44 protein-coding genes and 2 pseudogenes (1 of these 46 running past the window's edge) are annotated in these 57,671 nt (G+C 70.8%); 25 read left to right on the plus strand and 21 right to left on the minus strand.

Annotated features, from left to right (window positions below):
* Positions 1-176 precede the first annotated feature (176 nt).
* Positions 177-1,823 (minus strand): S1C family serine protease, encoded by a 1,647-nt coding sequence (locus ACZ63I_RS00005; RefSeq protein ID WP_469333777.1) that lies wholly within the window; start codon positions 1,821-1,823, stop codon positions 177-179.
* Between the two features lie 220 nt (positions 1,824-2,043).
* Between ACZ63I_RS00005 and ACZ63I_RS00010 the strand changes: the two genes are divergently transcribed.
* From ACZ63I_RS00010 to ACZ63I_RS00020, 3 genes are all read left to right on the plus strand, one after another.
* Positions 2,044-2,847 carry a glycerophosphodiester phosphodiesterase gene (locus ACZ63I_RS00010; protein WP_469333779.1) on the plus strand — a complete coding sequence of 268 codons (804 nt, stop codon included), beginning with the start codon at positions 2,044-2,046 and terminating at the stop codon, positions 2,845-2,847.
* 59 nt (positions 2,848-2,906) lie between these two features.
* The gene (locus tag ACZ63I_RS00015; protein WP_469333781.1) at positions 2,907-3,554 is read left to right on the plus strand and encodes an ATP-binding protein; all 648 of its coding nucleotides are present in this window, start codon (positions 2,907-2,909) and stop codon (positions 3,552-3,554) included.
* A gap of 638 nt (positions 3,555-4,192) precedes the next feature.
* Positions 4,193-5,158, plus strand: a complete 966-nt coding sequence (locus ACZ63I_RS00020; protein WP_469333782.1) for a DUF5926 family protein — start codon at positions 4,193-4,195, stop codon at positions 5,156-5,158.
* A 305-nt stretch (positions 5,159-5,463) separates the two neighbouring features.
* Here ACZ63I_RS00020 and ACZ63I_RS00025 read toward each other — a convergent pair whose 3' ends face one another.
* Positions 5,464-6,030 (minus strand): hypothetical protein, encoded by a 567-nt coding sequence (locus tag ACZ63I_RS00025; RefSeq protein WP_469333784.1) that lies wholly within the window; start codon positions 6,028-6,030, stop codon positions 5,464-5,466.
* 226 nt (positions 6,031-6,256) lie between these two features.
* Complete coding sequence (locus ACZ63I_RS00030) at positions 6,257-6,940, minus strand: bifunctional DNA primase/polymerase (RefSeq protein WP_469333786.1); 684 nt, start codon at positions 6,938-6,940, stop codon at positions 6,257-6,259.
* Between the two features lie 597 nt (positions 6,941-7,537).
* Between ACZ63I_RS00030 and ACZ63I_RS00035 the strand changes: the two genes are divergently transcribed.
* Together ACZ63I_RS00035 and ACZ63I_RS00040 are read left to right on the plus strand one after the other, a co-directional pair.
* The gene (locus tag ACZ63I_RS00035; RefSeq protein WP_469333787.1) at positions 7,538-9,094 is read left to right on the plus strand and encodes a PP2C family protein-serine/threonine phosphatase; all 1,557 of its coding nucleotides are present in this window, start codon (positions 7,538-7,540) and stop codon (positions 9,092-9,094) included.
* A gap of 99 nt (positions 9,095-9,193) precedes the next feature.
* Positions 9,194-10,684, plus strand: a complete 1,491-nt coding sequence (locus ACZ63I_RS00040; protein ID WP_469333788.1) for an aminopeptidase P family protein — start codon at positions 9,194-9,196, stop codon at positions 10,682-10,684.
* 85 nt (positions 10,685-10,769) lie between these two features.
* Here ACZ63I_RS00040 and ACZ63I_RS00045 read toward each other — a convergent pair whose 3' ends face one another.
* Positions 10,770-11,225, minus strand: coding sequence for an ATP-binding protein (locus tag ACZ63I_RS00045; RefSeq protein WP_469333790.1), 456 nt, complete (start codon positions 11,223-11,225; stop codon positions 10,770-10,772).
* Positions 11,226-11,417: 192 nt separating this feature from the next.
* Between ACZ63I_RS00045 and ACZ63I_RS00050 the strand changes: the two genes are divergently transcribed.
* From ACZ63I_RS00050 to ACZ63I_RS00090, 9 genes are all read left to right on the plus strand, one after another.
* Positions 11,418-12,338 (plus strand): hypothetical protein, encoded by a 921-nt coding sequence (locus ACZ63I_RS00050; protein ID WP_469333792.1) that lies wholly within the window; start codon positions 11,418-11,420, stop codon positions 12,336-12,338.
* Between the two features lie 180 nt (positions 12,339-12,518).
* Complete coding sequence (locus tag ACZ63I_RS00055; protein ID WP_469335480.1) at positions 12,519-13,283, plus strand: YcnI family copper-binding membrane protein; 765 nt, start codon at positions 12,519-12,521, stop codon at positions 13,281-13,283.
* 103 nt (positions 13,284-13,386) lie between these two features.
* Entirely contained in the window at positions 13,387-14,049 is a 663-nt protein-coding gene (locus ACZ63I_RS00060) for an SCO family protein (RefSeq protein ID WP_469333793.1), read from the plus strand.
* On the plus strand, positions 14,046-14,534 hold the full coding sequence (locus tag ACZ63I_RS00065; RefSeq protein ID WP_469333795.1) for a copper chaperone PCu(A)C: 489 nt from the start codon (positions 14,046-14,048) through the stop codon (positions 14,532-14,534). The genes ACZ63I_RS00060 and ACZ63I_RS00065 overlap by 4 nt, the downstream gene beginning before the upstream one ends.
* Positions 14,535-14,548: 14 nt before the next feature.
* The gene (locus tag ACZ63I_RS00070) at positions 14,549-16,594 is read left to right on the plus strand and encodes a copper resistance CopC/CopD family protein (RefSeq protein WP_469333797.1); all 2,046 of its coding nucleotides are present in this window, start codon (positions 14,549-14,551) and stop codon (positions 16,592-16,594) included.
* 6 nt (positions 16,595-16,600) lie between these two features.
* The gene (gene efeB / locus ACZ63I_RS00075) at positions 16,601-17,953 is read left to right on the plus strand and encodes an iron uptake transporter deferrochelatase/peroxidase subunit (RefSeq protein ID WP_469333799.1); all 1,353 of its coding nucleotides are present in this window, start codon (positions 16,601-16,603) and stop codon (positions 17,951-17,953) included.
* A 77-nt stretch (positions 17,954-18,030) separates the two neighbouring features.
* Positions 18,031-18,966, plus strand: coding sequence for a prephenate dehydratase (gene pheA / locus ACZ63I_RS00080; RefSeq protein WP_469333801.1), 936 nt, complete (start codon positions 18,031-18,033; stop codon positions 18,964-18,966).
* A gap of 595 nt (positions 18,967-19,561) precedes the next feature.
* Positions 19,562-20,839 (plus strand): serine--tRNA ligase, encoded by a 1,278-nt coding sequence (gene serS / locus ACZ63I_RS00085; protein WP_469333803.1) that lies wholly within the window; start codon positions 19,562-19,564, stop codon positions 20,837-20,839.
* Positions 20,836-21,654 carry an HAD family hydrolase gene (locus ACZ63I_RS00090; RefSeq protein ID WP_469333805.1) on the plus strand — a complete coding sequence of 273 codons (819 nt, stop codon included), beginning with the start codon at positions 20,836-20,838 and terminating at the stop codon, positions 21,652-21,654. Before serS ends, ACZ63I_RS00090 begins: the two co-directional genes overlap by 4 nt.
* Before the next feature lie 28 nt (positions 21,655-21,682).
* Here ACZ63I_RS00090 and ACZ63I_RS00095 read toward each other — a convergent pair.
* From ACZ63I_RS00095 to ACZ63I_RS00115, 5 genes and pseudogenes are all read right to left on the minus strand, one after another.
* A pseudogene (locus ACZ63I_RS00095) lies at positions 21,683-21,779 on the minus strand.
* Positions 21,780-22,076: 297 nt separating this feature from the next.
* A complete protein-coding gene (locus ACZ63I_RS00100; RefSeq protein ID WP_469333807.1) occupies positions 22,077-22,796 on the minus strand; it encodes an ABC transporter permease in 720 nt (239 codons plus the stop codon).
* Positions 22,797-22,823: 27 nt separating this feature from the next.
* Complete coding sequence (locus ACZ63I_RS00105; protein ID WP_041987250.1) at positions 22,824-23,735, minus strand: ABC transporter ATP-binding protein; 912 nt, start codon at positions 23,733-23,735, stop codon at positions 22,824-22,826.
* The gene (locus tag ACZ63I_RS00110) at positions 23,732-24,613 is read right to left on the minus strand and encodes an ABC transporter permease subunit (RefSeq protein WP_469333809.1); all 882 of its coding nucleotides are present in this window, start codon (positions 24,611-24,613) and stop codon (positions 23,732-23,734) included. Before ACZ63I_RS00110 ends, ACZ63I_RS00105 begins: the two co-directional genes overlap by 4 nt.
* Positions 24,603-25,658 (minus strand): ABC transporter ATP-binding protein, encoded by a 1,056-nt coding sequence (locus tag ACZ63I_RS00115; RefSeq protein WP_469335482.1) that lies wholly within the window; start codon positions 25,656-25,658, stop codon positions 24,603-24,605. Before ACZ63I_RS00115 ends, ACZ63I_RS00110 begins: the two co-directional genes overlap by 11 nt.
* Positions 25,659-25,928: 270 nt before the next feature.
* Here ACZ63I_RS00115 and ACZ63I_RS00120 point away from each other — a divergent pair, with 270 nt between their 5' ends.
* The 3 genes from ACZ63I_RS00120 to ACZ63I_RS00130 all read left to right on the plus strand — a co-directional run bounded on the left by ACZ63I_RS00120 (position 25,929) and on the right by ACZ63I_RS00130 (position 29,616).
* Positions 25,929-27,725, plus strand: coding sequence for an SDR family oxidoreductase (locus ACZ63I_RS00120; protein WP_469333811.1), 1,797 nt, complete (start codon positions 25,929-25,931; stop codon positions 27,723-27,725).
* A 92-nt stretch (positions 27,726-27,817) separates the two neighbouring features.
* Complete coding sequence (locus tag ACZ63I_RS00125; RefSeq protein ID WP_469335484.1) at positions 27,818-28,687, plus strand: metal-dependent hydrolase; 870 nt, start codon at positions 27,818-27,820, stop codon at positions 28,685-28,687.
* Entirely contained in the window at positions 28,684-29,616 is a 933-nt protein-coding gene (locus ACZ63I_RS00130) for a MerR family transcriptional regulator (RefSeq protein ID WP_469333813.1), read from the plus strand. Before ACZ63I_RS00125 ends, ACZ63I_RS00130 begins: the two co-directional genes overlap by 4 nt.
* A 96-nt stretch (positions 29,617-29,712) precedes the next feature.
* Here the strand turns inward: ACZ63I_RS00130 and ACZ63I_RS00135 are convergent, their stop codons facing one another.
* Together ACZ63I_RS00135 and ACZ63I_RS00140 are read right to left on the minus strand one after the other, a co-directional pair.
* Positions 29,713-30,486 (minus strand): ABC transporter permease, encoded by a 774-nt coding sequence (locus ACZ63I_RS00135; protein WP_469333815.1) that lies wholly within the window; start codon positions 30,484-30,486, stop codon positions 29,713-29,715.
* Positions 30,479-31,495 (minus strand): ATP-binding cassette domain-containing protein, encoded by a 1,017-nt coding sequence (locus tag ACZ63I_RS00140; protein ID WP_469333817.1) that lies wholly within the window; start codon positions 31,493-31,495, stop codon positions 30,479-30,481. The genes ACZ63I_RS00135 and ACZ63I_RS00140 overlap by 8 nt, the downstream gene beginning before the upstream one ends.
* Before the next feature lie 92 nt (positions 31,496-31,587).
* On the opposite strand from ACZ63I_RS00140, the gene ACZ63I_RS00145 reads away from it, so the two are divergent.
* The 3 genes from ACZ63I_RS00145 to ACZ63I_RS00155 all read left to right on the plus strand — a co-directional run bounded on the left by ACZ63I_RS00145 (position 31,588) and on the right by ACZ63I_RS00155 (position 33,808).
* The gene (locus ACZ63I_RS00145) at positions 31,588-32,196 is read left to right on the plus strand and encodes a TetR/AcrR family transcriptional regulator (RefSeq protein ID WP_469333819.1); all 609 of its coding nucleotides are present in this window, start codon (positions 31,588-31,590) and stop codon (positions 32,194-32,196) included.
* Complete coding sequence (locus ACZ63I_RS00150) at positions 32,193-32,798, plus strand: mycothiol-dependent nitroreductase Rv2466c family protein (protein WP_469333821.1); 606 nt, start codon at positions 32,193-32,195, stop codon at positions 32,796-32,798. Before ACZ63I_RS00145 ends, ACZ63I_RS00150 begins: the two co-directional genes overlap by 4 nt.
* 107 nt (positions 32,799-32,905) lie before the next feature.
* Complete coding sequence (locus ACZ63I_RS00155) at positions 32,906-33,808, plus strand: LLM class flavin-dependent oxidoreductase (RefSeq protein ID WP_469333823.1); 903 nt, start codon at positions 32,906-32,908, stop codon at positions 33,806-33,808.
* Positions 33,809-33,862: 54 nt separating this feature from the next.
* Here the strand turns inward: ACZ63I_RS00155 and ACZ63I_RS00160 are convergent, their stop codons facing one another.
* Positions 33,863-36,814: a tetratricopeptide repeat protein gene (locus ACZ63I_RS00160; RefSeq protein WP_469333825.1), complete on the minus strand. Its 2,952-nt coding sequence runs from the start codon at positions 36,812-36,814 to the stop codon at positions 33,863-33,865.
* The gene (locus tag ACZ63I_RS00165; protein ID WP_469333827.1) at positions 36,811-38,676 is read right to left on the minus strand and encodes an HSP90 family protein; all 1,866 of its coding nucleotides are present in this window, start codon (positions 38,674-38,676) and stop codon (positions 36,811-36,813) included. The genes ACZ63I_RS00160 and ACZ63I_RS00165 overlap by 4 nt, the downstream gene beginning before the upstream one ends.
* Before the next feature lie 293 nt (positions 38,677-38,969).
* Here ACZ63I_RS00165 and ACZ63I_RS00170 point away from each other — a divergent pair, with 293 nt between their 5' ends.
* A complete protein-coding gene (locus ACZ63I_RS00170; RefSeq protein WP_469333828.1) occupies positions 38,970-39,815 on the plus strand; it encodes a Cof-type HAD-IIB family hydrolase in 846 nt (281 codons plus the stop codon).
* 6 nt (positions 39,816-39,821) lie between these two features.
* Here ACZ63I_RS00170 and ACZ63I_RS00175 read toward each other — a convergent pair whose 3' ends face one another.
* From ACZ63I_RS00175 to hisC, 5 genes and pseudogenes are all read right to left on the minus strand, one after another.
* The gene (locus tag ACZ63I_RS00175; protein WP_469333830.1) at positions 39,822-41,555 is read right to left on the minus strand and encodes a sensor histidine kinase; all 1,734 of its coding nucleotides are present in this window, start codon (positions 41,553-41,555) and stop codon (positions 39,822-39,824) included.
* A 10-nt stretch (positions 41,556-41,565) separates the two neighbouring features.
* Complete coding sequence (gene cydD, locus ACZ63I_RS00180; RefSeq protein ID WP_469333832.1) at positions 41,566-45,231, minus strand: thiol reductant ABC exporter subunit CydD; 3,666 nt, start codon at positions 45,229-45,231, stop codon at positions 41,566-41,568.
* Positions 45,232-45,328: 97 nt separating this feature from the next.
* Positions 45,329-46,327 (minus strand): annotated as a pseudogene (gene cydB, locus ACZ63I_RS00185) (cytochrome d ubiquinol oxidase subunit II); the annotation flags it as partial.
* 23 nt (positions 46,328-46,350) lie between these two features.
* Positions 46,351-47,859 carry a cytochrome ubiquinol oxidase subunit I gene (locus ACZ63I_RS00190; protein ID WP_469333834.1) on the minus strand — a complete coding sequence of 503 codons (1,509 nt, stop codon included), beginning with the start codon at positions 47,857-47,859 and terminating at the stop codon, positions 46,351-46,353.
* Positions 47,860-48,154: 295 nt separating this feature from the next.
* Positions 48,155-49,234 (minus strand): histidinol-phosphate transaminase, encoded by a 1,080-nt coding sequence (gene hisC, locus ACZ63I_RS00195; RefSeq protein WP_469333836.1) that lies wholly within the window; start codon positions 49,232-49,234, stop codon positions 48,155-48,157.
* 391 nt (positions 49,235-49,625) lie between these two features.
* Between hisC and ACZ63I_RS00200 the strand changes: the two genes are divergently transcribed.
* The 3 genes from ACZ63I_RS00200 (at position 49,626) to ACZ63I_RS00210 (ending at position 53,049) form a co-directional block, all read left to right on the plus strand.
* Positions 49,626-50,747 (plus strand): LacI family DNA-binding transcriptional regulator, encoded by a 1,122-nt coding sequence (locus ACZ63I_RS00200; RefSeq protein WP_469333838.1) that lies wholly within the window; start codon positions 49,626-49,628, stop codon positions 50,745-50,747.
* A 224-nt stretch (positions 50,748-50,971) separates the two neighbouring features.
* On the plus strand, positions 50,972-52,072 hold the full coding sequence (locus ACZ63I_RS00205) for a metallophosphoesterase (RefSeq protein ID WP_469333840.1): 1,101 nt from the start codon (positions 50,972-50,974) through the stop codon (positions 52,070-52,072).
* A gap of 146 nt (positions 52,073-52,218) precedes the next feature.
* Positions 52,219-53,049, plus strand: coding sequence for a hypothetical protein (locus ACZ63I_RS00210; protein WP_469333842.1), 831 nt, complete (start codon positions 52,219-52,221; stop codon positions 53,047-53,049).
* Between the two features lie 125 nt (positions 53,050-53,174).
* On the opposite strand, the gene thiC is transcribed toward ACZ63I_RS00210, so the two are convergent.
* Entirely contained in the window at positions 53,175-55,013 is a 1,839-nt protein-coding gene (gene thiC, locus ACZ63I_RS00215; protein WP_469333843.1) for a phosphomethylpyrimidine synthase ThiC, read from the minus strand.
* 209 nt (positions 55,014-55,222) lie between these two features.
* Here thiC and ACZ63I_RS00220 point away from each other — a divergent pair, with 209 nt between their 5' ends.
* Entirely contained in the window at positions 55,223-56,623 is a 1,401-nt protein-coding gene (locus ACZ63I_RS00220) for a YibE/F family protein (protein ID WP_469333845.1), read from the plus strand.
* Positions 56,624-56,660: 37 nt separating this feature from the next.
* On the opposite strand, the gene ACZ63I_RS00225 is transcribed toward ACZ63I_RS00220, so the two are convergent.
* Both ACZ63I_RS00225 and ACZ63I_RS00230 read right to left on the minus strand, forming a co-directional pair.
* Positions 56,661-57,095 (minus strand): SsgA family sporulation/cell division regulator, encoded by a 435-nt coding sequence (locus tag ACZ63I_RS00225; protein ID WP_328585109.1) that lies wholly within the window; start codon positions 57,093-57,095, stop codon positions 56,661-56,663.
* Between the two features lie 96 nt (positions 57,096-57,191).
* Positions 57,192-57,671 carry the 3' portion of an IclR family transcriptional regulator gene (locus tag ACZ63I_RS00230; protein WP_469333847.1) on the minus strand. The gene runs 246 nt beyond the window's last position, so only the last 480 of its 726 coding nucleotides appear in the window; its start codon lies beyond the right edge, outside the window; its stop codon occupies positions 57,192-57,194.

Raw genomic sequence — 57,671 nt, forward strand, 5'->3', positions numbered from 1 at the left:
GGACCAAGTCGTACGAGTCGGGCGGCAGATGGTCGTAGAGCCGTCCCTCTCTGTTCGTTGCCACCCAGACGTCAGCCATTGGCTCATCCTCGCGCACAGACGCGAGGTGGGGGGCCGGAATCGCTCCGGCCCCCCACCTCGCGCTGTGTCGGCTACTGACCGTCAGGTACTGACCGTCAGCTATCGCCCTTGCGCTCGCCCAGGGTCAGTTGGACGGTCGACTGCTTGCCGTCGCGCTTGTAGGTGATGCTCACCTTGTCGCCCGGCTTGTGTGTCCAGATCTCGCCGATCAGGGTCGGGCCGCTGTCGATCGCCGTGTCGTTGAACTTGGTGATGACATCGCCCGCCTTGAGTCCGGCCTTCGCCGCCGGGCCGTCCGGGGTGACCGCCGGCGTACCGCCCTCGCCCTGGGTGGTGATCTGCGCGCCGTCGCCGCCCTCGGTGCCGGCCTGGCTCTCGTCGCCCATCGAGACCGTGGCGCCGATGACCGGGTAGACCGGCTGGCCGGTCTTGATGAGCTGCTTGGCCACGGTGGACGCCTGGTTGATCGGGATGGCGAAACCGAGGCCGATGGAGCCCGCCTGCGACTGGCCCGTACCGCCGCCCGACGGCTGGATCGCGGAGTTCATGCCGATCACGGCGCCGCGCGAATCCAGCAGCGGGCCACCGGAGTTGCCCGGGTTGATGGACGCGTCCGTCTGCAGGGCGCTCATGTACGAGTTGCTGCTGCCCGTCTCGTCACCGGAGGCGACCGGGCGGTTCTTGGCGCTGATGATGCCCGTCGTGACGGTGTTGGACAGGCCGAAGGGCGCGCCGATCGCGATCGTCGAGTCGCCGACGGCGACTTGGTCCGAGTTGCCGATGGCGAGCGGGGTCAGCCCGGACGGCGCGTTCTTCAGCTTGATGACGGCTACGTCGTAACCCTCGGCGCGTCCGACGACCTCGGCGTCGTACTGCTTGCCGTTCGAGAACGTCGCCGTGATCGCCGCGCCGTTGGCGGCGGAGGCCACCACGTGGTTGTTGGTCAGGATGTGACCCTGTTTGTCATAGATGAAGCCGGTGCCCGTGTCGCCCGAACCGTCGCCGCTCTTGGCCTCAAGGGTGACCACGCTCGGCAGCGCCTTGGCCGCCACGGCGGCGACCGTGCCCGAGGCCCGGTCGCTGACCTTCGGGGCCTCGCCCGCCGAGACCGTCGTCGAGCCCGTCGAGCCGCCGTCGTTGCTCTCCGCCGCCCAGTAGCCGATCCCGCCGCCGACGCCGCCCGCGACCAGCGCGCCGATGATGACGGCGGTGATCAGGCCGCCCGCGCGCCTGCGCGGGGCCGGGGCGTGGTGGTGGCTGGAGTCGGGCGCGCCCCAGGCGGGGCCGCCGTTCCCGCCGCCGTTCCCGCCGTTGTGCCCGCCGTCGTTCCCACCGTTGCTACCGCCGCCACCGCCGCCGTAGGCGGGGTAGACGGGCGGGGGCGGCGGCCAGCCTGCGCCCGCCGCCTGGGCCGGCGGCGGGGGCGGGGTGCCGGGGCCGCCCTCCGAGGCGTGGCCACCCGTCGGCGTGGGCCCGCCCGGCGGCTGGTCGGACGGCCGGTCCTGCGCCGCGTAGCCCGGCTGGACGGGCTGGGTGGGCTGGTGTGGCTGGACGGGCTGGGTGGGCTGACCGGACGGGGCCGGCGGGTGGGCCGGCTGCCCCGGGTACCCAGCCGACGCCGACGGCTGCTCGTACGCTGCCTCTCGCGGAGCGGACGCGGGTGTGCCATCGGGAGCGGCATCCGGCACGGGAGGTACGGACGGGGCGGCCGGGGCCGCAGTGCCCTCGTTCTCGGTGCTCACAGCTCTTTCTCCTCAAGGTTCCACATCAGTCTTCGGCAAGAGTCCCGCTGTGCAAGTGTCTGCGGTCAGCTTTTCCCACAGCACGTCAGGCCACTGTAAGCAGGACCTGTGCGTATTCACGCCATCCTTTACTTAGGGCAAAAGGGACGCATCCGGAGTCGACCGGCCATAGAACCCCGCCGTTCACCCGGCTACCCCTTCACGGTGGCACCATGACGCGGTGACCCAAGCTCGTCAGTCCAGTATTCAGGTCGTCGCGCACCGGGGAGCGTCCGAGGACGCCCCCGAGCACACCCTCGCCGCGTACACGAAGGCCATCGAGGACGGTGCGGACGCCCTGGAGTGCGACGTACGACTCACCGCTGACGGACACCTCGTCTGCGTCCACGACCGCCGCGTGAACCGCACGTCCAACGGTCGCGGCGCCGTGTCCGCCCTGGAACTGGCCGATCTCGCCACCCTCGACTTCGGCTCGTGGAAGGACAGCGAGGAAAGCCCGGACTGGCGCGATCCGGAACTCACCTCCGTCCTGACGCTGGAGCGCCTGCTGGAACTCGTCGCCGACGCCGGCCGCCCCGTACAGCTCGCCATCGAGACCAAGCACCCCACCCGCTGGGCGGGCCAGGTCGAGGAGCGGCTGCTTCACCTGCTGGGCCGGTTCGGGCTCGACGGACGGCCGGAACCCGGCGAATCGTCCGTACGGGTCATGAGCTTCTCGGCGCGCTCCCTGCACCGGATCGCCTACGCGGCGCCCCAGCTCCCCACCGTGTACCTCATGCAGTTCGTCTCGCCCCGGCTGCGGGACGGCCGGCTGCCGGCCGGGGCGCGGATCGCCGGCCCCGGCATGCGGATCGTGCGCAACCACCCGGGGTACATCGCGCGGCTGCATCGGGCCGGTCACCGTGTCCATGTCTGGACGGTGAACGAACCGGAGGACGTCGACCTCTGTGTACGCCTCGGAGTCGAAGCCATCATTACGAACCGTCCCAAACAGGTACTTTCCCAGCTCGGCCGCGCGGTCTGAGCGGCGGAACGGCCACAGGGAGTGCACCGGCGCGTTCGTTCCGCTGCCGGCCGTTACGAATGCGTCAAAGGGTCGCCCTTGGCCGGTTTCCGGTCCAGGCCAATGGGGCATCCACACCGTGGCGTGGGGCGAAGGAGGTCTCGGGGGTGGCATTCGTGGTGGCACAGGAAGTGCCGACGTCGTCGAGCATGGCCGTGACCCACGGCCCTGCGGGCGTGGGCGAAGCCCGGCATCGCATGCGGGAGCAGTTGCACCGCAGCGGCATGTCGGACTCGGTCGTGGACGACGCTGTACTGATCCTGTCCGAACTGCTCAGCAACGCCTGGCGGCACGGCAGGCCGCTGGGACACACGGAGATCGGTGACGGCGACATCCGCGCCGCCTGGCAGGTCGACAAGGCCGGCCGGCTGACGGTCGAGGTGACGGACGGCGGCGGCCCGACGCGGCCCGTTCCGTCGACCCCCTCGGTCACGGCGCGCGGCGGCCGAGGGCTGAACATCATCACGGCGCTCGCCCAGGACTGGGGCGTACGGGACAGCGCGTCCGGCGAGGTAACGGTCTGGGCCCGCGTCAACGCGGAGCACCGCCGCGACCCGCAACGCCGCGAGGACTTCGCGTCCCGCGTCGCCGCGCCTGGACTGCGCGGGCTGGACGGCCTGGACGGGCTGGACTTCGCGGACGCGTTCGACTTCGACGACGCGGACTGAGCGGGATCCCGTCACGGGTCACGGGTTACGGGTTACGGGTCACGGGGATGGCCGCGCTCTCGGCGAGCGCGGGTGGCGCACGAAGCGCTGACCGGTCGGAGCGTGCTCACCGCGGCGCGTGTGACCGCACGGCCGTCGGAGGGCGCTGGGCGCCTCGCAAGAGCGGCATGTACGGGTGACCGCACGGCGGTCGGCGGCCCGAACGGTGGCTGGTTCCGCGGGCCGCGACCGGCGACACCCGACCCCACACACCGCGGTGGCACAGGCTCGCGTCCGGCCGCAGGTCGTAGGCCGGGAATCGGGGCAGCGCGACAGCTATCCCCCTATCTCCCGCACAGCCAGCGCATCGTCACCGCAGCGCCTGTGGCCGCACGGCGGTCGGAAGTCCTCGTAACCGAAAGCGCGACAGCGCGAAAGCGCGAAAGCCCTCCAAGCTCACCGCCGACACCGCGACCCGCGTGCCGGCGCCCGTCGCGCGAGCCGAGTCTCAGCGAGCAGGCTCCCGGGCCCCGGGCCGCGTGCGTGGCGGTGATGCGTTGGGGCGGCGCCCGGTGGGAGGGGCGCTAGGCTCGCGGACTGTATTGCATCGCCATTGCATCGCCGTTGCATCGCCGCCGCTCCCGGGAGAAAGCCACACCATGGCCAAGAAGCGCCCCCAGACCAAGGCCACGAAGGCGCAGCTCAACGACGGGCCGGTTCCGGTGGTCGGGGCCCGTGAGCCCTGTCCGTGCGGTTCGGGCCGTCGCTACAAGGCCTGTCACGGGCGGGCGGCCGCGCACGCCGTCACGGAGCTGGTCCAGCGCCCGTTCGAGGGGCTCGCCGGCGAGTGCGACTGGGTCGCGCTCCGTGAGCTGGTACCGGCGGCGACCGCCGAGTTGACCCTCAAGGACGGGCTGCCCGACGGCGTGCCCTCCGTGACGCTCGCGACCGTACTGCCCATGGCGTGGCCCGCGCTGCGCCGCGACGACGGCTCCGTGCTGCTCGCCCTGCAGAACGACACCTCGTCCGGCGACCTGAGCCGCGATCTCGCCGACACCCTCCAGCGCGCGCTGGTCGCCGAACCCGGCAACCCCGTTGCGGCCGAGCGGGTTTCGGCCGACGGCCCGCGGTTGCAGGATCTCCTCGACCCGGACGCGGACTTCACACCGGTCGTGCACCCCGGCTTCGAGTTCTGGGTCCCCGACGCGGAGAACGCGTCCGCCGAGGTGACGGCCTCCCTGGAGCGCGCCAACGCGGCGGCGATCCCGACCGTGCTGCTCAGCGGCTCGGACGCCGCGTACTGGTGCGAGACGCCGGAGAAGAACCATCTGCGCTGGGTGATGCCGTATCCGGAGGAGAAGCTGCTCGACGCGCTCGCGCGGCTGCACGCGGCCGGTACGTCCGACCTCGGCGAGGGGACCCGGCTCGTCGGCTCCTTCCGGGCGCACGGCGTGACCGTACCGGTGTGGGACCTGCCGACCACGATGGGCGCCGACGACTGCGAGAAGCCTGCGGCGGAGTTCGCCGAGCGGCTGACCGCCGCGCTCGCCGTCGACGCGCCGCTGACCGGCGACGAGCGCCGGGCGCGCGGCGGCCTCACCAACCGCCAGGTGACGCTGAGCTGACGGTGGGACGGCACGGGCGCGGCAGCGGGGCGACGGTGGTCGCGGCCATGGACGTGGTCGCGGCGGACGAGGCGCGCCCGGCGCCCGCGCGCCCCGCACCCGCGCGCCCCGCACCCGCGGGCGCGGTGAGACCGGTCACACGCTTTCTGCGCAAGTGCCGTACTGGCAGGTAATTCGTTGCGTGAATATGCCGGATCGAATTTGCTAACCGCCGATCTCTTGTTACGGTTCTAGGAGCCCGGTCGCTGGTGCATCCCCCGTCGCCAGCGACCGGGCCCTTTCATGCGCCGGCGGCTGCCGGGGTGTCAACGCCCCCCAGGCTCCGTCGAGTTGCTGCCCGACCTCAACAGCAGCGGACCGACGTCCGTGCCGTCGACCGGCGTCGCGAACTCCGCAACCGCCGTGTACTGCGCCGATCCCCCGGCGGACGGTTCCCTGGGTGTCTCACACGTCGCAGGGTCGTCCTGCGCCTCGACGGCGCAGTGTGTCTGTACGGTCCGCCCGCCGGGCCCCATGAGGCTGAGCGCCGCGAGCAGTTCGCCGCCCGACGTGTTGCGGTAGTACGTACGCGCCCACGTGTCGGACGCCTCGGTCAGCACGCAGGTCTGCGCCTCGATCCCCTCGGGAGAGGTCACTTCGGGCCCGCACCGCTCGGCCGTACGCACCGGGGAGGTCTCGCGCGGCGCCTTCGCGTCACTCGCCGCGTCCGTACCACTCGGTGTCTTTCGGCCCGCCGGGCTCGTCGCCTCCCGGCCCGCCGGGCTCCTCGTCTCCCGGCCCGCCGGGCCCCTCGCCGGTCCCGCCGACGCCACCAGCGGCACCAGCGCCGCGACCACCACGACGGCGGACAGCCCGAGCATGCGGAGGTTCATGGCGGGGCCCACCTGTCACTGCCGGGAGTTCGCTGCGGTCGGCAAAAGATAACGGCGGACCGGAGCGGGCCACGGCGCCGCGCGCCCAATTCCCTGACAACTGGGGTCCGCTCGCACCCGTACGGGTGACGAAGCGCCGAAAGGCGGGCCCGTGGGCCCGCCCGTCGTCGGCTCCGCAGCTCAGCCGCTCAGTACGCCAACAGCCGCTCAATACGCCGGTAGCCGCTCAGTACGCGAGCCTGCTGCCCCCGTCCGGCGCGCTCGTGCTCGCCTCGACCAGCGCGTCCACCACCGCCTCCACCCCCGGCAGCCACGGCGCGGCGGAACCCGGCAGCGGAGCCCGCTCCCAGCGGACCTGGCCGCCGGCGGCCTCGGACGGCGGCAGGACGATGTAGCCGCCCTCCCCGTGGAACCGCAGCGAGCTGGGCACCCAGTCCTTCGCGTACAGCAGCTCGCCGAGCTGTTCCAGGGAGTACGGGGCGACCAGCAGCGACCAGCGCGTGGGCGTCGCGACGACCGGTCCCAGCCGCATGCCCATCGCGTCCAGCTCCGCCAGGGCGCGCGCCGCGGCGACCGCCGGCAGGCTCACCGCGCACGGCGCGCTGCCGCCGGTGGCCAGCACGATCGGGGCCGCCGGGCGGTTCTGCCACCACCAGCGCACCATGCGCCCGTCGGTGGTCGCCGCCAGCAGCCCGGGGTCGAAGGGGTGTGCGCCGGGTACGACGCACTCGGGGTCGGGGCAGGCGCAGCCGCGCCCGCGCGCTCCCCGCCCACCGGCCGCCTTCAGGCCGGCGCCCGGCAGTACGGGCCAGTTCCACGCCGTGGCGCAGGTGAGCGCCGCTTCGAGTTGGGCAGGCATCCCATTGCGCCGGAGCCGCAGCCTGCGTCGCCTTCCGAGGATCTCGCGCATGAGCGCTCGTTCCTTTCCGTTGAACGCCGAGGTCCACATGACACTGACACCATGTGTGTGCATCACTTCGCTGTGCGTACTCGCTGTGCGTACTCGCCCTGCGTACACGTGCGTGCGTTCGGCACCGCGCCCGTCGCGCCGCGCCCGTAACGCCCCGCCCATGACACTGTGCGTTTGACACTGTGCACTTGACGCTATGCCCGTGACGCCGTGATCGGACCGAGCTTGACTGTATTCCGCGAAATTCCGCGAACTTCCGCGACCGTATGGCGAGTGGTGGCGTGCGTGCGCATGGCGCTTGCTGTCCCGCTGTGCTGTCCTCGCCACTCCGGGGGATGGGGCACGGCCTACGGCGGTTAAGACGCCCGAGCCGACCGCCAGGTTCCGGGGCGGTCCCAACTGCCCCTGTCCGTCACCGTTTACGTACCCATCACGTTCGGAATGACGCTCCACCGGAGGCGGCGTATGCACGTCGGCCCTGGCAGATCCCCTGTTGAGCGTCCTCAGTCGACAGCAAAACCAAGCCAGTGGGGTCATTTTTCGGCCAACTTGATTCGGCTCGGCTGCGCCACGGACACCGACCGTCCCGCCAGGACAATGCTGGACATTAACGCTGTTGTGCGTGTACATGTGGATGCATCGACAGCTACGCGAAATGACCTGAGGTTTTGCCCGGTTGTCGAGCGAAACGCACCAGTCAGAAAGTCGGCCGCCATGAGCGCTCCGCACATGCCGAAAGTGGCTGGAATCGATTCAGCAGTTCCGGCCCCCGCTCACACTGTCCCGCCTCTTGACGATCTTCAGGCCCCGCCGGTCGTGCTGATCCAGGACCGGCTCGCCGGCTGGGTCTCCGATCTGACCACCCTCCACGAACTCACCGAGCGGCTCGCCAGGACCCGTTCGCTGGAGGACGCCCTCAACGAGCTGTTGCGGGCGGGTGCCGCGCTGGTCGGCGCCAGGCGCGGGCTGGCCGTGTTCGAACCGGCCGACGGCCTCGGCCCTGCCACCACCCTCGGCCTCGGCCTCGCCCACGCGGACCTCGGCCATCTGGAGACGGTGCCGCGCGGCGTCACCTCGCTCGGCCCGCTCCTCGACAGCTCGGGCGCCCCCGCCGAACCCGTCGCCGTCCCCGACCTGCTCGCCGACAGCGCCCTCGACCCGCGCCACCGCGAGGTGGCCGCCCGGCTCGGATACGGCGCCAGTTACGGCGTACCGCTGGCCACCGACCCCGGGAGCAACGAGGCGGGCGAGCCGACGGGCGCGGCGCCCGTCAAGCTCGGCGCCGCGATCTGGCTGTACGACGAGCCGGCCGAGCCGATGGAGCGCCAGCGCCATCTGATCTCCCTCTACGCCCGGTACGCGGGCGAGCATCTGGCCCGGCTGCTGGAGCTGGAGCGGGCCCGCGAGCGGGTCGCCACCATCGCCGACGAGCTGCTGCCCGGCAGGCTGCCCAGGGTCTCCGGTGTCCAGCTCGCCGTCTGCCACCGCACCGGGCCGCGCGGCGGCGGCGACTGGTACGACGCGCTGCCGCTCCCGGAGGGCGCGCTCGGGCTGGCCGTCGGCTCGGTGAGCGGTTCGGGACCGAGCGCCGTGGCGGCGATGGGCCGGCTGCGTGCCTCGCTGCGGGCGTACGCGGTGATGGAGGGCGAGGACCCGGTCGCCGTCCTGTCCGATCTGGAGCTGCTGCTGCGGCTGACCGAACCGGCCCGTACGGCCACCGCGCTGTTCGCGTACGCGGAGCCCGTACGGCGCAAGATCGTGCTGGCCGGGGCGGGACACGCGCCGCCGCTGGTCGTCGGGGAGCGCCGTACGGAGTTCGTCGAGACGTCGCTGTCGGCGCCGCTGGGGATGCTGGCGTGCTGGGAGGCGCCGAGCGTGGAGCTGTATCCCGAGCCAGGAGAAACGGTGCTGCTGTACACCGACGGGCTGCTGCGGCGCACCGGCGGTTCGATGGACCGGGCCTACGCCCGGCTGCACGCGGCGGCGGCGAGCGTGCCGCGCGCGCTGCGGGAGGATCCGGCGGCGGTCGCCGGGCACGTCCTGCGGACCGTACTGCCCGACCTGGCGCCGGCCGGTGGCCCGACGGGAGACCCGGCCGGTGCTCCGGTGGCGGACATGGAGGACATCGTGCTGCTGGCCGCCCGCTTCGACTGATTTCTCACATCACACACGCAGCGACCTGGGCCGTCTTGCCCTCGCACATACGATGGAAAACGGTCCAATGCCGGGCCGGTGTCGTAGCGAGGAGAAGACGTGGCCGAGGAGCTCACCCCGGAGCACCTGGAACTGCCGGAAACGGAACCAGTGCTCCCGGAGGCGGAAGAAGAGCCGATCAAGCAGCGGAAGAACGGACTGTACCCCGGCGTGTCCGACGAGCTCGCGGAAAACATGAAGTCAGGCTGGGCCGACACCGAGCTGCACGGCCTGGAGCCGATCGCGCAGGCGGCCGAGACGGCGGCCCGCCGCGCGGCGCTGTCCGCGCGCTTCCCCGGTGAGCGGCTGGTGATCCCGGCCGGCCGGCTCAAGACCCGGTCCAACGACACCGACTACGTCTTCCGCGCCTCCACCGAGTACGCGTATCTCACCGGCGACCAGACGCAGGACGGCGTCCTCGTGCTGGAGCCGGCCACCGAGGGGCACACGGCCACCGTCTATCTGCTGCCGCGCTCCAACCGGGAGAACGGCGAGTTCTGGCTCGACGGCCAGGGCGAGCTGTGGGTCGGCCGCCGGCACTCCCTGGCCGAGGCCGAGCAGGTGCTCGGCGTCCCCGCCAAGGACGTACGGGAGCTGCCCGCGGCGCTGACCGAGGCGACGGGCCCGGTCCGCAACGTACGCGGGCACGACGCCGTCATCGAGGCCGCGCTGAGCGACAAGGTCACCGCCGAGCGCGACGAGGAGCTGCGCGTCTACCTCTCCGAGGCGCGCGCGGTGAAGGACGACTTCGAGATCGGCGAACTGCAGAAGGCCGTCGACTCGACCGTGCGCGGCTTCGAGGACGTCGTGAAGATCCTCGACAAGGCCGAAGCCACCAGCGAGCGGTACATCGAGGGCACGTTCTTCCTGCGCGCCAGGGTCGAGGGCAACGACATCGGCTACGGCTCGATCTGCGCGGCGGGACCGCACGCCACGACGCTGCACTGGGTGCGCAACGACGGCGCCGTACGCTCCGGCGACCTGCTGCTGCTCGACGCGGGCGTGGAGACCCACACCCTCTACACCGCCGACGTCACGCGCACCCTGCCGATCGACGGCCGGTTCAACGACCTCCAGCGGAAGATCTACGACGCGGTGTACAAGGCCCAGGAGGCCGGCATCGCGGCGGTCAAGCCGGGTGCCAAGTACCGCGACTTCCACGACGCGGCGCAGCGCGTGCTCGCCGAGAAGCTCGTCGAGTGGGGCCTGCTGGAGGGTCCGGTGGAGAAGGTCTTGGAGCTGGGGCTCCAGCGCCGCTGGACCCTGCACGGCACGGGCCACATGCTCGGCCTGGACGTCCACGACTGCGCCGTCGCGCGCCGGGAGGTGTACGCCGAGGGGACGCTGGAGCCCGGCATGTGCCTCACCGTCGAGCCGGGGCTCTACTTCCAGGCCGACGATCTGACGGTGCCGGAGGAGTACCGCGGCATCGGGGTGCGGATCGAGGACGATCTCGTCGTCACCGAGGACGGCAACCGGAATCTGTCGGCGGGGCTGCCGCGGCGCTCCGACGAGGTCGAGGCGTGGATGGCGCGGCTCAAGCAGGCGTAACGCACCGTCTTCTGTCCCGGGACGGGCCGGCGCCTGCCGGGGGGCCGGCGCCTGCCGGGGGGCCGGCGCCTGCCGGGGGCAGGTGCTAGCCGGCCCGCAGCAGCGCGTCCTCGCGCCATTTCAGGGTCTTGTCGAAGCTGACGACGGCGCCCTGCCCCGGCCGGCTGCGGAAGTGCACGTGGTCGGCGAGCTGCTCGATCAGACACAGCCCCCGGCCGCTCTCCGCGCTGACGGGCGCGGGCGCGGGGCGTCTGACCACGCGGCGGGCGGGGAAGCCGGGGCCCGAGTCGGCCACTTCGATACGGCACGTGGCGCCGTCCAGATACGCGGTCACCCGGTATCCCCCGGGCGCCTCGCCCACCGCACCTTCGTCACCGCCGTGCTCCACGGCGTTGGCGCAGGCCTCAGTGAGGGCGACCGACAGGTCGAAGGAGATGTCGGGGTCGACGCCCGCGGTGTCCATGGCGTCGAGCAGAAGGCGGCGGGCGAGTGGAACACTCGCGGCTTCGCGCCGCAAATGGAGAGACCACCAGATGCTCATGCTCCAGCCTCCTGGCTGCGGCTCGACATACCGATACGTATTGCCCTTCCGGACCCTCCGTAAGCGCGCCGGGGGTGTGAGACCCCTCATTCGGCGGACGCGTATGTGACGTAGAGCGGTGTATGGGACGGAGGCTGACCTTCCGGACCTGCCCTACGGAGCCGGGGGCCGCAGTGCGATGATGAGCCCGCCATGTCTGCCCCTGTCGCACACGCAGGAACCGGCCCCCGGCTGGTAAGGGCCGCGGTGTTCACCGCGGTCTGTCTTGTGCTGTCCGCGACGGGACACGTCATCGCCGCCTGCGCGCCCGTGCCGTGGTGGACCCTGCTGGCCGGTTTCCTCCTGCTGTTCGCCGTGGTGGCGCCGCTCGCCGGACGGCCGCGTTCCACCGCGACCATCGTGTCGGCCCTGACGGCCGGACAGCTCGGACTGCACAGCCTGTTCGGGCTCGGCCAGCAGCACATGGCGATGCCGGCCAGTGGCAACGACGCGCTGATCAGGATGGCGGCGAAGCTGCTCTGCGGAGCCGGCCCCGCCTCACTCAGCCATGTCGACGCGCAGCGGATCGTGGCCGAGGCCGGTATCGGCGCGTCAGGCACCTCCGGCTCGGGCGGGGCCGGTGTACCGGGCCTGTCCGGTACGGCGGGTGCGGCGCACGGCATGGCCGGTATGGCGGGCATGGCCGGCATGGACATGCACGGCGGCCCGATGACCGTGGCTCCCGGCGCCGGTACCGCCGCCGGGCTGCTGCCCTCGCTCCCCATGGTGCTCGCGCACCTGCTCGCCGCTCTCGCGACGGGCTGGCTGCTGCGCCGCGGGGACCTCGCGCTGCTCAGGATCGCGCGGCTCTCCGCCCGGCTCTCGGCGCAGGGCTTCGGCGAGGTCAGGGAGAGCGTGGCGGAAAGCCTCACGGACAGCGCCCAGTTGCGGGCCCTGCGGGCCGCCTTCGCGCTGGCCCGCGCCCTGCTGGCCGGGCTGCCCTGCGGCTCGGCGCCCGAGGCCGCGCGGGCGGCACGCTTCTCGTACGAACCACCGCCCGATTCTGCCGGGCGGGCACTCCAGCACACGGTGATCAGGCGCGGCCCGCCGGCCGCACTCGCCCTCGCAGCCTGAAGCGACGCCCTCCGCACTCTCCGCCCGCCGGGACGCCATGTCCCGCAGGGGATGGGGGCGGTGTCGCGATGCCGCCGTGCGGTCGCACGCCGGCGCCCGTTCTGCTCCGTCCTCCTCCCACAGCCACTGGAGTGTTCTGTGTTCTCAGCCGTGAAGTTCTCCACCGTGCAGGTCTCCGCCGTGAAGCTCTCCGCGTCGAAGTCCGCCCGTTTCGCCGTCGCGGGCGGGGTGGCCGCCGCTTCCGTACTGCTGCTCGCCGGACCCGCGTCCGCCCACGTCAGCGTGTCGGCGCTGGGCGAGGCCGCCAAGGGCGGCTCGGCCATCATCAACTTCAAGGTGCCGAACGAGCGCGACGACGCCACGACCACCAAGGTCGAGGTGAACATCCCGGCGGACCACCCGCTGGCCTCCGTGATGCCCGAGCCGATCCCCGGCTGGAAGATCGACATCGTGAAGTCCAAGCTCGCCAAGCCGATCGATCTGCACGGCTCCCCGGTCAACGAGGCCGTCTCCAAGGTCACCTGGACCGCCGACGCCAAGACCTCGATCCCTTCGGGGCAGTTCCAGCTCTTCCCGCTGTCCGTGAGCCCGCTGCCCACGGACACCGACCAGTTGGTGTTCAAGGCCATCCAGACGTACTCCAACAAGGACGTCGTCCGGTGGATCGAGGAGCCGAAGGAAGGCGCGGACGAGCCGGAGAACCCGGCGCCCGTGCTGAAGCTGACCGCCGCCGCCCCCGAGGAAGGACACGACGGGGCCGCCGACAGCAAGGCCAGTGACACCGCCGCCAAGCAGGACGACGCGAAGGCCGACACGACCAACGCCTCCGCCGACTCGGACAGCAGCGACAACCTCGCGCGGGTCCTCGGCATCGTCGGCATCGTCGTCGGCATCGCCGGTGTGGCCTTCGGCGTACTCGCCGGCCGCCGCCGCACCGCCGCCTGACGCACCAAGCACCTGCCGCGCGCGAGGCTGGGACGGCATACCGTCCATGGCGTCCCGGCCCCGCGTGCCCGGTGCCCCGCACACCACCACCAGGAAATACCTCATGCGCAAGAAGACAGTCCCGCTCGCCGCCACCCTCGCGGTACTCACCGCGCTCACCCTCACCGCCTGCGGCAGCGACGGCGACAGCAACGACTCCTCCAAAGCGATCGCCGACGTCTCGCAGCCGGCCGACAAACCGGCGACCGTGCTCGACACCCCCTTCAAGAAGCCGGACCTCGTCCTCAAGGACACCCACGGCAAGCCGTACGACCTGCGCGAGCGCACCAAGGGCAAGCCCACGCTGATCTACTTCGGCTACACGCACTGCCCCGACATCTGCCCCCTGACGATGAGCAACCTCGCCATCGCCAGGAAGTCGCTCAGCAAGGCCGAGCAGGCGCAGCTCCAGGTCGTCTTCGTCACCACCGACCCGGACAGGGACACCCCGGCCGAACTCGGCAAGTGGCTGCCCAGCGCGGGCGACCCGTCCTTCGTCGGCCTGACCGGCGACTTCGCCACGATCCGGGCCGGCGCCCGCCAGCTCGGCATCGACGTCGAACCGCCGGAGAAGCACAAGGACGGCACGATCACCTCCACGCACGGCGCCCAGGTCATCGCCTTCTCGCCGAAGACCGACGGCGGGTACGTGCTGTACGACTCCGAGGCGACCGCCGACGACTACACCAAGGACCTGCCCAAGCTCGTCAAGGGAGAGACGCCGTGAGGCGGCGCGCCCCGCTGACGGTCGCCATAGGTCTCACCGGCGCGCTGGCCCTGGCGGGCTGCTCTGCCGACTCCTCGGCGAACTCCTCGGCCGACGCCGGCAAGGCGGCCGACGCGAAGCCTCAACTGACGGTCACCGGCGCCTATATGCCGCAGCCCCCCGTCACCGACCTGGCGGCCGGTTTCCTCATCGTCACCAACAAGGGCGGCGCCGACAAACTGACCTCTGTCACCAGCGACATCTCCGACAACATCTCCATCCACAAGACCGTCGACGACCGTATGCAAGAGGTCACGTCCTTCGGAATTCCCGCCGACGGCACTCTTGATCTGGAACGTGGTGGCAACCACATCATGTTCATGGACCTCAAGCGGAAGCCCTTGCGGGGCCAGACAGTCAACGTCGAACTGCACTTCGAGAAGTCCGGCCCGGTGAAGGTCGAGCTTCCCGTGAAGGAGCCCACGTACAACCCGCCCAAGCAGTGAGGGATCAGGACGCCATGACAGCCACCGCCCCACGCTTCGGACCGCCATCCCTGACGGTGCGACTGCTGCTCGTCGTCTCCGTGCTCGTAGGGACCGTCTTCACGGTCCTGTCCGGTACGGCGTCGGCGCACGCCGCTCTCACCGCCAGCGATCCGGCGGACGGGGCGGTGGTTGCCGCTGCTCCCAAGGACATCACCCTCACTTTCTCCGAAGAGGTCTCTCTCGGTGACAACGGTGTCCGCGTACTCGACCCGGCCGGCAAGCGCGCCGACGCGGGCAAGGTCCGCGACACCGGCGGCGGTTCGGGCGCCCGCTACGCCGTAGCCCTGCACGCGGGCGTGCCCGACGGCACCTACACCGTCGCCTGGCAGGCCGTCTCCGCCGACAGCCACCCGGTCTCCGGTGCCTTCACGTTCTCCATCGGGGCGCCGTCCAAGACCACCGTCCATGTCTCCGACGACGAGGCGGGCGGCGGACTCGTCGGTGTCCTGTACGGGGCGGCCCGCTACGCCTCGTACGCCGGGTTCATCCTCCTTGTCGGTGGTGCGGCCTTCGTGCTCGGCTGCTGGCAGCGCGGCGCGAGCGCCCGGCCGCTGCAGCGGCTCGTCGTACGCGGCTGGGTCACGATCACCGCCGCGACTCTCGTACTGCTGTTGCTGCGCACCCCCTACACCGGCTCCGGCAAACTCGCCGACGCCTTCGATCTCGGCGGACTCCAGGACGTACTCGCCACGAAGGAGGGCGCGGCCCTCATCTCCCGGCTGCTGCTCCTGGGCGCGGCAGCCCTCTTCATCGCCGTCCTCTTCGGCGCCTACGCCAAGCGGGAAGCCGCCGCCGAGGCTGAGCAGGTCGAGGCTGAGCGGGCCGACGGCGAACACGACGACGGCGAGCAGCCCGGCACGGACGCGGGCAAGGAGAAGCAGGATCTCACCTTCGGCCTCGCGATAGGCGGCGCCGTCGTCGCAGCGGGGATCGCCGCGACGTGGGCGCTGTCCGAGCACGCATCCACCGGGATCCAGCCCGGTCTCGCCATGCCCGTCGATGTCATCCACCTGCTGGCCGTGGCCACCTGGCTCGGCGGCCTCACCGCCCTGCTCGTCGCCCTCTACCGCACCCCTTATATAGAGGCAGCGGCCGTACGGCGCTTCTCCAGCACCGCTTTCGTCAGCGTCGTCGTACTCGCCGCCTCCGGCATCTACCAGAGCTGGCGGCAGGTCGGATCATGGTCGGCGCTCGGGGGAACCTCATACGGGCAACTCCTTCTGGTCAAGGTCGGGCTTGTCGCCGTGCTTGTGGGGATCGCCTACTTCTCCCGGCGGTGGACGGGACGGCTGGCGACGACGGCCTCGGAAGCGGAAACGGAGACGGCGTCCGAGTCCGAGTCCGAGTCCGAGTCCGAGTCCGTGGCAGTCTCGGCCTCGGCCTCGGCGAGCACAACGGCTGATACGGAGACCGGGACCGCCGCCCCGGTCGGTGACACCCGTAGAGCTACCCAGCTCGAACGGCAGAAAGCGGCGTTGGCGACTGCACGCCAAAAGCGGCTGCGTGACGCCGACCCGAGCCGTTCCGGACTGCGCCGCTCCGTCCTGGCCGAGACCGGTGTGGCCGTCGTACTCCTCGCCGTGACCACCATCCTCACCACCACCGAACCCGGCCGCACCGCCGAGCAGGAAGCGGCCCGCACCGGCGGCGCGGGCGCCACGGCGCCCGCCACGGCAGGGCCTGTCGATGTGCTGCTGCCCTTCGACACCGGCGGCAAGAACGGCAAGGGCACGGCGGAGGTCTACCTCAACCCCGCGCGCTCCGGCGCCAACCTGATGCACATCTACGTCAACGGCCCCGACAAGCAGCCGCTCGACGTCCCCGAGGTGCGGGCCTCCTTCACCCTGAAGGCGCAGAAGATCGGCCCGCTGCCGGTCGCGCCCCAGCGCTTCGCCCCTGGACACTGGAGCGCGGAGAACATCCAGATCCCGATGCCGGGCGAGTGGCAGCTCCAAGTCACCGTCCGCACCTCCGACATCGACGAGCAGACCGTCTACAAGAACGTCAAGATCGGCTGAACCACCGTGAGCGAGACCCAACAGGGCCAGGACCAGGATCAGGACCAAGCCCAGGACTACCCCGCCGACTCCGGCTCCGGCAGCGATTCCGGCACCGGCACCGGCGTTTCCAGGCGCCGCGTGCTCGGCACCGCGGGCGCCGCCGGAGCGGCCGGGCTGGTGCTCGGCGCCGTCGGCGGAGCCACCGGATACGCGGCGAGCCGCCCGGCCGCACCGGCGGAACCGACGGCGCTGAGCACCGTCGGCGCGGACGCCGTCGCCTTCCACGGCGCCCACCAGCCCGGCATCACCACGCCCACCCAGGCCGCCGGGCATCTCGTCGCCTTCGACCTCTCCCCCGGCGCCGGCCGCAAGGAGGCGGCGGCGCTGCTGCGCCGCTGGTCGGCCTCGGCGAGCGCGATGATGGCCGGCCGACCGGTCACCGGCGCGGCGGCGGCGGGCGGGCACGACACCGGTGTCGCCCTGGACGCGGGCCCTTCGTCCCTCACGGTCACCTTCGGCTTCGGCCGCAGCTTCTTCGGCCGTACGGGACTGACCGGCAGCCTCCCCGCCGCCCTCGACCCGCTGCCCGCCTTCTCCGCCGACCAGCTCGACCCGGCGCGCAGTGAAGGCGATCTGTGGATCCAGATCGGCTGCGACGACCCGCTCGTCGCCTTCCACGCCCTGCGCGCGCTCCAGAAGGACGCGGGCGAGGCGGCCAGGGTCCGCTGGCAGATGTCCGGCTTCAACCGGGCCCCCGGCGCGACCCCGCACCCGATGACCGTCCGCAATCTGATGGGCCAGGTCGACGGCACGGCCAATCCCCAACCGTCGGCGCCCAACTTCGAACGGGCCCTGTTCGTGCCGGCAGCCCCGCCCGCCGGCACCCCCGCGTGGATGGCGGGCGGCTCCTACGCCGTCGTACGGCGCATCCGGATGCTCCTCGACGACTGGGAGAAACTCCCCCTCGACCGACAGGAACGGGTCATCGGCCGGCGCAAGTCGGACGGCGCGCCCCTCACCGGCGGTACGGAACGGACGGCGCTCGCCCTCGACAAGAGAGGCGCCGACGGCGAGCTGGTCATCCCCGCCAACGCCCACGCCAGGATCTCGGCTCCGCAGGCGAACGGCGGCGCGACGCTGCTGCGCCGCCCCTTCTCGTACCACGACGGCATCGGCAAGGACGGCACCCCGGACGCCGGGCTCCTCTTCATCTGCTGGCAGGCCGATCCGCTCAAGGGGTTCGTACCGGTGCAGCGGAAGCTCGACCGCGGCGACGCGCTGTCCGAGTTCGTCCGGCACGAGGCGAGCGGGTTGTACGCCGTGCCGGGCGGGGCACCGAAGGGCGAGTACGTGGGCCAGCGGCTGCTGGAGTCCTGAACCCCGTGCCGGGAGTCGGGGCGGGGCAGGGAGCCGGGGCGGGGCAGGGCACTCCGTCGGGCTATTAGGGTGACGGTATGTCGGCCACGCGCTACACGTATCTCGGCCCCGAGGGCACCTTCACCGAAGCCGCCCTCCGCACCCTCCCGGAAGCGGCCACCAGGGAACTGATCCCGATGGTGTCCGTACCCGCGGCGCTCGACGCCGTACGGAGCGGGGAGGCGGCCGCCGCACTCGTCCCGATCGAGAACTCGGTGGAAGGCGGTGTCACGGCGACCCTCGACGAACTCGCCGCCGGCGAGCCGCTCATGATCTACCGCGAGGTGCTGCTCCCGATCACCTTCGCCCTGCTCGTACGGCCCGGCACCGAGCTGTCCGAGGTGAAGACCGTCACCGGCCACCCGGTCGCCCAGCCGCAGGTGCGCAACTGGCTGCGCGCCCATCTGCCGGACGCCGTGTGGGAGTCGGCCGCGTCCAACGCGGACGGCGCGCGGCTCGTCCAGGAGGGCCGGTACGACGGGGCCTTCGCCGGTGAGTTCGCCGCCGCCACGTACGGCCTGGTGCCGCTGGTCACCGAGATCCACGACGCGCAGAACGCGGAGACCCGCTTCGTGCTGGTGGGCAGGCCCGCGCGGCCCGCGGCACCGACCGGCGCCGACAAGACCTCGGTCGTCATCTGGATGGGCGACGACCATCCCGGCGCGCTGCTGGAGCTGCTTCAGGAGTTCGCGGTGCGCGGGGTCAACCTGATGCTGATCCAGTCGCGGCCGACGGGCGCCGGCATCGGTAACTACTGCTTCGCCGTGGACGCCGAGGGCCATATCTCGGACCGCCGCGTCGGTGAGGCGCTGATGGGGCTGAAGCGGATCTGCCCCAAGGTGCGCTTCCTCGGCTCGTACCCGCGCGCCGGTGTGGCGGTCGCGGAGGTGGCGGCCGCCCGGCCGGGGACGTCCGACGCGGCGTTCATCGATGCGGCGGAGTGGCTGGCACGCAGCCAGGACGGCCGCGCCTGACACCGGGGCCGACCCGGAATCCACCGCCCGACCTCCTACCCTGTGGATAACCCACCGGGTTATCCACAGGCTTGCTTCTCGACCTGGGGACAAGTCGACACAGCAAGCCGACATGGTCGACAAATCGCTCCAGTTACCCCACTTCCGTCCACAGGACGTCAGGTCACCCTTGTCACCCCAATTCCACTCGGCAACTCGTCAGAGTTAACGAATCCCACCCGAATGAGCGTGTGAAGCGGGTTTGGCTGGGGAATTATTCGGCCCGCACGCCAGCCTCGGAACGATCACTTCCGCGATCCACAGATCCACCGCACAGCCTGTGGATAACTTTTCCCCCGCAGTACAACGCTGTGGACAACCGCCGGGTCAAGTACCCCTTCCCACAAGGGAGGTGAGTCAAGGTGAGCCGACCGGAATGCTTCATTCCGGGGAATTGCATTCCCCTCATTGACGAACAGCGGGAGAACCGCACCCGCTTTCCCGTCAGTTCCCACCAGTTTCCCGACACTCTTCTCAATTGCCGCAATATGGACAAGGAGCCGCACCGGTGGATATCGAGTGGGGTGCTGTCACCGCGCACCGGTAGCCTGGTGGGGTGATTGACCTTCGCCTGCTCCGTGAGGACCCCGACCGTGTGCGCGCCTCCCAGCGTGCCCGTGGAGAGGACGTCGGCCTCGTCGACGCCCTGCTCTCCGCCGACGAGCGGCGCCGGTCCTCCGGCCTGCGCTTCGACGAGCTGCGCTCCGAGCAGAAATCGCTCGGCAAGCTGATCCCCAAGGCCGCGCCCGAGGAGAAGGCCGAACTGCTCAGGAAGGCCGAGCAGCTCAAGACAGCCGTCAAGGCCGCCGACGCCGAGCAGCACGAGGCGGACGAGGACGCGCGGCGGCTGCTCCTCCAGCTCGGCAACGTGGTGCACAGCGATGTCCCGATCGGCGGCGAGGAGGACTTCGTCGTCCTGGAGACGCACGGCACGATCCGCGACTTCGGTGAAGAGGGCTTCGAACCCAAGGACCATCTGGAACTGGGCGAGGCGCTGGGCGCCATCGACGTCGAGCGCGGCGCGAAGGTGTCCGGTTCGCGCTTCTACTACCTGACGGGTGTCGGCGCGCTGCTTGAGCTGGCCCTCGTCAACGCGGCGATCGCGCAGGCCGGCGAGGCGGGCTTCACGCCGATGCTCACGCCCGCGCTGGTCCGCCCGCGCGCCATGGAGGGCACGGGCTTCCTCGGCCAGGCGGCCGAGGATGTGTACCACTTGGAGAAGGACGACTTCTACCTGGTCGGTACGTCGGAGGTGCCCCTCGCCGCGTACCACATGGACGAGATCATCGAGGCCGACAAGCTCCCGCTGCGCTACGCGGGCTTCTCGCCGTGCTTCCGCCGCGAGGCGGGTACGTACGGCAAGGACACCCGGGGCATCTTCCGGGTCCACCAGTTCGACAAGGTCGAGATGTTCACGTACGTCGACCCGGCCGAGGCCGAGTCGGAGCACCGCCGGCTGCTGGAGTGGGAGAAGCAGTGGCTGTCGGGGCTCGGGCTGCCCTTCCAGGTCATCGACGTCGCCTCGGGCGACCTCGGCGCCTCCGCCTCGCGCAAGTTCGACTGCGAGGCGTGGATCCCGACGCAGGGCAAGTACCGCGAGCTGACGTCGGCGTCCAACTGCGACGGGTTCCAGGCCCGCAGGCTCTCCGTTCGGATGCGGGAGGGCAAGCAGGTCAAGCCGCTGGCGACGCTGAACGGCACGCTGTGCGCCGTCCCCCGCACGATCGTGGCGCTCCTGGAGAACCACCAGCAGGCCGACGGTTCGGTGTGGGTGCCCGAGGTGCTCCGCCCGTTCCTGGGCGGCCGCGAGTATCTGGAGCCGATCGCCAAGTGAGCACCGCCCCCGCGCCGTTCCCGTACCGGCTTGTCGCGACCGACCTCGACGGCACGCTGCTGCGCGAGGACGGCACGGTCTCGGCCCGTACGCGCGACGCGCTCGCCGCCGCCACGGCGGCGGGCGCCGCGCACATCATCGTCACCGGACGTGCCGTGCCGTGGACGCGCCATGTGCTGGACGACCTCGGGTACGACGGCCTGGCCGTGTGCGGGCAGGGCGCGCAGGTCTACCACGCGGGCGAGCACCGGCTGCTGACCTCGGTGACCCTGGACCGGCAGCTCGCCGCTCTCGCGCTGTCCAAGATCGAGGCCGAGACCGGTCCGCTGGCGCTGGCCGTGAGCAGGGACGGCCTTGAGGGCGACGTACTGATCGGCCCCGGCTACCGGGTGCAGGACGGCCCGCTGCCCGCGGTCCGGCTCGACGATCCGGCGGAGCTGCTGGCGGCCCCGATCAACAAGGTCTACATCCAGCACCCGGAGCTGGACGACGACGCGCTGACCCTGGCCGCCCGTGCGGCGGTCGGCGGTCTGGTGAACGTGGTGATGGCGGGCGCGGGCGTGGTGGAGGTACTGCCGCTGGGTCTGACGAAGGCGACGGGCCTGTCGCTGGCCGCCCGCCGGCTGGGTGTGCCGGCGGCGGAGACGGTCGCCTTCGGTGACATGCCGAACGACATCCCGATGTTCGGCTGGGCGCGGTACGGCGTGGCGATGGCGAACGCGCACGAGGAGCTGAAGGCCGTGGCGGACGAGGTCACGGCGTCGAACGACGAGGACGGCATCGCCGTGGTGCTGGAGAAACTGCTCCAGGGCTGACCAGCCACCGGTATTACTTGATGCTCGGCGGAGGATGCGCGGATCGAACGCGCGCGGGTTTCACGCCCCGACGACGGCCCGGGTCTGTCCGGCAAGCCGCTGCCTTACCACTCGGCCAATCCTCCGGGAGGGGCGGCCCGCGCGGATGCGCGCTCGAAGCGGCCGCCCCCGGACAGTGCTTGCGGCACCCGGAGCGGTCGATGGCTACTCCGGTGCCTGCGCGGCGCTGCCCTGCTGGGAACTCGACGGACTCTGCGTACTGGTCATCGCCGCGCTCCCGTCCCGGTCTCTGATGCGGCCTCGGCCGGCCCGTGTCGGCCTGCTCGGGCCTGCCTCGGCCTGTCCCTGACTACGGTGCCCGAAGGCGGAGTTCGCCGCCACCGATTATTCGCGGTGGCGGCGCGGCTCCGTCAGCGGTCCGCTCACTCATCGCCCGCGAGGGTCAGCGTGCGCAGCTTCTGGCCCGCGTACCAGGTCGCGACGCCCGTCACGAGCACCAGCAGCACCACGGCCACCGGCAGGCCCACGTCCGAGGTGATGATGCCGTCGCCGCCGATCTTCTGGGCGAGGGCGAGCGACCACTGCTGGACGCTGAGGGTGCGGGCCCCGGAGACCAGGCTGCCGAACAGGGTCTCCCAGACCAGCGCATAGACGAGGCCGAGGACCACCGCATGCCGGCTGACCGTCCCCAGCAGCAGGAACAGCGCGCTGTACGCGATCGAGGCGACGAGCGCCGCCACGGTGTAGGCGACGGCGATCTGCTGCCCGTTGCCGTTGAGGATGTAGCCGGCGATGAACGTCGGGATGGCCGAGAAGGCCATCGTCACGCCGATCGCGACGACCAGTTTGGTGAAGATGATCGTCGGCCGTTTCACCGGCTTGGCCAGCAGGTAGACGATCGAGCCGTCGTCGATCTCGGGCCCGATCGCTCCCGTACCGGCGATCACGCCGATCAGCGGCACCATCGTGGCGATGGCGAAGCCGCCCAGCACGTCAGAGGCGATCTGGTCGTCGGCGCCGTTCAGGGCGCGGACGGCCGCGCTGATGACGATCAGCAGGGCCGGCAGGACGAAGAGGATGGCGGCCCGGCGCCTGCCGAGCAGAGCCCGGTAGGTGAGCCGGGCGACAGTGGGGTTGTACATGGACTGTCTCAGCTCCTTTCAGGCCGCTCAGGCCGCTACGAGGTAGGAGAAGACCGACTCGAGGGACTCGTCGGACGGCGAGACCGTGAGCAGGCTGATGGAGTGTTCGACGGCGACCTTCGGCAGCAGCTCCGTGAAGCGGCCGAAGTCGACCGCCTGGATACGCAGCGCGCCTTCGGTGAGATCGACCTCGATGCCGGCCGTGGACGGATCGGCGATGAGGGCGGCGGCGAGCGCGCGGTCGTCGCTGGACCGTACGAGATAGCGGTGCGGGCGGTCGGTCATCAGCCTGCGGATACGGCGGAAGTCACCGCTGGCGGCATGCCGGCCTGCCACGATCACCTCGATGTGCGAGGCGAGTTGCTCGACCTCCTCCAGGATATGGGAGGAGAACAGCACCGTGCGGCCCGTGGCGCCCATTCGCCGCAGCAGTTCCATGAGCTGCATCCGCTGGCGCGGGTCCATGCCGTTGAACGGCTCGTCGAGCAGCAGTACGGACGGGTCGTGGACCAGCGCCGACGCCATCTTCACGCGCTGGCGCATGCCCTTGCTGTACGTGGCGATCTTGCGGTCCTGGGCGTACTCCATCTCGACGGTGGCGAGCGCCGCCTGCGCCTCGCGCCCGCCGAGTCCGTGCAGTTCGGCGTTGGCGACGACGAATTCGAGGCCGGTGAGGAAGTCGTACATCCCCTCCCGCTCGGGCACGATGCCGATCTGCTTGTACGCGGACTCGTTGCGCCAGATCTTCTCGCCGTCGATGGTGACGGTGCCGGTGGACGGGGCGAGGAAGCCGGCCATCATGTTGATGAGCGTGGACTTGCCAGCGCCGTTGGGGCCGAGGAGTCCGGTGACGCCGGGACCGATCGTCATGGTGACGTCGTTGACGGCGACCACGTTGCCGAACCAGCGGGACGTGTGATCGATGTTGAGGGTGGTCACAGCCCGACCTTCCGGTAGCGGCGCATCAGGACGGCGTACGAGCCGGCGATCAGGCCGAGGATGACCAGCAGATAGACGACGCCGACGCCGGCCGAGGGGCCTGCCTCGCCGGGGAAGGCGGACGTGGCGCCGAGGAAGGCGGTCTGCAGGCCGTCGATGAGGGTGATGGGGGAGAAGAGGCCGATCCACTTGACGACGGAACCGGAGTCCGTGGACCAGGCGATGGCCTGGACGGTGGAGACCGCGCCGTACGTGATGGTCAGCGTGGCGATCACGGCGGCGACGCCGAAGCCGCGGCGCGGGGTGAGGGCCGCCATGACGAGGCCGAGTCCGCCGAAGAGCAGCGACAGCATCGCCACCGACACGATGCCCTGCCCGAATCCCTTGGTCTGGTCGGCGAAGTCCAGCTTCGCCAGCAGCGCGCCGATGTAGAGGACGATCAGCGGCGCTGCGGTCAGGACGAAGAGCGCCGTCGCCATCGCGCCGAACTTGGCGAGGACGTAGTCGACGCGTTCGATGGGGCGCGAGAAGTAGAGCGGCACCGTCTTGAAACGGAGGTCGCGTGAGACGGTCTGCGGCGCCTGTGCGGCGAGGAACAGACCGATGACGGCCTGCGTGAGGATGGCGTAGCGGGTGTAGTCGAGGGGCAGGCTCTTCGCGTTGGTCGCGACGGCGACGGCGACGACGATGCCCGCGGGCAGGCACATCACGCCGAACAGGATCATCGGCAGGACCTTGGACTTCGCGGAGCGGCCGAGTCCGTACGCGCCGCGCAGGGACTGCGTGTAGAGGGAGCGCCTGGCGTAGGTCCGGCCGAGCCGGGGTCCGTCGTAGTTGCGGTAGCCGATGTTGTGGATCTGGGTCGTGTCAGTGCTCATCGCTGACGCCTCCCTTCTGCAGTGCGTAAGCGGAATCGGTGGCGGCGGAACCGGTGGCTGCCTTGTCGGTGGCCGGCGGTGTCCCGGCCGGCGCCGCCTCGGCGGGTGGTGCCTCGGCCGGGCGGAACACCTCGGCGATGTGGTGGCGCCGCTGTTCCATCCGGACGAGTCCGAGGCCGAGCGCGGCGACGGTGTCGCGGACGATGTCGTTCGTCTCGGTACCGACGGCCTCGATCAGCAGGATGTGGCCGGCGCCAGGGAGCCCTTCCTCGGTGCCGGCGAGGAGCGTGACGCCGGCGGCCGTGAGGGATTCGCGCAGCGTCGCCGTGCCGTCGGGGTGGGTGTCCGTGTCGGTGACCTCGACGGCGATGGTCGTGGTCATCTGCGTGAAGTCGCTGGTGGAGCTGGAGCGCAGCAGTGTCCCGCCGTCGATGACGACGACGTGGTCACAGGTGCGTTCGAGTTCGCCCAGGAGGTGCGAGGTGACCAGGACGGAGATGCCGAAGTCGGAGTAGACGCGGCGGATGAGGCCGAGCATCTCGTCGCGTCCTACCGGGTCGAGCCCGTTGGTCGGCTCGTCGAGCAGGACCAGTTGCGGGTCGTGGACCAGCGCCTGGGCGAGCTTGACGCGCTGCTTCATGCCGGTGGAGTAGCCGCCGATGGGGCGGTAGCGCTCCTCGTACAATCCGACGTGGCGCAGCGTGTCCGCCGTACGTTCGCGGGCCGCCGACGGCGGTAGTCCGGACATGCGCGCCATATGGACGACGAACTCGGTGGCCGAGACGTCCGGCGGCAGACAGTCGTGCTCGGGCATGTACCCGACGCGCTCGCGGATGGCGGCGCCACTGGTGGCGACGTCGAGGCCGAGCACCTCGGCCCGGCCTTCCGTGGCGGGGGACAGACCCAGCAGGATCTTGATCATGGTGGACTTGCCGGCTCCGTTGGCGCCCACGAGACCGGTCACGCCGGGTCCGATGTCCAGGGAGAGCCGGTCGAGCGCGGTCACCCGTGGAAACTTTTTACTCAAGCCTTCTGTCAGGATCACAGTCACGGTTCGACCGTAGTGGCGCGGGCCACACCGGTCGTCAGACCTGACGGTTGCATCGGTGTCCCCCTGGAGATGTACGGACCCGTAAGGGCTACGTAAAGAGGGCGGGGGTCCGGGTCGGGGTGCCGTGGGTTATCCACAGGCCGGGGCCTGGTCTTGACGTAGCCGCCGGGCATTGTCACATTCGTCAGTGGCAGGTTCGCGTGGCTGAGTGGCAGGTGCACGGTTCACGTGGCTGCCGGCTTCTCGGGGTTGGGAGACGACCGCATGGGCGAGTTCAGTGAGCGCCGGGAGCGCCGGGTGCGCACCGGTGGTGTCGAGTTGTGCATCGCCGAGCTGGGTGATCCGGCGGATCCGACGGTGCTGCTGGTGCACGGCTATCCGGACAGCAAAGAGGTCTGGTCGCAGGTCGCGGCCCGGCTGGCCGACCGGTTCCATGTGGTCCTGTATGACGTGCGGGGCCATGGCGGCTCGACGGCGCCCGAGCCGCTGCGCGGCGGTTTCACGCTGGAGAAGCTGACGGACGACTTCCTGGCGGTGGCCGACGCGGTGAGTCCGGACCGGCCGGTGCATCTGGTCGGGCACGACTGGGGTTCGGTGCAGGCGTGGGAGTTCGTCACGGTCGCGCGGACGGAGGGCAGGATCGCCTCGTTCACGTCGCTTTCGGGGCCCTCCCTCGACCATCTGGGGCTCTGGATCAAGAAGCGGGCCGCGCGGCCGACACCGCGCGCGGTCGGGCAGTTGGTCGGGCAGGGTGCCAAGTCCTGGTACATCTACCTGCTGCACACGCCCCGGCTGCCCGAGCTGGCCTGGCGCGGACCGCTGGGCAGGCGGTGGCCCGCGATACTCCGCAAGGTGGAGAAGGTGCCGGACGGTCCCGGCGCGCCCTATCCGACGGCGTCGCTCCCCGAGGACGCGGCGCACGGCGCGTGGCTCTACCGGGACAACGTACGGGCCCGGCTGCGCAGGCCCCGTACGGACGCGTACGCGCATGCGCCGGTCCAGTTGATCGTGCCGACGGAGGATGCCTTCCTGTCGGAGCGGCTCTACGACGACCTCGCCGAGTGGGCGCCGCGGCTGACCCGCCGTACGGTCCCGGTCAAGCACTGGGTGCCGCGTACCCGCCCCGACCAACTCGCCATCTGGATAGCCGACTTCGCCGACCGGTACGCGGAGGACGGCGCCGGGAGCGGACCGGGCGGCGCCGTCGCGGCTGTCACGCCGGCGAGCGGGCGGTACGCGGAGCGGTTCGGCGGGCAGCTCGTCCTGGTCACGGGCGCGGCCAGCGGGATCGGCCGGGCCACGGCGCTGGGGTTCGCCGAGTCGGGTGCCCGGGTGATCGCGGTCGATGTGAACGGCGAGGGCGCGGCGAGGACGGCGGAGCTGGCGCGGCTGATCGGCGCCCCCGAGGCGTGGAGCGAGCAGACCGACGTCGGTGACGAGCAGGCGATGGAGAAGCTGGCGGCGAAGGTCGCCGCCGACTACGGGATCGTCGACGTCCTCGTCAACAACGCGGGGATCGGGCTCTCCGGGTCGTTCCTCGACACGACGGCCGACGACTGGCGCAAGGTCCTGGACGTCAATCTGTGGGGGGTCATCCACGGCTGCCGGCTCTTCGGCAGGCAGATGGCCGAGCGCGGGCAGGGCGGTCATATCGTCAACACCGCTTCGGCCGCCGCGTATCAGCCGTCGCGCGCGCTGCCCGCGTACAGCACGTCGAAGGCGGCGGTGCTGATGCTCAGCGAATGCCTGCGGGCCGAACTGGCCGGGCGGGGCGTCGGGGTGTCCGCGGTCTGTCCGGGCTTCGTGAACACGAACATCACGGCCACGGCGCGCTTCACCGGTGTGTCGGAGCAGGAGCAGGACCGGCGCAGGAAGAAGACGTCCCGGCTCTACGGGCTACGCAACTACCCGCCGGAGAAGGTCGCCGACGCCGTACTGCGCGCCGTCGTGCACAACCAGGCGGTGGTTCCGGTGACCCCGGAGGCCCGGGTCGCCCGGCTGCTGTCGCGGATCTCGCCGGGTGCGCTGCGGGCGATAGCCAGGGTGGAGCCACCGCTGTGAGCGGGGGAGCCGCCGAGAGCAAGGATGTCGCTGCGGGCGGAGACGCCGCCGCAGCCGGAGACGCGGCCGCTGACGGAGACGAGCGCCGTCCGATCGTGCCGCGCCGGGTCTCGTTCGACTGGCACGGGACGCCGCTGCACTGGATACCGGACGAGCCGACCGCCACGCATGTCATCAACGTGCTGCATCTGCTGCTGCCGGCGGGCGAGCGGTGGTTCGTCAAAGTGTTCAAGGAGGCCCTGCCGCTGGTCACCGATCCCGAACTGGCCAAGGACGTCAAGGGGTTCATGGGCCAGGAGGCCACCCACAGCGTGCAGCACGCGTATGTACTGGACCATCTGGCGGAGCAGCGGCTGGACACGGCGGAGTTCACCCGCCATGTCGACTTCCTCTTCGAGCGGCTGCTCGGCGACCGGCCGCCGTGGCGGATCCCGTTGCCCACCGGGAGGTGGCTGCTCTACCGGCTGGCGTTCGTCGCGGCGATCGAGCAGTTCACGGCCGTCCTGGGCGACTGGGTGCTGCGCGCCGACGCGCTGGACGGCGCGGAGGCGGACCCGGTCATGCTCGACCTGCTGCGCTGGCACGGCGCCGAGGAGGTCGAACACCGTGCGGTGGCCTTCGACATGTACCAGCACTGCGGGGGCGGCGAGCCGCTGCGGTATGTCCGCAGAGTGGGGACGATGTGTGTCACGGCGCCCGTGCTGCTGTGGATGTGGGTCTGGGGGACCCGCTATCTGATCCGGCACGACCCGCGGCTGGCCGGCTCGCTGCGCTACTCGCGCCGGGCCCACAACGCGGCCGTGGCCAAGGGTCTGCTGCCGGCCTGGGGAGAGCTGGGAGCCGCCCTGCCCCGCTACTTCCGCCGCTCGTACCACCCCTCCCAGGAGGGCTCGCTGAGCAGGGCCGCCGGCTATCTCGCGGTCTCGCCCGCCGCGCGCGCCGCCCGGGAGGGGGAGCGGTGAGCCGCGCCGAATACCGGATCGAGGCGCTGGCCCAGGCGAGCGGCGCCACCGTCCGGACGATCCGCGCGTACCAGGACCGCGGCCTGCTGCCGACGCCCGAGCGGCGCGGCCGGGCCAATGTGTACGGCGAGACGCATCTGGCCAGGCTCCGGCAGATCGCCGATCTGCTGGAGCGCGGCTACAGCCTGGCGTCCATCAAGGAGTTGCTGGAGGCGTGGGACGCGGGGCGCGGCCTCGGCGGGGTGCTCGGCCTGGTCGCCGAGGTGCACGGCCCGTGGACGGACGAGGAGGCAGCGCGGATCTCCCGTACGGAGCTGGACGAGCGGTTCGGCGCGATGCGCGACGACGCGGCGGTCGAAGAGGCGCTGGAGCTTGGCGTGCTGGAGCGGGTGCCGGGCCGCGACGACGTGTTCGTGGTGCCGAGCCCCCAGGAGCTGACCGTGGCGGCCGAGTTGTACGCGGCGGGCGTCCCGCTGACCGCGATCTCCGGCCATCTGCGGGAACTTCGCGGCCAGGTCGAACATATCGCCGCGCGTTTCCTGGAGTTCACCGGAGAGCATGTCTTCGCCCGCTATCTCGGCCACCACCCCCCGACGGACGCGGAAGCGGCCGAGGCCGCAGCGCTGGTACGCCGGCTCCGCCCGCTCGCCCAGCAGTCGGTCGACGCCGAACTGGCCCGCGCGATGCGCCTGTTCGCCACCCGCCAACTGGAACACCACCTGTCGGCCGGCCTCCCCCTGCCGACAGACGTCGAGGAGCGCTCGGTGGCCCTGCCCGCCGACACGATCCGGGCTGTCGAGGCGCTGGTTGGCCAGGAGAACACGGCGGCGTTCGTCGCTGCGGCCACGGAACGGGAGGTCCAGGCCAGGACGTTGGACGCCTTGACCTCAACAGACCGACAAACAAGATGTATCGACCAAATAACCTGAATCGCAAGGCTGTTATCCACAACAGCGTCAAATAGCCTGTGGATAACCCAAGTTGGCTGTGGATCAAACTTGTGGATCATGAACACTTGAAATCCCTCATCCGACCTCGAAGGCGCGTTTCATGGCGCGGGTGGAGAAGCCCAGCCCGATGGTGGCGATCACCGTCGCGGTGAGGGCGCCGTGGAGCACGGAGGTGTCGAGGAAGTCACCGGCGAACAGTGCACGGGCGGCATCGACGATGTACGTGATGGGGTTGATCATGGCGGCCTTGCTCAGCCAGCCGGGTGCGGTTCCGACCGGCAGGAGGATGCCGGAGAGCAGCATGATCGGGAAGATGAGCATCTGGGTGACCATCCAGAACAGGTTGCCGCTGGGCCGTGAGGCGATGGCCAGGATGTAGGACAGGGCGCTGAGTCCGACCGCCATGACGATGAGCAGCACCATGGCGGCCAAGGCGCCGGTCAGGTGGAGTTTCATGCCCAGCGGGACGGCGATGGTGGTGATGAGGATCGCTTGGACGAACAGGGTGGCGGTGTCCTTGGCGGTGCGTCCGAGGATGAGTGAGGTGCGGCTGACGGGGGTGACGAGGAAGCGTTCCATCTGTCCCCCGGTCAGTTCGCTGAGCATGCTGTGACCGGCCGAGAGCGGCCCCATGAGGCACATCATCACGATGATGCCGGGGACGAACCACTGCCAGACGTCGCCGGCACCGGCCCCGAGATCGGCTTCGGTGCCGACGAGCATCGAGCCGAACACGATGAGGAACAGCAAAGGCTGCCCCATGGCGAGGACGATGCTGACTGGGGAGCGAAGCTCGGGCGTGATTTCGCGGGAGAAGACCGTGGCGGTGTCGTGGAGGAGCTTAGGCATGGGTGGCTCCGATCGGCCCGGCGCCGGTGGTCTCGAAGGCGTGGCCTGTTTCGTCGAGCCTGCGGCCGGTGAGGTTGATGAAGACGTCGTCGAGGGACGGTCGGCGCGTGCGGGCACGCGTGACCGTGATCGCGTCGTGGTGCAGCAGCCGCAGATAGGCAGGTAGGGCGGTGTCAACGTCGGCGATCCGCACGTGCACTGTCCGCCCTTCGGCCGTGACCTCGCAGACGCCGGCCATTCGACCGGCCACGCGTGCGGCGGCACGTGTCGAGTCGGTGTCCGGCGTCGTGATGTGCATCCAGTCGCCGGCCAGGTCGGCCTTGAGAGCGGCCGCGGTGCCGTTGGCGATGACCCGCCCTTGGTCGATGATGACGATCCGCTCGGCCATCTGGTCGGCTTCGTCGAGGTAGTGGGTGGTCAGCAGGATCGTGATGCCGTGCTCGCGGCGCAGGCGTTGGATCTGATCCCACAGGCCGGCGCGGCTGTGAGGATCGAGGCCCATGGTGGGTTCGTCGAGGAAGAGCACGCTCGGGTTGTGTATGAGCCCGAAAGCAATGTCCACGCGCCGTCGCTGTCCGCCTGAGAGGCTGCCGGGGACGCGGGCGGCAAGGTCGCTGATGCCCAGGATCTCCAGAACCTCGTCGGCCCGGCGCCGCGCATCACGAAGCCGGAGCCCGTAGCAGCGCCCCTGAGTGATGAGCTCATCGCGGATGCGGTGGGTTTCCCCGCAGGCGTTCTTCTGTCCCACGTAGCCGATCGCCTTACGCACCCGGGCCGGTTCGCGCGCCGCGTCACAGCCCGCGATGCACACGCGGCCCGCAGTGGGTGGCAGCAGCGTGGTCAGCATCCGCAAGGTCGTGGACTTGCCGGCACCGTTCGGCCCGAGCAGCGCCAGCAGCTCACCGGCCGCGACATCAAAACTGACGTCGCGCACCGCCTCGATCGTCCCCTTGCCCACCTTGAAGGTCCGACGCAGACCTTCGGCCCGGATCATCTTCTCTTCACTCATGATGCGGACTGTAAAGCACCCTGAATGGAACTTCAAACTTCCATAAATGAGATCCAAGATTCCCTTACGGGTGTTGCTGATACCGTAGAGCCATGAGTGCGACGCAGACCTCCAGTGCCCGGAATCGAACTGAACGGGCCATTGTGACTGCCGCGGTGCGTGCTTGGGCGCGCGACCGGGCAGCCACGTTGCCCCAGGTCGCCGAGGCCGCGGAGGTCGGCCGCACGACCCTGCACCGCTACTTCCCGGAACGCGACGGTCTGCTGCGCGCCGCCACCGAGCACGCCCTGGAAGCCATCGGTTGCGCCATCGACGAAGCGTCCCCCGACGTAGGGCACCCGCTGACCGCCATGCGCCGCGTGATCGCGGCCCTGGCCTCGGCCAGCGATGCGATCATGTTCGTCTTCGGCGACCAGTCCCTGGTGCGCGATGTCGCTCCCACCCCGGAGCCCGACCTGCCGACAGCGCACGACCCAGTGATCGACCTCATCCGCCGCGGGCAGGCCGAGGGCGTCTTCGACGACCAGCTCAGCGCCGAATGGATTCAGCAAGTCCTTTGGGGAGTGGCGTACACCGCCTTCGAACAGGTCGAACGGGGCGCCCTCGCCAGGTTCGACGTCACCGCGACCGTGACCCGCACACTGGAACAGGGGATCACCGCCACGGCCGGTGCACGTCCGGGATCGGATCCGAAGCCATGACCGGCACCACCACCGAAGCAGGCTGGAGTGTCGACTTCTGGCTCGACCCGGCCTGCCCGCTCACCCGCCACACCGCTCGCTGGATCGCCCAGGTCGCCGACCAGGTAGTGCTCCAGGTGCGCTGGCGGGTGATGAGCCTGGCGGTGCTCAACGAGCATCGCGACGACGACCCCGAAGGCGACCCGCACGGCTACCTGTGGATTCCCGCCCGCATCGCGGCGGCCGTCCAGACCGAGCACGGACATACCGCACTCGGCACGTTCTACACCGCACTGTGGACCGAGCCTGACGGCACCGCGCGCGAATGGATCGGCGACATCCACGAAGCCCTGCACCGCAGCGGCCTGCCCACCGCGCTCACCGAGGCCGGTACCGCCACCGACTACGACCAGGCACTGCGCGCCTCGCACCACGCCGGCGTCGATCAAATCGATGCCCAGATCGGCACCCCCGTCGTGGCCATCACCACACCCGACGGCATCCAACGAGCATTCTTCGGCCCCGTCCTCAACGCCACCCCTGCGCGAGCAGACGCCATCCGTCTCTGGGAAGCCACCCTACTGATGGCCGGCGTCTCGACATTCCGCGAACTCAAGGCGTGACACCCCGGTCATCGCGGTTCACCGACAGGAAGACAGCGGCTGACGGTGTACCGCGAAGGGCATACGGCCTGGTCGGTGCGCGGGGAGGTGGGACGTAGGGTCGGATCATGAGTCTGCGTCTGAGTACCGTGATCCTCCCCGTCGACCGCTGGCACGAGGGGGGCCGGGCGAAGTGGCAGCGTGCCGAGGAGCTCGGTTTCCATACCGCGTACACCTACGACCACCTCTCCTGGCGCACGTTCCGCGACGGCCCGTGGTTCGGGGCGCTGCCCACGCTGACCGCCGCGGCGACGGCGACCGACCGGCTTCGTCTGGGCACGCTCGTCACGTCGCCGAACTTTCGGCACCCCGTGACGCTCGCCAAGGAGCTGATGTCGCTCGACGACATCTCGGGCGGCCGGATCACCCTCGGCATCGGCGCGGGCGGCAACGGCTTCGACGCGACGGCGCTGGGGCAGGAGGCGTGGTCGCCGCGTGAACGGGCCGACCGTTTCGGCGAGTTCGTGCCACTGCTCGACCGGCTGCTCACCGAAGGTGCGGTGACTCAGGAGGGGGACTTCTACTCGGCCGTCGAGGCGCGGAACATCCCCGGTTGCCTGCAGCGGCCCCGGCTGCCCTTCGCCGTCGCCGCGACCGGTCCGCGCGGGCTCAAGCTGGCCGCGCGGTACGGGCAGGGGTGGGTGACCACCGGCGACCCGAAGCTCTTCGACGAGGGCACACCCGAGCAGTCCCGGGCCGCGCTGCGCGGCCAGATCGACCGGCTCGGCTCCGCGTGCGCGGAGATCGGACGCGACCCGGCCGAGCTGGACAAGGTGCTGCTCCACGGCTTCACCCCGGACCGCAACCGGCCCCTGGAGTCGGTCGACGCCTTCGTGGACTTCGCAGGACGCCACCGCGATCTCGGCATCACCGAGATCGCGGTCCACTGGCCGATCCCCGACTCCGACTTCGCCGCGGACCAGGCCGTCTTCGAACGAATTGCCACGGAAGCGGTCGCGCAGCTCGGTTGATCCCGACTCCGTGGTGCCCCCGGGTGGGGCACCACGGGGCACCACGGCGGGGTGTCAGGCCAGGTGGCGCAGGGTTTCTTCCAGTTGTGTGACCGTTCGGCGGGCGCGGGCGTCGTCCTGGGTGCGGAGTTCGGCGGCCAGGGTGGTGAGGCGGGTGGTGGCTTCCTCGGCTCGGCCCATGGCGTGTTCGGACCAGGCGATGCCCGTCAGGCATCTCGTCCGCTCTTCGAGCGCGTCGAGACCCAGCGTCGCGTAGGCGTCGGCGGCCTGTTCCCAGAGGCGTATCGCCGCCAGCCGCACGGCCTTCTCGTCCACCGCTTCGTGCGGGCCCGGTTCCGGCTTGTCCTCCTCGTCGTCATCGAAGTCGTCGTATTCGTCGTCGGGCAGCCGGGACATGGTGAGGTTGGCGAGTTGGTGCCAGGTCTGGCCGCGTTCGTAGCGCGACTGGTCGTCGTCCGCGCCGTCCAGTACGGCCAGGGCCTGGTTCATCAGGTCGCGCGCGGCCTCGAACTCCGTCTCGCTCTCGTGCCCGGCCAGCCAGGCGAGCGAGCGCAGGATCCGTACCTCGGCGACCGGGTTGTCGCCCGACCGGCGCCACAGCTCCAGGGCTCTGCGGTACGCCGAGCGCGCCTCGTCCGGCAGGCCGGCCCGCGACAGGGACTCGGCCGCGAGCTGGGCGAAGTGGGCCTGGGGGGCCGGGTCGTCCCAGCCCTTGGCCGTGTCGGCGGCGAGGAGGTACTGCTCGGCGGCGCCGCGTGCGTCGCGCAGTTGTCCCAGCAGGTCGCCCAGCGTCTCGCGGGCGTGGACGCCCCGGTACTCGCCGTGGTCCAGCAGGTCGGGCAGCGCGGACTGGAGGACTTCCGCCGCCTCGGCCGTACGCTCAGCCGCCGCATACGCCTTCGCCAGCACCAGCCGGGCCTGGGCCCCGCCCGCCGCGCCGAGGCCCGCCTGGTCGAACCAGTGCGCGGCGTCCAGCGCGTGATCGGCCGCCTCCGCTTCCCGGCCGCCCCGCCGCACCAGGATGTCGGCGAGCGTCAGACGGACGACCGCCTGCTCCTCGGGGTCGGTCAGCTCCGTACTCTGCTCGACGCCCGCACGGGCCGCGGCCTCGGCCTCCTCCGCGCTGCCGCGGGCGAACAGCAGCCCCGCGCGCCGGGCGAGCGGCTCCGCCGCCTCCCAGGGCTGGCCCGCGGCGATGTTCCGCTCGGCCGCCGAGCCGAACAGCGACTCGGCGCGCTCCTCGTCGCCGCTGCGCAAGGCGAACTCGGCCAGCATCAATTCGGCCTCGGCGACGAGATGTTCCAGTCCTTCGGTGGACTCCCTGGCCGCGACGAACTCCGTCAGCTCGCGCTCCAGCCAGCCGTCCGCCCCCGCGTGGTCGTGGTCCGCCTCCCTGGCCCGGAGGAACGCCTCTATCCGGACGCCGTTGATCTCGGCCGCCGCCACCCGGCGTGACCGGCTCGGGTCGGTCTCGGCCAGCGCCTCGGCCGAGCTGAGCGCGGTCGCCAACAGCTCCCGTATCTCGGCGGCCTCGGCGCCGGACTGCGCCGCGGCCGTGGCGAGCCGCAGCTCGGCGAGGGCGGCGCGGCTGTCCTGCCCGGCCGCGCGGTGGGCGGCCAGGCTCTCGGTGAACAGCTCCCGTGCGGCCTCGGCCCCCGCGCGGCCGGCGCGCAGCGCGCGGTGTTCCAGCAGGTCGGCGGCGAGCTGCGGATCGGGGGTCTGTCCTGCGGCTTCGAGCAGGGCGGCGAGCCGCTCCCACTGGGCGTCCGCGCCGGGATGGCCCTGCTCCCGCAAGGACCTCGCGCGGGCGGTGAGTTCGGTGATGTCGTCCGTGTCGGGCTGCGGCCCCGCCTCGCTCCTGGCCGGCCGCTGTCCCGCATCGGCCGGAGCCAGCACAGGGCTGCGCACCCCCAGCGGCAGGAACTCGACCAGCGGCTGGCTGGCCAGGCGCTGCGCGAGCCGGGTCGACACATGCGCCGTGCCGTTACGGGCGTCGAACCGGTCGGCGATGGCTTTCGCGTCCGCGTACACCTGGTCGTACAGCTCGCTCACCGTACGGGCGGTGCCCCGGTAGGGCACGGCCGGCCGGCCGCCGTGGCCGAGGTCGGTGAGGCGGCGCAGCAGGACGAGGATGCCGCCGTTGAACTCCAACTGCGCCTCAAGGTCGGTGAGCGGGCCGAGGTGCGCGGTGTGTTCGGAGAGGATCTCCAGGCCGCGGGACTCGTTGCCGGTCAGCGCGCAGAACTCGATGTGCTCACCGACCTCGCGCAGCAGGGATTCGTTGCCCCGGGCCATGCGATAGCCCCGCAGATGGTGGGAGCGGGCGTCCGCCGCCCGGCCCAGGCGCATCAGCGGCAGCAGCGAGTGGGCCAGCACCCGGTGCGGCTCCTCCAGGCAGGTGTCGTTGCCGGACAGCACCGGCTGCCAGACCTCGATCGCCTTGGCGTCCTCGCCCTTGCGGGACCAGTAGCCGCCCTGGGTGTTGATCTCGCAGGCCAGGCAGTCGCTCATCCGGTCGCGCTCGGTGTCGGCCCAGCCCGCGATGGCGCGGTCGGCCCGCGCCGCGTCGCCGACGGTGTCGGCCAGGTAGAACTCGGCCTTGCGCACGGCCCGCGGGCTGAATCCGGCGACGCGGTAGCGGCGCTCCATGTCGGCGAGCCAGCGCTCGACCACGTCGAGCGGGATGTCGGGGGACGACACGATGTTGCTGGTCACCCACTTGAAGTGCCAGAACAGCCGGTGCGTCTCGTAGCCGTCGAAGGCCGCCGCGTCCGTGTCGTACTCCTGGAGGAGCCGCGCGAAGGGCACCAGCATCTTCGTACGCTCGGAGCTGTACTCGTACGCCTCGATGAGGGAGCTGAGGGATCGGCGCAGCAGCGCGCGGTCACCGGTCCGCTCGGCGGCGGCGGACAGCTCCTCCGCGCGGGCGTTGCGCGCGGCGCCGTTGGGCGCGCTGTCGTTCTCGAAGAGGCCCCGCTGGATCTCGGCGGGCGTCAGCGTCGTCACTTCTGGTCATCCTCCGGGTCGTGCCGCTGCGCTGCGGAGTGGGTCGCCCATTCCAGGAGTCCGAGGAAGGCGCGGTTGAGCAGGGTCGTGTCGGCGGGGCGCAGCGGCCGCTGGGACATCAGCAGCGCCTGGCCGTACAGCGACTCGACGGCCGTGCCGGTCAGCTCGGCGTCGGGGAGCGCCGATATCCGCCGGATCAGCGGGTTGTTGTGGTTGAGGACGAGCCGGGCACGCGGCGCGGAGCCGCGCAGCGAGCCGAGGATGTCGCTCCACAGCGAGTCGGCGCCGTCCTGCGCGATGGCCCTGTCCCGTTCGTGCCTGGCCTGCCGGTCGTCGAGGAAGAGCGCGGGTACGGAGACAGGCTGGAAGGCGCGCAGCGCGACGTCGCAGCCGAGCGCGTCGAGACGGGTCCTGGCGGTGGCGAGGAAGCCCGCCAGGGCCAGTTCGGCGCCGGTGTCGACCGGGTCGAGCCGGTCGGTGACGGCCCCGGCGTCCAGCTCGGTGACCTTGATACCGGGCCGGACGGCCGGCAGCAGGGCGAGCAGGTCGGCGTCGTAGGTGTAGCCGGCGTTGATCACGCCGAGGCCGTGCGCGGCGGCTATCGGCGCGATCTGCCGGAACTCCTCGACGGTGCGGGTGAAGTGGATGTCGTCGTGGGCGGCGGCGAACTCTTCGAGGCTGACCTGGCCGTCGCTGGTCTCGAACGGCAGCCACGGCAGCATCAGATCGAGCAGCTCCGCGTCATGCCGGGCGAGGGACTTCACCCCGAGGTGATGCACGCTCAGGAAGGCGGCGAGCCGCTCCGGTTCGCCTGCGGCGAGTTCGGTGAGCCAGTCGCGCACGCGCGCGCCGAGCGCGTCGCGTACGGCGGCGAGCGTCTCGTCGTCGTACAGGTTCTCCCGGGAGGCGGTGGGGCGCAGGGTGTCCGTGTCGAGGACCGCGCGCACGAAGAACGCCCACTCGGGGAGCAGGTTGTCCGCGTGGTCGGTGAGCAGCATGCCCTTGAGGTAGACGCGGTGCCCGGCGCGGTGCGCGGGGCTGGTCGGCTCGGGCAGCACGTACGCGACGCCGCGCACCCCGGCGACCGGCAGGTCCAGGTCGATGGTGTCGAGCGGGGTGAAGCCGAAGACCCGGGCGCAGTGCCCGGCGAGCGCGACGCGGCGCGCGCCGGGGGTGGGGTGTTCGCGGTCCCAGACGGCGGGCCGGTCGGTGAGGGCGCGCTCGGCGCCGTCGCCGGTGCTGAACGTGATGTCGTACGGCAGGAGGGAGCCGAAGTCGCGGGCCAGCTCCTCGACGCGGACGGGCTCGGTCCACTCCTCGGCGCCTGGCCTCGGTTCGAGGAAGACCGTGGTGCCGGGCTCCGGCCTGGCCTCGTCGGGCAGGGTCCGTACGGTGTACGAGCCGTCGTCGGTGGCCAGCCACTCCACGGGCGGAGCTTCGGGAGTGCGGGCCGAGCGCGTGACGACCCGGATCTGCCGGGCGACGACGAAGCAGGCGAGCAGGCCGATGCCGAACTGGCCGAGGAACTCCCTGCGCGCGTTCAGGCCCTGCGCGTCGCCGCGCTTGGAACTGCGGCCGATGGTGGCGAGCAGGGTGTGCACCTCGTCGGCCGTCAGACCGATACCGGTGTCCTCGATGGACACCTGGCCGCCGGCCGTCGACAGCCGGATCCGGATGACGGCCGAAGGGTCGTGCGCGCGGCGGGCCGTGACCGCGTCGACCGCGTTCTGCAGGAGTTCGCGTACGTAGACACGCGGGCTGGAGTAGAGATGGTGGGAGAGCAGATCCACCAGACCGCGCAGATCGACCTGGAAGGTGTTGACGGCGGGATCAGTGGTCCCCGCCCTGGTGGAAGACGTCATGGGGCAGCACCTCGCGTGCTCGCATACGGAATTGACGACCGCGAGGTTCCCCCCTCACCGATCGTGAAGTGAGACACAGCGTAAGGCCCGGGACTGACATTCCGGCCGGAAATTTTCCGGGCGCGACGACGGGCCGATGGTGGGGGGAGGACGAGGCGACGATCAGGGTCACGGCGGCGGGACGGCGGCGCGGCGGCGGGCGGACCGCGTGCGTCCGCCGCGCCCCACGGCGCGCGGTCTCAGATGTGCGCCCCTGCGCACGCCCGTGCGGCTCCGTACGTGAGAATGGGGGCGTGACCTCCGCTGACGACTCCCCGCTCCCCGCCCGCCCCCGGCTGATCGCCACGGATCTGGACGGCACCCTGCTGCGCGACGACAAGACCGTCTCCGCCCGTACGGTCGACGCCCTGGCCGCCGCGGAGAAGGCCGGCATCGAGGTCTTCTTCGTCACCGGCCGGCCCGCCCGCTGGATGGACGTCGTCAGCGCGCATGTGCACGGCCACGGCCTCGCGATCTGCGCGAACGGCGCCGTCGTCGCCGACCTGCACGCGGGCGGTGAACCGGTCGAGGTCCGGCCGCTGCCGCGCCCGACCGCGCTCGGCGTCGTACGGATCCTGCGCGACGCCGCCCCCGGCACGTCCTTCGCCGTGGAACTGACGACCGGCATCCACTACGAGCCCGAGTACCCGCCCTTCCACCAAGACCCCGGTGCGACCGTCGCCGCCGCCGAAACGCTGCTGCACGAGGAGAAGAAAGGTTCCTGCGCGCCGGTCGTGAAGCTGCTCGCCCACCACCCGACGCTCACTCCCGACGGCTTCCTCACCCTGGCCCGGACAGCCGCCGGCGACCGCGCCTCCTTCACCCGGTCCAGCCCCAGCGCGCTGCTCGAAGTCAGCGATCTCGGCGTGAGCAAGGCGAGCACCCTCGCGCTCTGCTGCGCCGAGCGCGGCATCTCGTCGGACGAGGTCGTCGCGTTCGGCGACATGCCCAACGACCTGGAGATGCTGACCTGGGCCGGTACGTCGTTCGCGATGGGCAACGCCCATCCCGACGTCCTCGCCGCCGCTTCCGGCCGTACCGCAACCAACAACGAGGACGGCGTCGCCGTCGTCATCGAGCGGATCCTCGCCCGCCTCTGACGCCCCTCACAACTCGGCCGCCACCTGCAGCGGGGCCTCCCAGACCACCGTCGTACCGGCCCCGCCCGCGCCGATGCCCGGCGCGCCCGCGCTCGATCCGCCCAGCGCCTCGGCCCTGCGCGCCAGATTGCGCAGCCCGCTGCGCCGGCCGCCCTCCGGGATGCCCACCCCGTCGTCGGCGACCGAGAGCCGGACCGCCGGCGCGCCGTCGGGCAGCCGCGCCGTCGCGTCGACCACCACCTCGATCCGGCTGGCGTGCGCGTGCCGGAAGGCGTTGGACAGCGCCTCGCGCAGCGCCGCGATCAGGTTCTTCCCCGACAGCTCACCGACAGCGGCGTCGACAGGCCCGACGAAACGGTGGGCGGGGGTGAAGCCCAGCGGCACGGCCGCCATCTTGATCTCCCGCAGCACCCGGGTACGCAGCCCGGCCGGCGCCTCGGCAGGACCCTGCTGCAAGGCGAAGATCGCCGTCCGGATCTCCTGGATGGTCACGTCCAGCTCGTCCACCGCCTTGCCGATCCCCTGGTGTACGGCGGGCGTGACCGTGCCGCGCTGGGCGCTCTCCAGCATCATGCCGGTGGCGAACAGCCGCTGGATGACGAGATCGTGCAGATCACGGGCGATCCGGTCGCGGTCCTCCAGGACCACGAGCCGCTCCCGGTCGCGCTGCGCCTCGGCCATCATCAGCGCGACGGCGGCCTGCGAGGCGAACTGCGTGGCGAGGATGCGTTCGGTCTCGCTGAACCGGCGCGCGCCCCGCCCACGGGGGGTGATGAGCGAGCCCAGCACCCGGCCGCCGCTCTGCAGCGGCAGGATCATCATCGGCCCGAACGGCTTGGCGTACGTGGTGACCATCCGCGGATCGGCGGCCGCGTCGTCGAGGAACAGGGACTCGCCGTTCATCATGGCCGCGACCACGAAGCTCTCCGGCGGGACGATGTCGCCCAGCTCGGCGGGGGTCGGCAGGTCGGTGCTGATGGCGGCGATCTGCAGACCGCCCTCGACGGTCGGCAGCAGGACGACACCGGCTGCCGCGTCGGCGAGCCTGCGGGCCTGTTCGGCGACCACGGACAGCGCGTCGGTCGCCTCACCGCCGGAGAGCAGCGCCGTGGTGACGGCGACCGAGCCGTCGATCCACCGCTCGCGCTGCCGCGCCGCCTCGTACAGCCGGGCGTTGCCTATGGCGATGCCCGCCTCGGTGGCGAGGACGCGCAGCATGTGCAGGTCGTGCTCGTTGAACTCCTCGCCGTCGTGCTTCTCGGCGAGACAGAGATTGCCGAAGATCCGGCCCTGGACGCGGACGGGAACGCCGAGGAAGCTGCGCATCGGCGGATGGCCCGGCGGGAAGCCTGCGAAGCGCTCGTCGGCCGTCAGATCGGCGAGCCTGAGCGGTGACGGATCGCGGATCAGCGCGCCGAGCAGCCCGCGGCGCCCGTCGGGGCGCCGTCCGATCACCTCGGCCACCTCGTCGTCCACGCCGTACGTCACGAACTCTTCGAGCCCGTCGCCCGTCTCGTCCACGACGCCGATCGCCGCGTAGCGGGCGTCGCCCAGCTCGGCCGCCGTCTCGCAGATCCGGTCGAGGGTGGAGCGCAGTTCCAGGCCCATGCCGATGGAGCGCATGGCCTCCAGCAGCCGTGGCACCCGCGCGGTCACCTCGGTCGACAGGCCCTGGAGGTCGCGGGCCGCGTTGGCGGCGGCGTCGGCCGGGTCCAGGTCGGTCGATTCGGGTGGATTCATACCACCGAGACTAGTAAGTGTTATTTGCTGGGGAAAGTCGGTTGCCGACCGGGGCTCCCACCGGCTCCCCCGTCGGCTCCCCCGTCGGCTCCCCCGCCGGGCCGCCCGCCAGGCCGCCCACCAGATCTCCCGCACGCTCCCGCGCCAGCAGCCCGCGCAGCGGTCCTTCGACGACGGCCAGCTCCTCGTACGAACCGCGCTGTACGGTCCTGCCCGCGTCGAGGACGATCACCTCGTCGACGCTGTCCAGACCGCGCAGCCGGTGCGTGATGAGCAGCGTCGTCCGGCCTTCGGTCGCCGCCAGCAGATCGGCGGTCAGCGCGTCGGCCGTCGCCAGGTCCAGATGTTCGGCGGGCTCGTCCAGCACCAGTACGGGAAAGTCGGCGAGCAGCGCGCGGGCCAGCGCCAGGCGCTGGCGCTGGCCGCCGGAGAGCCGCGCGCCGTGCTCGCCCACGAGGGTGTCCAGGCCGTGCGGAAGGCCGTCGACCCACTCCAGCAGCCGGGCCCGGCGCAGTGCGTCGCGCAGCTCGTCCTCGGTCGCCGTCGTGCGGGCGAGCCTCAGGTTCTCCCGTACGGAACTGTCGAAGAGGTGCGCGTCCTGGGCGCAGAGACCGACGAAGCGGCGCACCGCGTCACCGTCGAGCGTGGCGGCGTCCGTACCGCCGAGCCGGTAGCCGCCCTCCCCGGCGTCCAGGAACCGCAGCAGCACCTGGGCGAGGGTGGTCTTGCCCGAACCGGAGGGCCCCACGACGGCCACCCGCTTGCCGGGGGTCAGGGTCAGGTCGAACCCGCTGAGCGCGTCGCGCTCCTGGCCCGCGTACCGCGCCGCGACCCCCCGTAGCTCCAGCGGGAACGGTACGGCGGGCGCTGCGGCCGGGTGCTCGGGCTCCTGTACGGGGACGGGCGCGTCCAGCACCTCGTACACCCGCTCGGCGCTGCGCCGGGCCTGCCTGCGGTACTGGACGGCCAGCGGCAGCCCGGTGACGGCCTCGAACGCGGCCAGCGGGGTGAGGACGACAACGGCGAGCTGGACACCGGCGAGGCGCCCTTCGCGTACCGCCTGCACCCCGACGGCCGCGGCGGCGGCGACGGTCAGCCCGCAGGCCAGCGCGGAGAGCCCGCCGCCGAGCGCGGCGGCGCTCGCGCCCCGCCTGGTGATCGCCGTCAGCGTGGCGTCGCTCGCACGGGTCCCGCGCAGCCGGCGCTTGAGCGCACCGGCCACGGTCAGTTCGGCGGTCCCCCTGAGCAGGTCGGCGACCTGGGTCGCCAGCGCGCCGCGGGCCGGGGCGAGCCGCCGCTCGGCGCCGCGGGCACAGGCGCCGCTCAGCAGCGGTACGCCGACCCCGGCGACGAGCAGCCCCACCGCCAGGACGGCGCCCGCCTCGGGCAGCAGCCAGCCGGTGAAACCGACGGTGGCGGCCGACACGACCAGGGCCGTCCCCGCGGGCAGCAGCCAGCGCAGCCAGTAGTCCTGGAGCGCGTCCACATCGGCGACCAGCCGGGACAGCAGATCACCGCGCCTGGTCGCGCGCAGCCCGGCGGGTGCGATGCGCTCCAGCCGCCGGTAGACGGAGACCCGGAGGTCGGCGAGCATCCTGAGCACCGCGTCGTGCGACACGACGCGCTCGGCGTAACGGAACACGGCGCGCCCCATGCCGAAGGCGCGGGTCGCCGTCACCGCCACCATCAGATACAGGACGGGCGGCTCCTGCGAGGCGCGGGAGATCAGCCATCCGGAGACGGCCATGAGGCCGACGGCGGAGCCGAGCGCGAGGCTGCCGAGCAGCAGCGCCAGGGCGAAACGGCCGCGCAGCGCTCCGGCCGCCGCCCGCACCCGGGCCAGGGGCGCAAGCGCCCCGCGCGACGCGGTATCGGAATCGGGAGCAGAAGGAGAAGCAGAAACGGAAGCCGAGCCGGGAGCCGTGCCGGTGCCTGCGCCGGTTTCGGTGCCTGCGCCTGCACCTGCGCCTGCGCCTGAAGCCTCGGACCGCCCCAATGCCTGCGAGGCCTCCACCGACGCCGGGCGCGACGGTACGTCCCCAGCCGTCGCCGCCAGCGTCACCACCCGGTCCGCGACCGCCAGCAGCGCCGGCCGGTGGACGACCAGCAGCACCGTCCGGCCGGCCGCCAGCCGCCGTACCGCGTCCACGACGCCCGCCTCCGTCTCGCCGTCGAGCGCCGCCGTCGGCTCGTCGAGCAGCAGCAGCGGCCGGTCGGCGAGGAAGGCCCTGGCCAGGGCGAGCCGCTGACGCTGGCCCGCCGAGAGCCCCGCACCGTCCTCGCCCAACACGGTGTCCACACCGTGGGGGAGCGCGGCCACGAAACCCTCGGCCCCGGCGTCACGCAGCGCGCGGGCCACCGCCGCCTCGTCCGCCTCCGGCTTGGCCAGCCGTACGTTCTCGGCGATCGTGCCCGCGAAGAGGTACGGCCGCTGCGGCACCCACGCGATCCGCTCCCGCCACCGCTCCTGGTCCAGGGATGCCAGGTCGAGGCCGCCCACCCGGATCCGGCCGCTGTCCGGGGCGGTGAACCCGAGCACCACGTCGAGCAGCGTGGACTTGCCGACCCCGCTGGGGCCGACCAGGGCGACCGTCTCCCCCGGCTCGACCGTCAGCGTCGCGGCGTCCAACGAGGGCCCGCTGCGCCCCTCGTGGCGGACCGTCACACCGTCCAGTTCCAGCCGTACCGCACCGGGCACCTCGCCCGTACCGCCGCGCCGCGGCTCGGTCTCCAGGACGGCGAAGATCTCCTCCGCCGCGGCCAGTCCCTCGGCCGCCGCGTGGTACTGCGCGCCCACCTGCCGGATCGGCAGATACGCCTCCGGCGCGAGGATCAGCACCAGCAGACCCGTGTACAGATCGAGGTTGCCGTGGACGAGCCGCAGTCCGATGTCGACCGCGACCAGCGCCACGGACAGCGTCGACAGCAGCTCCAGCGCGAACGACGACAGGAAGGCGATCCGCAGGGTGCGTAGGGTGGCCTGCCGGTAGTCCGAGGTGATCCGGCGGACCGCTTCGGCCTGCGCCTTGGCCCGGCCGAAGACCTTCAGGGTCGGCAGCCCGGCGACCACGTCGAGGAAGTGGCCCGACAGCCGGGACAGCAGCCGCCACTGACGGTCCATCCTCGACTGGGTGGCCCGTCCGATCAGCACCATGAACAGCGGGATCAGCGGGAGGGTCACCACGATGATCCCGGCGGACAGCCAGTCCTCGGTGACGATGCGCGCGAGGACGGCGACGGGCACGACCACCGCGAGCCCCAACTGCGGCAGATAGCGGGAGAAGTAGTCGTCCAGGGCGTCGACCCCACGGGTCGCCAGCGCGACCAGCGAGCCGGTGCGCTGACCGCTCAGCCAACCGGGGCCCAGCTCGGCCGCCCGCTCCAGCAGCCGGCCGCGCAGTTCGGACTTGACCGCCGCGCTCGCCCGGTGGGCGGCCAGTTCGGTGAGCCAGCCGACCAGCGCCCGTCCGACGGCGACAGCGACGAGCAGCAGCAGGGGAGTGCGCAGCCCCGAGCCGTCGAGTCCGCGCTGGAACGCGCCGACCACTATCTCGGCGATCAGCATCGCCTGAGCGACGATCAGACCGGCGCCGACCAACCCGAGTGCCACCACGGCGGCCAGGAAGAACCGGGTGGCTCGGGCGTAGCGCAGCAGCCGGGGGTCGATTGGTTTCACGTGAAACACCGCCCTCTCAGTGCGCGTCGGCGCTCTGCGCGTCGGCGGCGAGGTGCGCGTCGGCGCTCTGCGCGTCGGCAAGGTGCGCATCGGCACCGTGCGCGTCGGCGATGTGCTGGGTGCCGATCCGCTTGCGGAAGACCCAGTACGTCCAGCCCTGGTAGAGCATGACGAGCGGGGCGCAGATGCCCGCGCACCACGTCATGATCTTCAAGGTGTACGGGGTGGAGGAGGCGTTGGTGACGGTCAGGTTCCACTGCTCGTTCAGCGACGAGGGCATGACGTTCGGGAAGAGCGTCAGGAAGAACATCGCGATCACCGCCGCGATCGTCACCCCGGACAGGGCGAACGAGCGTCCTTCCCGGCCCGCACCGATGGCCACGACCGCTCCGGCGAGCGCGACCACGGCGACGATCATCGCGATCAGGCTCTTGCCGTCGCCGCTGGCCGCCTGGGTCCAGCTCAGGAAGCCGACGGCGAGGGCCGCGGTGACGGCTCCCAGCACCAGGGCCAGCTTCCTGGCCCGTACCCGGATGTCCCCCACGGTCTTGAGGGCGGCGAACACCGCGCCGTGGAAGGTGAACAGCGCCAGCGTGACCAGCCCGCCGGTGAGGGCGTACGGGTTGAGCAGATCGCCGAGACCGCCGACGTACTCCATGTGCGCGTCGATCTTCACGCCGTGCACGATGTTGCCGAAGGCCACACCCCACAGCACGGCGGGCAGCAGGGAGGTCCAGAAGATGGCGTGCTCCCAGTTGCGCTGCCAGCGCTCCTCCGGGCGCTTGGCCCGGTACTCGAAGGCGACACCGCGCACGATCAGACAGACCAGGATGAGCAGCAGCGGCAGGTAGAAGCCGGAGAAGAGGGTGGCGTACCAGTCGGGGAAGGCGGCGAACGTGGCACCGCCCGCGCTCAGCAGCCATACCTCGTTGCCGTCCCAGACGGGTCCGATGGTGTTGATGAGGACCCGCCGCTCGGCGCGGCCGCGCGCGAGCAGTTTGGTCAGCACCCCGATGCCGAAGTCGAACCCTTCGAGGAAGAAGTAGCCGGTCCACAGGACCGCGATCAGCACGAACCAGACGTCGTGGAGTTCCATGATCGGTCAGCTCCTCTCAAGCCTCAGTACGAGAAGGCCATCGGCCGGTCGGCGTCGGTGTGGTCGCCGCCGATCCTGGTGGGCGGGTTGAGGTCGGCCTCGCTCAGTTCGGGCGGTCCTGCCTTGATGTACTTCACGAGCAGCTTGACCTCGACGACGGCGAGGGCGGCGTAGAGCAGGGTGAAAACGATCAGCGAGGTGAGCACTTCGCCCTGGGACACGCTGGGGGAGACCGCGTCGGCGGTGCGCAGCACGCCGTACACCACCCAGGGCTGGCGGCCGGTCTCGGTGAAGATCCAGCCGAACGAGGTGGAGATGAGCGGGAAGCCGATCGTGCCGAGTGCGGTGATCCAGTACCAGCCGCTGAGCCGCGGGCCGAGCGCCTTGTTCCGGAAGAGCACCAGATTCGGTACCTCGTCCTCGCCGGTCCGCAACCGGGCCGGCAGCAGGAACGTGCGCCGCGTCAGCCAGAGTCCGGCGGCCCCGACGGCGAACGACGTCATGCCGAAGCCGATCATCAGCCGGAAGCTCCAGTACTGGACCGGGATGTTGGGCCGGTAGTCGCCGGGGCCGAACTTCTGCTGCTCGGCCTTGTTGATGTCGTTGATGCCGGGCACGTACGAGGTGAAGTCGTCGTTGGCGAGGAAGGACAGCAGGCCGGGGATCTCGAACTCGACAGTGTTGTGGCCCTTCTCCACGTCGCCGTAGGCGAACAGGGAGAACGGCGCGGGCTTCTGGCCGTCCCACAGGGCTTCGGCCGCCGCCATCTTCATCGGCTGCTGCTTGAACATGACCTTGCCCAGGGCGTCGCCGCTGAGGGCGGTGAGTGCGCCCGCGATCACCAGCGTGACCAGCCCCACCCGCAGCGAGGTGCGCATCACCTGGATGTGCTTCTTCCGGCCGAGGTGGAAGGCGGCCGTGCCGGCCATGAAGGCGCCGCCCACCAGGAAGGCCACCGTGATGATGTGGGCGAACTGGGTGAGCGCGGTTTCCTGGGTCAGGACGGCCCAGAAATCGGTGAGTTCGGCACGGCCGGCTTTCTCGTTGATCCGGTAGCCGATGGGGTGCTGCATCCAGGAGTTGGCCGCGAGGATGAAATACGCGGACAGGACCGTGCCGATCGACACCATCCAGATACAGGCGAGATGGATCTTCTTCGGCAGCTTGTCCCAGCCGAAGATCCACAGCCCCACGAAGGTCGATTCGAAGAAGAACGCGATGAGCGCTTCGAAGGCGAGCGGGGCGCCGAAGATGTCGCCGACGAACCGCGAATAGTCCGACCAGTTCATGCCGAACTGGAACTCCTGCACGATGCCGGTGACCACACCCATCGCGATATTGATCAGGAAGAGCTTGCCCCAGAATTTCGTGGCCGTGAGGTACTTGGGGTTCTCCGTCCGCACCCAGGCGGTCTGCAGCCCGGCGGTCAGGGCGCCGAGCGAGATCGTCAGGGGGACGAAGAGGAAGTGGTAGACGGTGGTGATGCCGAACTGCCAGCGCGCCAGGGTCTCCGGTGCCAGAGCGAGGTCCACGTCGTCTCTCCTTACATCGCCGTGGTCGTCAGCGGCGGGTTGTCCCCTTCGTCCCGGAGGTAACGGCGGAAACCAGAGGAAACCTTGTGAATGCGTTCACATTCACAAGCATTATGTCGCACACGCATCCGGATATTCACGGGGGGTCCCGTGACCCCGGTCACTCCTCGCGGAGCCACCGGAGCACGGGGTCACCAGGCCGGTCACCAGGCTGGTCATCAAGCCGGTCATCAAGCCGGTCACCGGGGCCGGTCAGGCCGGTCCAGGCCGGCCATCAGGCCGTGCGGACCGGCGGCTACAGCTCCTTGCGGAACGTCTCGGCCGCCTGCAGGAACAGGTCGTTGGCCGCGACCTCGCCGATGGTGACCCGTACGCCCTCGCCGCCGAACGGCCGGACCACCACACCGGCCCGCTCGCACGCGGTGGCGAACTCAAGGGTGCGCTCACCGAGCCGCAGCCAGACGAAGTTGGCCTGCGTCTCCGGCACCGTCCAGCCCTGCTCCAGCAGCCCCTTGTGGACCCGGTCACGCTCGACCACCAGCGCGTCGACCCGCTCCAGCAGCGCGTCCTCGGCCCGCAGCGAGGCGACAGCCGCGTCCTGGGCGATCTGGCTCACCCCGAACGGCACCGCCGTCTTGCGCAGCGCCGCCGCCACCGGCTCGTGGGCGATGGCGAAACCGACCCGCAGCCCCGCGAGCCCGTACGCCTTGGAGAAGGTCCGCAGGACGGCCACATTCGGCCGCTCGCGGTAGAGCTCGACGCCGTCCGGGATCTCGGGGTCCCGGTTGAACTCGCGGTACGCCTCGTCCAGGACGACCAGGACATCGCTCGGCACCCGGTCCAGGAACCGCTCCAGCTCCGCCCTGCGCACCACCGTGCCGGTCGGGTTGTTCGGGTTGCAGACCAGGATCATCCGCGTCCGGTCCGTGATCGCCCCGGCCATCGCGTCCAGGTCGTGCACATCGCCCGCCGTCAGCGGCACCTGTACGGACCGGGCGCCCGAGACCTGCACGATGATCGGATAGGCCTCGAAGGACCGCCAGGCGTAGACAACCTCGTCACCCGGTCCGGACGTGGCCTGAACAAGTTGCTGGGCCACACCGACGGATCCGGTACCGGTCGCCAGATGCGCGACGGGCACATCGAAGCGCCCTGCCAGCTCGTTCATCAGACCGGTACAGGCCATGTCCGGGTAGCGGTTGAAGACCCCGGCGGCCGCCGTCACCCGCTCCATCACGCCGGGCAGCGGCGGGTAGGGGTTCTCGTTGGAGGAGAGCTTGTACGTGACGGGCCCGCCGACCGCCGCCGGCCTGCCCGGGACATAGCTCGGGATGCCGTCCAGTTCGGCGCGCAGTTTGGGGCTCGTCTCACTCACCGCAGGTCCTCCTCGGCCGCTCGCGGATCCGTACCGCGTTCAATACTCCTCACCATATGAGGATTCGGCGCCCCTGCGAATGGCGGGCCCGGCATTGCCCCGGATCGGGGCCGCAGGCCGGTACCCGACGGGGGGCGCACTTCCCAGCAGGCGCGCGCTGGTGGCTCGCGCCGTGGCGCGCGTCCCCCGTAGTGGTGAGTTGAGACCTCTTCGAAACATGGCCCCTTCGACAGGTCTACACCGCCCGTTGCATGGAAGACCATCGCTGAATGGCATAACTCCCTTGCAATCCATACCCGTTGACCTTTGTTGATCATGCAGAAACGTGCCTGTCAATAGGTGCATATGCGACCGGCCTTACCACCCGCCAGCGCCCTACTATCGGCTCGCCATGACAGCAGCAGGGAAACACCAGGTGAGCCGGACGGACACAACGCGCCGGGGAAGCCGGCAAGGTCGGGCGGGCATCCGGGACGTAGCCGCCGCAGCCGGTGTCTCCATCACGACTGTCTCGGACGCGCTCAACGGCAAAGGCCGCTTACCCGACGCCACCCGGCGTCATGTCCGCGAGGTCGCGGAACGGCTCGGTTACCGGCCGTCCGCCGCCGCCAGAACCCTCCGTACCGGCAAGTCCGGCCTGATCGGCCTGACCGTGACCACGTACGGGGATGAACCTTTCACCTTCACCGAATTCGCCTACTTCGCCGAGATGGCCAGAGCCGCCACATCGGCCGCGCTGGCCCGCGGCTACGCCCTCGTCATCCTGCCCGCCACCTCACGCCATGACGTCTGGTCGAACGTCGCCCTCGACGGGACCGTCGTCATCGACCCGTCCGACCACGACCCGGTCGTCGCCGAACTCGTCCGCCAGGGCCTGCCCGTCGTCTCCGACGGCCGCCCGGCCGGCACCCTGCCCGTCACCGCCTGGGTCGACAACGACCACGAGGCGGCCGTCCTCGATCTGCTCGACCATCTCGCCGACGCCGGCGCCCGCCGGATCGGACTGCTCACCGGCACCACGACGGACACGTACACCCGGCTCTCCACCACCGCCTATCTGCACTGGTGCGAGCGGGTCGGCCAGGACCCGGTCTACGAGTCGTACCCCGCGCACGATCCCTGCGCCGGCGCCGTCGCCGCCGACCGGCTGCTGGCCCGTCCGGACCGCCCGGACGCCGTGTACGGCCTCTTCGACCCCAACGGCACCGATCTGCTGGCCGCGGCCCGCCGCTACGGCCTGCGGGTCCCTGAGGACCTGCTGCTGGTCTGCTGCAGCGAGTCCACCGTCTACGCGTCGACCGAGCCGCCCATCACGACGCTCTCGCTGAAGCCGCGCCGCATCGGCACCGCCGTGATCCAGCTCCTGATCGACGCGATCGAGGGGATCGAGACCGAAGGCCCCGTCGAGCAGGTGATACCGACCGAACTCATCGTGCGGACCTCGTCGCAGCGCCGCCCGCCCCGCACCACCGTCAGCGCGCCACGCTCCCCGACCTCCCCGAAGAGGGACTGACCGAAGGTCTGTTCCTTTCGCAATTGGGGCGATCAGCGCGAAAACCGCCTGTGAACCGGGAGACCGATCGGATTCACCACCCCTGGTGCGTCACACAGGCGGAGCTGCATTCCTATGATGGGCGCACGACACCACGGACTTTCCCCGGCGAGGGGTGGGCAGACCCCCACCCGACCGGGCAGGCCCGACAGGTGTACGGCGGCGCGACGGTGGTGGAGGGGTCGATGACACAGGGGGCCGGTCAGGAACCCGTGGTGCGGACGGCGACGTTGCGCGACTTCCGCGTACCGCCGTACGCGCAGGTTCCCGTGCAGTCGGGGCAGCTCTTCGAGCCGGCCCCCGTGGCCCTCGGTCCGAGCGGGCACCCCGGCAACGCGGTGCCCGCCGACGAACCGCCGGAGGGCTACACCCCGACCGAGCGCGACCTGCCGGTGATCGGCCACGAACCCACCGTCCAGGTGCGGGTCGAGGCCGACGGCGCCCCGTCCCCCGACGGCCTCGGACCGCTCTACGTCGTCGGCGACGTCCACGGCTACATCGACGAACTGCTCGCGGCACTCACCGAGCAGGGCCTCATCGACGCCGAAGGCCACTGGGCGGCCGGCACGGCCCGCCTCTGGTTCCTCGGCGACTTCACCGACCGCGGCCCCGACGGCATCGGCGTCATCGACCTCGTCATGCGGCTGTCCGCCGAAGCCGCGGCGGCAGGCGGCTACTGCAAGGCCCTGATGGGCAATCACGAGCTGCTGATCCTCGGCGCCCGGCGGTTCGCCGACACCCCCGTCAACTCGGGCGCGGGCACCGCCACCTTCCAGGCGGCCTGGCTGCTCAACGGCGGCCAGAAGAGCGACATGGAACGCCTCCAGGACGTCCATCTGCAGTGGATGTCCCGGCTCGACGCGGTCGTCGAGGAGGACGGGCATCTGCTGATGCACTCCGACACGACCGCCTACCTCGACTACGGCTCGACCATCGACGACGTCAACGACACCGTCCACCAGATCCTCACCCGCAACGACGCCGACGAGTGCTGGGACCTGTTCCGCAAGCTCACCAAACGCTTCGCGTTCCGTGACGACGGCGGCCCGCAGGCCGTCCAGGAACTGCTCGCCCAGTACGGCGGCCACCGCATCGTGCACGGTCACAGCCCCATTCCGTATTTGCTCGGCGAAGTGGGCACGGAAGACGCGTCGGACGACAAGGACGACTCGGGCCCCGTGGTGGAAGGGCCACATGTATATGCCGACGGACTCGCCATCGCCATGGACGGCGGCGTGACCATGGCCGGAAAGCTACTGGTCGTCCAACTTCCGTTGCATAACTGACCCAACCCCGGGCAGGTCATTTCCGGAAAGTCACTGTCAACGGGTACCCGTACAGCTCTACCATCGGTTATCCGTAGCAGGCTCTCCTCCGTTTCCGCCGATCGTCCGCACTGAGCGGGCAAAGCGGCCCTACGGAGCATCGGGGGATGCACATGAAAAGCGCTCCGCACCTGCTGAGCGAGGATCGCGCGGATTTCGAGCGGATCCTCGACGAAGCACTGCGCAACGCGCACGACCGTCCGGAACTCGCCGCTGTCGGGCAGCGGCTGAACGCCGAACAACTGCGCACCATGGCTCTCAACGCCACGGCTCTGATCACCGGTTCCGCCTCGGCGGAATACGAACACTTCGCCGCGCTCCGCGAGGAATTCCGTACGCCTGCCAACGCGGCGCCCGTCGGCGGTTCCCTGCTGGCCCCGGCCATCGGGGACGCGGCAGAGACGGGCGCGGGACTCGCCGCCGTCGTCACTGTCCTCGTCCCGCTGCTCGCCGGGATATCCGCGGTGATCTTCCTGCTGGTCGGCTATGTGCTCAAGGCCCTCGATCCACCGCCCGCCTTCGCCGACACGCTGCTCACCGCCGGCTGGTTCTTCGGAGCCGTCACCGCAGCGGGCATCCTGGCCGCCGCGATAGCGCTGCTCATGACGGCGCTGCGCAACGGCTCGACCCAGTTGTCCGCCGGTGAGCAGGGCTCAGGGCCCGAGCTGCCCGAGGAGGTGGCGGAGGCGAGAGAGGTCTGGCGCGAGGCGGTGCTGGAGCGCGGCATCCTGCCGTATCTGCGGGCCGCCCTCGCCGCGCCCGCGGTCGAGCCCGCCCCCGCGCCGCCGCGGCCGGCCGGCCATCTGCCCAAGATGGGGTACAGCCGCCCGGACTTCTCCAGCCCGGACGAGGGCGGACCGAGCGCCGCCCGGCCCACGTACAGCAGTCCTGACTTCTCCAGCCCGGACTTCGGCGGGCCCGAGCACCGCCCGGAGTAGGCCCCGGGCGGCGCTCGGCCGCGGGTTGAGTGCTTGCGCTGTCAGTCCTGCCCTGTCAGTCCTGCCCTGTCAGTCCTGCGCTGTCAGTCCTGCGCTGTCAGTCCTGCGCTGTCAGTCCTGCGCTGTCACTCCGCCAGCGGCAGATACACGCGGTTGCCCGTCGCCGCGAACTCCTTCGACTTCGCGAGCATCCCCGCCTCGATCTCCTCGTCCGAAGCCGAGGCGGCCAGATCAGGGGCGAACTGCTCGGCGATGCTGTGACTGATCTTCATCGAGCAGAACTTGGGCCCGCACATCGAGCAGAAATGCGCGGTCTTCGCCGGTTCCGCCGGCAGCGTCTCGTCGTGGAACTCCCGTGCCGTGTCCGGGTCCAGGGCCAGATTGAACTGGTCCTCCCAGCGGAATTCGAAGCGGGCGTCGGACAGCGCGTCGTCCCAGTCCTGCGCCCCGGGATGGCCCTTGGCGAGATCCGCCGCATGCGCGGCGATCTTGTAGGTGATGACACCGGTCTTGACGTCGTCCCGGTCCGGCAGCCCCAGATGCTCCTTGGGCGTGACGTAGCAGAGCATCGCCGTGCCCCACCAGGCGATCATCGCCGCGCCGATCCCGGAGGTGATGTGGTCGTACGCGGGGGCCACATCGGTGGTCAGCGGGCCGAGCGTGTAGAACGGCGCCTCCTCGCAGATCTCCTGCTGGAGGTCGATGTTCTCCTTGATCTTGTGCATCGGGACATGACCGGGACCCTCGATCATGGTCTGCACGTCGTGCCGCTTGGCGGTCGTGTTCAGCTCCCCCAGCGTGCGCAACTCGGCGAACTGCGCCTCGTCGTTGGCATCGGCGATGGAGCCGGGCCGCAGCCCGTCGCCGAGGGAGTACGTGACGTCGTACGAGGCGAGGATGGTGCACAGCTCCTCGAAGTTCTCGTACAGGAACGACTCCTGATGGTGCGCCAGGCACCACGCGGCCATGATGGAGCCGCCGCGCGAGACGATGCCCGTCTTGCGGCGGGCCGTCAGCGGGACGTACCGCAGCAGCACACCGGCGTGCACGGTCATGTAGTCGACGCCCTGCTCGGCCTGTTCGACGACGGTGTCCCGGTAGATCTCCCAGGTCAGCTCCTCGGCCTTGCCGTCGACCTTTTCGAGCGCCTGGTAGAGCGGCACGGTGCCGATGGGGACGGGGGAGTTGCGCAGCACCCACTCGCGGGTGGTGTGGATGTTGCGCCCGGTGGAGAGGTCCATGACCGTGTCGGCGCCCCACTTGGTGGCCCAGGTCATCTTGTCCACCTCCTCCTCGATGGAGGAAGTGACCGCGGAGTTGCCGATGTTGGCGTTGACCTTCACCAGGAACCGCTTGCCGATGATCATCGGCTCGATCTCCGGGTGGTTGACGTTCGCGGGCAGTACGGCGCGGCCGGCCGCGATCTCCTCGCGTACGACCTCCGGTGCGACGTTCTCCCGGATCGCGACGTACTCCATCTCCGGGGTGATGTCGCCGCGCCGCGCGTACGCGAGCTGGCTGACGGCCTGTCCGTCCCGGCTCCTGCGCGGCTGGCGGGGACGGCCGGGGAAGACGGCGTCGAGGTTGCGCAGCCCGCCGCGCGGGGTGGTGTGCTTGAGCCCGTCGTCCTCGGGGCGTACCGGGCGGCCGGCGTACTCCGCCGTGTCGCCGCGGCTGATGATCCAGTTCTCCCGCAGCGGTGCGAGACCGCGGCGGACATCGGTTTCGACTGCGGGATCGGTGTACGGCCCTGACGTGTCGTACAGCGTCACGTCGGCGCCGTTGGTGAGATGGACCCTGCGGACCGGCACTTGGAGGTCGGGGCGCGAGCCCTGGACATACCCCTTGTGCCAGCCGATGGACCTTGCGGCCTCGCTCGATTCACTCGAAGTGCCGGATCCGCTCGGGGAATCCGAGCCGTCCGAAGAGCCGGAGGCAGACGTGTGTGCGTCCTGAACGGTCATGAGACCTACTCCCTACGCCGGCATTACCCGGTAACAGGTTCGGCGGTCGGCGCAGCGTGGCGGTCCGGGGATACGTCCCAGGGACCGCACGGTCAGCGCCCTCTCAGCCCGGTGCTCCGAGCTCCCGCGTGTGCAAAGGCGTCACCACGCTAACCCCGGCGCGGGCGTGCTGAACAGAGGGCCCCTCGCCTTCTTGCGATGATCGGCGCGTGACCTCACCTCAGCAGCCCCACGAGCCGGCCGGGCACACGCACAGCCATGGGCCGGCGGCGCCGGTTTCCCGTCATCTCCGCAAGGTCATCGCGGCGGTACTGATCCCGTTCGCCGCCGCGGTGGTGGTCGGCCTCGCCGTGCTGTGGCCGGGCGGGGCTCCCGCGCACGAGCGGTCCGGTGTCGGCTTCGACCGGCAGATCGAGCAGGGCCGGGTGACGCGGATTCAGCCGGTCGACTGCAAGGACGTGAACGGCTCCCAGGTCTCCTCGACGGACCCGACGAACCCGACGGACTCGACCGGCCCGGCCGACTCGACGTCGCCGGCGAGCGGTACGCCGTCGGCCGGCGCGTGCAAGAAGGCGACCGTCGAGATCACGTCGGGCAAGGACAAGGGGCGCACTTTCGTGGAGGTCGTCCAGCCGGACGCGCCGCGGCGGTTTCACGTGAAACAAGACGTCGTGCTGGCGTACGCACCGGACGCTCCCCACGATCTGCAGTATTCGGTGACGGATGTGAACCGCAAGCTCCCGCTGGCGCTGCTGGCCGGGATCTTCGCGCTGGCGGTGGTCCTGGTCGGGCGGCTGCGCGGTCTGATGGCGCTGGTGGCGTTGGCGGCCTCCTTCGCCGTCCTGACGCTGTTCATCCTGCCCGCGATCCTGCAAGGCTCGAACCCGCTGGTCGTGGCGGTGGTCGGCGCGAGCGCCATCATGCTGCTCGCGCTCTACATCTGCCACGGTCTGACGGCCCGTACGTCCGTCGCCGTACTCGGCACGCTGATCTCACTGCTGCTGATCGGGCTGCTGGGCTCGGTCTTCATCGACTGGTCGGGCCTGACGGGCAACACCGACGAGAACACCGGTCTGATCCACGGTCTCTATCCGGGGATCGACATGAGCGGTCTGCTGCTGGCGGGCGTGATCATCGGCTCGCTCGGTGTGCTGGACGATGTGACGGTGACGCAGACGTCGGCGGTGTGGGAGCTGCACCAGGCGGATCCGTCGATGGGGCCGCGCGCGCTGTACCGGGCGGGCATCCGGATCGGCAGGGACCACATCGCCTCCGTGGTCAACACGCTCGTGCTGGCGTACGCGGGTGCGGCGCTGCCGCTGCTGCTGCTGTTCTCCATCGCGCAGTCGGGCGTGGGGACGGTCGCCAACAGCGAGCTGGTGGCGGAGGAGATCGTCCGCACGCTGGTGGGCTCGATCGGCCTCGTCGCCTCCGTACCGGTCACGACCGCGCTGGCGGCACTGGTCGTCTCGGCGGACCGTACGGAGTCCGTGGACGCCGGGCCCGGATCCGGGCCCGGGTCGACGCCTCCCGGGCAGCGGACGGCGCCTCCAGGGCCCCTGCCGGCTCCCTCGGGACACGGCGGCAGGGGACGGCGGCGCAAGAAGTAGCCGAGGCAGCCGGCCGTGATCCGTCGGCGGTCAGCCGTCAGCCCGCGTTCTCCTCGGCCAGGATGCGGCCGAGCGCTTCTTCGAGGCAGCCTTCGAAGTCCCCGAGGGCCCGCTCCTGACCGAGCGGGACGAGTCTGTCCGTACGGTCGAGGAAAGCGACCAGCGGCGGCGCGCTGACCCGGAACAGCGCGTGGTCCTCGGCGACCTGGAGCCGGATATGGACGTCGGACAGCTCCTCGGGGGTGGTCGGCGCGATCCGTACGTCGCCGTCCCCGCTGGGGATGTTGATGCCGTCGAGCAGCAGCTCGCGGCCAAAGGTCCAGGTGACGGGTTCGTCACCTGGGAGATGGAAGGTCATCCGTACCGCGTAGGGATCCCCCATCTCGTAATGGAGCTCCACCGGGATGCGGAACGACAGCTCCTCGGAGACGAGGAAGCTCATCAGAACCTCGGCCTGGACCGACTCGCGCATCATGCAACTCCGGAGTAGATACGGCTGGGAATGATCCCCTTGACCCTCTTGACGCAATCGTGCTCCACGCGCTAGCAGATCACAAGGAGTAATTTTTCAGATACTGATAGAGAAGATTCCCGAGGTCAGCAGGGCGCCGATCTCTCTGCGTAACCGATCGACCGCCGGAAGCAGTTTTTCCTCCCGGTGCAGCGGTACGGAAACAGCCACCGCGGCGGCGATGGATCCGGCCGTGATCGGCACGGCGCCGCAGACCGTGCCGAGCGCGTACTCCTGCCGCTCCACGACGGGCTCCATCCGCTCCAGCGAGCCGAGCCGCTCCAGCAGGGCGGCGCGGTCCGGCACGGAGTAGCGGGTGACCGGGGTGACGGGGTGGCGGTCGAGATGATCGCGGCAGGCGGACTCGTCGAGCTGGCTCAGCAGGCACTGTCCGATCGCGTGCGCGTGGCCGGTCTCCCGGAAGTCGGCCCACTCCTCGACGGCGGGCGTGGCGACGCTGTCGGCGACGGAGACGAGGTCGATCTCACCCTCGTGGTAGACGGCGAAATACACCGGGGCGCCGATCACATCACGCCA

Source organism: Streptomyces sp. NPDC087906 (assembly GCF_055584925.1).

Bases quoted from the DNA above. Each gene is read 5' to 3' on its own strand.
- ACZ63I_RS00020 (WP_469333782.1), top strand. From the start codon at position 4,193: ATGGCCAAGAAGCGCCCCCAGACCAAGGCCACGAAGGCGCAGCTCAAC.
- ACZ63I_RS00060 (WP_469333793.1), top strand. From the start codon at position 13,387: ATGCGCAAGAAGACAGTCCCGCTCGCCGCCACCCTCGCGGTACTCACC.
- ACZ63I_RS00050 (WP_469333792.1), top strand. From the start codon at position 11,418: ATGTCTGCCCCTGTCGCACACGCAGGAACCGGCCCCCGGCTGGTAAGG.
- ACZ63I_RS00200 (WP_469333838.1), top strand. From the start codon at position 49,626: ATGACAGCAGCAGGGAAACACCAGGTGAGCCGGACGGACACAACGCGC.
- ACZ63I_RS00225 (WP_328585109.1), bottom strand. From the start codon at position 57,095: ATGCGCGAGTCGGTCCAGGCCGAGGTTCTGATGAGCTTCCTCGTCTCC.
- ACZ63I_RS00210 (WP_469333842.1), top strand. From the start codon at position 52,219: ATGCACATGAAAAGCGCTCCGCACCTGCTGAGCGAGGATCGCGCGGAT.
- ACZ63I_RS00205 (WP_469333840.1), top strand. From the start codon at position 50,972: ATGACACAGGGGGCCGGTCAGGAACCCGTGGTGCGGACGGCGACGTTG.
- ACZ63I_RS00165 (WP_469333827.1), bottom strand. From the start codon at position 38,676: ATGACGTCTTCCACCAGGGCGGGGACCACTGATCCCGCCGTCAACACC.
- ACZ63I_RS00135 (WP_469333815.1), bottom strand. From the start codon at position 30,486: ATGCCTAAGCTCCTCCACGACACCGCCACGGTCTTCTCCCGCGAAATC.
- ACZ63I_RS00035 (WP_469333787.1), top strand. From the start codon at position 7,538: ATGCTGGACATTAACGCTGTTGTGCGTGTACATGTGGATGCATCGACA.
- ACZ63I_RS00070 (WP_469333797.1), top strand. From the start codon at position 14,549: ATGACAGCCACCGCCCCACGCTTCGGACCGCCATCCCTGACGGTGCGA.
- ACZ63I_RS00155 (WP_469333823.1), top strand. From the start codon at position 32,906: ATGAGTCTGCGTCTGAGTACCGTGATCCTCCCCGTCGACCGCTGGCAC.
- ACZ63I_RS00145 (WP_469333819.1), top strand. From the start codon at position 31,588: ATGAGTGCGACGCAGACCTCCAGTGCCCGGAATCGAACTGAACGGGCC.
- ACZ63I_RS00140 (WP_469333817.1), bottom strand. From the start codon at position 31,495: ATGAGTGAAGAGAAGATGATCCGGGCCGAAGGTCTGCGTCGGACCTTC.
- ACZ63I_RS00100 (WP_469333807.1), bottom strand. From the start codon at position 22,796: ATGTACAACCCCACTGTCGCCCGGCTCACCTACCGGGCTCTGCTCGGC.
- ACZ63I_RS00150 (WP_469333821.1), top strand. From the start codon at position 32,193: ATGACCGGCACCACCACCGAAGCAGGCTGGAGTGTCGACTTCTGGCTC.
- ACZ63I_RS00175 (WP_469333830.1), bottom strand. From the start codon at position 41,555: ATGAATCCACCCGAATCGACCGACCTGGACCCGGCCGACGCCGCCGCC.
- ACZ63I_RS00120 (WP_469333811.1), top strand. From the start codon at position 25,929: ATGGGCGAGTTCAGTGAGCGCCGGGAGCGCCGGGTGCGCACCGGTGGT.
- ACZ63I_RS00030 (WP_469333786.1), bottom strand. From the start codon at position 6,940: ATGCGCGAGATCCTCGGAAGGCGACGCAGGCTGCGGCTCCGGCGCAAT.
- ACZ63I_RS00045 (WP_469333790.1), bottom strand. From the start codon at position 11,225: ATGAGCATCTGGTGGTCTCTCCATTTGCGGCGCGAAGCCGCGAGTGTT.
- pheA (WP_469333801.1), top strand. From the start codon at position 18,031: ATGTCGGCCACGCGCTACACGTATCTCGGCCCCGAGGGCACCTTCACC.
- ACZ63I_RS00110 (WP_469333809.1), bottom strand. From the start codon at position 24,613: ATGAGCACTGACACGACCCAGATCCACAACATCGGCTACCGCAACTAC.
- thiC (WP_469333843.1), bottom strand. From the start codon at position 55,013: ATGACCGTTCAGGACGCACACACGTCTGCCTCCGGCTCTTCGGACGGC.
- ACZ63I_RS00015 (WP_469333781.1), top strand. From the start codon at position 2,907: ATGCGTCAAAGGGTCGCCCTTGGCCGGTTTCCGGTCCAGGCCAATGGG.
- ACZ63I_RS00025 (WP_469333784.1), bottom strand. From the start codon at position 6,030: ATGAACCTCCGCATGCTCGGGCTGTCCGCCGTCGTGGTGGTCGCGGCG.